Here is a 55,833-nt window from a genome sequence, read left to right on the forward strand (position 1 = left end):
GGTTACGACACTGATGGCCGGACCGATATCGGCTGGTGGGACACGCTGCGCCTGCGCCTGCGCATGAAGCAGCTTCAGCTTTCGCGCCTGCATGACCAGATCGAACCCGTTACATCCTGCGCCAATGACCTGCAGCAGCGCGTGCGCACGGCACTCGACGCCGTTGCCGACCAGATCGCCGCCTGCCCCACCGATGCGGATCCAGAAGCCGTATCGCGCTTTGCCGATGTGCTGATCAACCGCAGCGCGGAAGCGCTGACCAGCAGCAACGACCTGAGCGCCGCCTTTGGTGAAGCCATCGACGCCGCAACACCTGAAGACAAGATGACCCTTGCCGTCGCGCGCGCGGGCTTCATGGCGCATGGGCTGGCCGCAGCGCACACCCATACCCGCCTGAACGCGACACAACTGCACAATATCGCCCGCCAGCGGCTGAACATTACCGACAACCCCGATATTCCCGCCCAGCGGCGCGCCCTGATCAGCCGCATGAACGAAGCGCTGGATGGCGTCACCCCCATCGAGATCGATTTCGGCTCCCTGCTCATGGAACAGGCCAGCGCCGGGCGGCTCATGATGACGGTGCGCCAGATCCTGCGCCATATCGACCGTACCAGCCCCATCCGTTTCCTGATCGCCGAAACCGAAACCGGCTACACGCTTCTGACCGCGCTGTGGCTTGCCCGCCTGTATGGCGTGGACGACATGATCGAGATTTCGCCCCTGTTTGAAACGCAGGAGGCATTGGAAAATGGCGAACAGATCATTGAGGAAGCCCTGCGCTCCCCCCACTGGCGCGCCTACCTGCACCGCACGCGCAAGCTCAGCCTTCAGTTCGGCTTTTCCGATTCGGGGCGTTATGTCGGCCAGCTCGCGGCCACATATCTGATCGAACGGCTGCGCATCAAGGTGTGCGACCTGCTGCGCAAATGGGATCTCGCCTTTGTAGAGGTGATCCTGTTCGACACGCATGGCGAAAGCATCGGTCGCGGCGCGCATCCCTACCGGCTGGCGGATCGTTTCGACTATCTTTCCCCGCCGCACGCCCGCGCCCGCTATATCCGCGCAGGCATCCAGATGCGCGAGGAAACAGCCTTTCAGGGGGGTGACGGCTACCTGCTGTTCGGCACGCAGGCGCTTGCGGATGCGACGGTCAGCATCATTGCCGAACACGCCTTTGCCACCACGTCGCTCGACCGCGACCCGGTTTATGACGAACCTGACTTCTCGGCCGATTTCTTCTCCACCATCGCCAATGGCATGACCGCACTGGTGGAAGACCCCGGCTATGCCGCGCTGCTGGGGGCGTTCGGGCCATCGCTGATCGACAAGACCGGTTCGCGTCCTTCCGCGCGGCAGAGCGATGCCGCCTCCACCATCACCCGCATCAAGCATCCCAGCCAGTTGCGGGCCATCCCCAATAACGCCATCCTGCAACAGCTTGCGTGGTGCGCGAACACGCTGCAGGGGCTGGGTACGGCGGCGGCCCGTCATCCTGAAACATTTGAAAAATACCTGGCCGAAAGCCCGCGCTTCCGCCGCGCCATGGATTTTGCCGCCCATGCGCTGGCCCATTCCGACCATGGCGTGCTGCGCGGTGTCATCCGCCTGCTGGACCCCGATCTGTGGCTGGAACGCGCCACCGCGCAGAAAGACCCGGCACGTCAGGAATCATGCCTGTCGCTTATGCACGGTCTGGAAAACCTTGATTTCTGGGCCAGCACACAGGCCATGTTCCGCCGCATCCAGTCCGACCATCTGGCGCTGCGCCGTGCATGGCCCGAAGCACCGCGCATGCAGCCCGATGAACTGCTGCTGCATGCCATCCGTATCGCCATCATCGAACAGATCTGGCTGCTTTCAACACGGATACCCTATTTCTCGCCCCGGCATGCCTTTACCCGTGATGTGCTGACCATGAAGGTACTTTGCCTTGAAGTGCCGAACGTGCTGACCGAACTGGAACAGATATTCCCCTACCGGTCCGATGGCAGTTTTGACCTCGATTTCCACGAACCGCACGGCCCCCGGCAGGAAGGTACCTATAGTCGTGAATACACCGAGGTTTTTGAACCCATGCAGCGACTGTTCCAGATGACACGGGAAATCAGCGCCGGCGTCATGCACCATGTCGGCGCCTTTGGCTGAGGACCGCGTCGCGTCACGCAACGGGTGGCGGATCAGTGAACCGCCGCCCCCTTATGGCGTGGCGCTGCCGCAATCAGCCACCATAAGGCGGGTTGTCGCGCATAATCCCGGCCCGATGACGGGAAATGGCACCAATAGCTGGCTGGTGGATCATGACGCAGGCTGCGCGATCATCGATCCCGGCAGCAATGCCCCCGCCCATCTGGATGCTCTGGTCAGGGCTGCAGGCGACCGCCGCGTAACCCACATTATCCTGACCCACACCCATCACGACCACCTTGATGGCGCCCGCCCGCTAGGCGCGCGGCTGGGCGTGCCCGTATGTGGTTTTCATCTGAGCGCCGAACCGGAATTCACACCCGACATCGGCCTGCATGATGGCGACCGGATCGCCGGCCTGCGCGTGCTGCACACACCGGGGCACGCCACCGACCATATCTGTCTGGAAACGGCGGACGGGATCATCTTCACCGGCGATCACGTCATGGGGTGGTCCACCACCATGGTGCCCCCCGCCCCCTATGGCTCGGTCCGGCAGTTTCTGGACAGCATGGACTATCTGCTGCGGCGCGAGAGCCACCTGCTTCTGCCTGCCCATGGCCCTGCCATACCGCATGTAAAAACATGCATTGAAGGGCTGGTTGCCCACAGGACCGCGCGCGAGGAAAGCATTCTGGCCCTTCTGCCGGACAGTCCGCGCACACTCGATGAGATCGTGGACAGCATGTACCATAACCTGCGGCCCGGCCTGCGCCGTGCGGCCCGGCTTAACCTGCATGCCCATCTGGAAAAGCTACTGGAAGACGGGAAGATCACATTACTGGAAAACCAGTGGGCTAGAATTACACCCCGATCAGAATGAGTCCGCCGTCAGGGGACGTTCCAGAAATTCTTTAATGACAGGATGCCATACCCGTCATCCCTGCCATCCGGTGGTAGGATGATGCAGGTACAAAGCTTCACAGAGAAAAGACCTACTTTCCGAGCGTGCCAGCGGCAGTGACGGGCCAATACATCAAGTATCGTTGATGCGTATTCATCCAGCACCCGCTGCCTGATGGCACAAAAAAAACCGGCCCCCTTTCGGGAGCCGGTTTCCATTTGATGCTTCCTTTCGGAAAGATCAGGCGGACTGCGCCATGATCTCTTCCGCAACGTTGCGGGGCACCGGATCGTAGTGGTGGAACTGCATCGTGAAGGATGCACGGCCCTTGGTCATCGAACGCAGGTGCGAGATGTAGCCGAACATTTCCTTCAGCGGCACCGCTGCACGGACCATGACGGTCGAACCGGCAGTTTCCTGGCTCTGGATCATGCCACGGCGGCGGTTGAGGTCACCCACCACGTCACCAACGTGATCGTTCGGGGTGGTCACTTCCACGTCCATGATCGGCTCGAGAATGACCGGACCGGCCTTCTTCATGCCTTCACGGAAGCAGGCCTTCGCCGCGATTTCGAACGCCAGCGCCGAGGAGTCGACATCATGGTACTTGCCGTCCAGCAGCGTGAACTTGAAGTCCACGGTGGGGAAGCCAGCCAGCACGCCGGTCGTAGCCTGCGCCTGAATACCCTTGTCCACGGCCGGGATGTATTCCTTCGGGACGGTGCCGCCGACGACCTTGTTCTCGAAGGAGATGCCTTCGTTACGCTCGACCGGCGCGAACTCGATCTTCACTTCAGCGAACTGGCCCGAACCACCCGACTGCTTCTTGTGGGTGTAGGTCTCGACATGCGTCTGCGTGATCGTTTCACGATACGCAACCTGCGGCGCGCCGATGTTCGCATCCACGCCATATTCACGACGCAGACGGTCGATGATGATGTCGAGGTGCAGTTCACCCATGCCCGACAGGATGGTCTGGCCGGTTTCCTGATCGGTCTTCAGACGCAGGGAGGGGTCTTCACCCGACAGCTTCTGCAGCGCCAGCGTCATCTTCTCGACGCCGTCCTTCGTCTTCGGCTCGACCGAGATGTCGATGACGGGGATCGGGAAGGTCATGCGTTCCAGAACCACCGGATCGGCGGGATCGGCCAGCGTGTCACCTGTCTGGCTGTCCTTCAGGCCGACGAATGCCGCGATGTCACCAGCATGGACTTCGGACAGTTCCTCGCGCTTGTCGGCGTGCATCTGATAGATGCGGCCGATACGCTCCTTGTGGCCCTTGGTCGTGTTCAGCACGGTGTCACCGGTCTTCAGCACGCCACGGTAGACGCGCACGAAGGTCAGCGTGCCATACTTGTCGTTGATGATCTTGAAGGCCAGGCCAGCGAACTTGCCGTTCGGATCGACCGGGATGATCGGCAGCTTGTTCTCATCCACTTCCTCGTCTTCCGGCGGGGCGATGCGGATGCCTTCCACGTCGTTCGGCGCGGGCAGGAAGTCGATCACGGCGTCGAGCAGCGGCTGGACACCCTTGTTCTTGAACGCCGTGCCACACAGGACGGGGCGGAAGTCACCGGCAATGGTGCCCTTCTTGATGCAGCGCTTCAGCGTCGCAACGTCCACATCACCCTTGTCGAAGTATTCTTCCATCGCCGCATCATCAACCGACAGGGCGGTGTCGAGCAGGTTCTGGCGGGCTTCGGCGGCCTTTTCCTTCAGATCGGCGGGAATTTCCTCGTAATGGAACTTCGCACCCAGCTCACCGCCTTCCCAGACGATGGCGCGCATTTCGATCAGGTCCACCACGCCAACGAAGTTTTCTTCGGCGCCGATGGGGAGCTGCAGCGGAATCGCGATGATGTCCAGCTTCTCCTTCAGCGTGTCGAACGCGTTGTAGAAGTTGGCGCCGGTGCGATCCAGCTTGTTGATGAAGATGATGCGGGGCACGTTGTAACGGTCAGCCAGACGCCAGTTGGTCTCGGACTGCGGCTGCACACCGGCCACGCCTTCAATGATGAAGATCGCGCCATCGAGCACGCGCAGCGAGCGGTTGACTTCGATGTTGAAGTCAATGTGGCCCGGGGTGTCGATGATGTTGATGCGGCGGCCTTCCCACTCACACGTCACGGCGGCGGAGGTGATGGTGATGCCGCGCTCACGCTCCTGCGCCATGTAATCGGTGGTGGTGTTGCCTTCATGCACTTCACCGATCTTATGCGATACGCCGGTGTAGTACAGGATGCGCTCGGTCGTGGTGGTCTTGCCGGCATCGATGTGCGCGGTAATACCGATATTGCGAATCAGGGAAAGGTCGGACTGGGCGGACACGGGATTACCTCCACAAGACAACACGGGCGCGAACGGGAATTGTCCCTTTCGCGCCTGCCGGAACCGTTAGCTGCTTCCGCCCCCAGTCTTTTTCAACCTGGACGATGCAGACCGGCACAGCGGAACAATGCGCCAGACTTTAGTCAGGCTTACAGGGCACCGGGCCACCTGCCGCCCCAGTGGGGTGCGGCATGGCGGCCTGCAGTGCTTCAGGCCACAGCGGCCTTCTTTTCCTGAACGCGCAGGATGCGGCGCTTCACCGTCAGGGCTTCCGGCGGCAGCTTGCGGTTCGGGGTGGACAGCAGGAACGCGTCCAGACCGCCATTGTGCTCGACCGTGCGGATGCCGTTCGTGGTCATGCGCAGGGGAACCGCCGTGCCCAGGATATCGGACAGCAGCGAGGTTTCCTGCAGGTTGGGCAGGAAGCGGCGGCGGGACTTGTTGTTGGCGTGGCTGACGTTGTTTCCGGTCAGCACACCCTTGCCTGTGATCTGGCAGCGGCGAGACATTTTTTCATCCTCGGATATAACTTGGGCCGAGGCATAAATGCCCGGCAAGGATCATCTTGATTAGGCGCGGCTTATCGCCAAACCGTCGCCAACAGTCAAGGTGCATAAGCATGATTCGGCATTTTTTGTCCCGGAAAGGGGGCGGGACGATCCGTTTCACCCCTTTCCGGGCCGATCCGTCAGCCCGCCTTGCGGTCGTGATCGGGGTGCAGTTCGCCCGCCTGCACGCTGTGCAGCGCGTTTTCCAGCATGGCCTGCATCGTCTCGCGCCCCATGGTGCGCGACAGCAGGCCAAGCGAGCCGCCCAGCAGCGCGGAGGCGATGGCGACCGGCGGCAGGTTCTCGCCCAGCATGTATTCGATGGCCTTGTCCACCACCGCGCCGCAATGGCTCAGTTCGGGGGGGATGGCGTCCCCTTCGGGGGGCTGGTTGTTCGTGTCCGTCATGTCGCGGCTCCTTCTAGCGTTCGGTCTGATATGGACTGCCTTGCCGCGCCTGACCAGTACGGGACCGGCATGGGTGCGGTAACAAGCACGCGGGAACGGCTCATGGCTCGGCAGCATCCTCTTCCGCCTGTGCGGCCCACATCTGGGCATACTGGCCACCGTGTTCAAGCAGCGCACGATGCGTGCCGCGCTCCAGTATCCGCCCCTGCCCCATCACGAGGATTTCATCAACATCGATGATCGTGGACAGCCGGTGGGCAATGATGATGGTGGTCCGGTTGGCCGCCACCGTGTGCAGGGCGGTCTGGATTTCCTGTTCCGTGCGGGTGTCCAGCGCGCTTGTGGCCTCGTCCAGCAGCAGCACACGGGGATTTTTCAGGATGGTGCGCGCGATCGCCACACGCTGCTTCTCCCCACCCGACAGTTTCAGCCCGCGCTCACCCACGCGGGTGGCGTAGCCTTCGGGCAGCGTGACGATGAAATCATGGATACAGGCCAGCTTCGCCGCCTGTTCGATTTCCGCCTGCGTGGCGCCCAGCCGGCCATAGGCGATGTTGTAGCCGATGGTGTCGTTGAACAGGACGGTATCCTGCGGCACCACGCCCACGGCACCGCGCAGGGCCGCCTGGCTGCACTGGCGTATGTCATGCCCGTCAATCAGGATGCGGCCTGCCGTCACGTCATAAAACCGGAACAGCAGGCGACTTATGGTGGATTTGCCAGCCCCCGTGGGACCGACAATGGCGACACGGTGCCCCGCTGGCACATGAAAGCTTACGCCACGCAGGATCTCGCGGTCCGGGTGGTAACTGAAATGCACGTCCTCGAAACGGATATCGGCGGCGGGAGCCTCGTCCAGTCTGGCAGGCAGGGAGATGGCCCCTTCGGAATCGGTAATGTCCGCCTGCTCATCCATCAGGGCGAACATATGTTCCAGATCGACCAGCGAATTGCGTAGCGAGGAATAGACGCTGCCCAGAAAGTTCAGCGGCAGGTAAAGCTGCGTGAGGTAGGTATTGACCAGCACGAAGCGCCCCACCGTCATACGTCCGGTTTCCACATCATGTCCGGCCATGAGCATGACGGTAATCAGGGCGATGGCGATGATCGCGGCCTGACCGAAATTCAGCCCATTGAGTGAAATCTGGGTCCGGACGGCCGCGCGTTCGTAACGGCGCTGGGCGTCCTCATACCGTTTGCGTTCGTGCTCCTCGTTACCGAAATACTTTACCGTCTCGTAGTTCAGCAGGCTGTCCAGCGCCTTCCAGCCTGCTTCGCTGTTGATGGCGTTCATCCGGCGGCGCAGCCCGATCCGCCATGATGTGAACTGGATGGTAAACACCACATACGCCGCCACCGCCGCCAGCATCACAACAGCATACCGCCAGTCGAACAGCCGCCAGATCACGACGATGACCATGAGCGCCTCGATCATGGTGGGCACCACGTTGAACACGCCCACGCGCAGCACCGTCTCGATCGCTTCCGTTCCCCGCGCGATCGCCTGCGTGACACCGCCCGACTGGCGATTGAGATGAAACCGCAGCGAGAGCTGGTGCATGTGGGTAAAGCTGCGCATGGCCGCGATCCGGCTGATCCGGTAGCGCAGCGGGGCGAACAGGGCATCACGCAACTCACCCAGCGCCGCCGCTGCCATGCGCAGAAGCCCGTATCCGACAATCAGCACAAGCGGCATCATCGCCGCCTTCCCCACTACGGGCTGGAGCGCATCGATCACGCGGCTGTAGGCGTAGGGCACGCCGATCGTCGCGATCTTGGCCAGCACGAGCAGGACGCAGACGCACACCACCCGCAGGCGCGTGCGCGGATCGTTTCGGGGCCAGAGATAGGGGAACAGGCCGCGCAGGGTCGCGGCGGCGGAACGCTCCGGCGTGTTGGGCCGGGTCATGTCGGTAGCAGCCATATGCACGGCATGGGGCATGTGCCCGGCATTTTGCAACCCATATTCCCTGCACCCATAAGTACGGGGGCAGGATTGTCAGCCTACCGGGCAGCCGGTATGCCAGCCATGGCCCAGAGGACAGGGATGGATCATGTCACGCAGCCTTGATGGTTTTTTTCGTCATATCGCCGCCTGCAACACGGCGGTCCTGCCCGGTGGACGGCTGGAATTCCGCCTTGGCGACACGCCTGCGGGATGGGTCAGTCCCACCCTGCTGCCCGCGCTGCTGCGCCATGGCATGACCGCTGCGGGCGATACCGTCACGCTGGATGATCCCTCCCGCCTGGAACAGGTGGGCGAGGCCATGGCGCGTGAAGGGGTCTATCGCTCCCATCACGAACTGTTCGATGTCTGGACCGATATGGCCCGGCCACCCGTGGCGCGTATCGATCGTGGGGCGCTGCCGCTGTTCGGCCTTATGGCTGCGGGCGTGCACCTTAATGGTGTCGTTCGCCTTGCGGATGGACTGCACCTATGGATCGCGCGACGCTCGATGACCAAGCGGCTTGATCCGGGCAAGCTCGATCATCTGGTGGCAGGCGGCATTCCGGCGGGACATACGGTATGGCAGGCACTGATTAAGGAAGCGGCGGAGGAAGCCAGCCTGCCAGAGGAACTGGTAAGCCGCGCCCGCCCCACAACCGAAATACGCTACGCACTGGACAGACCCGAAGGGTTGCGCCGCGATGTGCTGCACTGTTTCGAGCTGGAACTGCCCCCTGATTTCGTACCCACCCCCGCGGATGGGGAGGTGGAGGAATTCCGCCTGATCCCGATACAGGAAGCCTTCATGCTGGTGCGCGATACCGATGCGTTCAAGTTCAATGTCAACCTTGTGCTGATCGATCTGTTCCTGCGCACGGGCATGATTGACGCCACCAGTCCGGAAGGCCAGCGCCTGCGCCGTGGCCTGACAGGCTGGTCCACGCCGGAACTGGCCTGATTTTCTGGCCACACACGCAGCCCGCTCCAACCTGGCCCAATCGCGGAAGGACCATGCGATGACCATCCCCCCGACACCCCGCAAGATACCCCGCACCATCACGCAGCTTGGCCGCACCCGGCAGGATGAATATGCGTGGATGAAGGATGACAACTGGCAGAACGTCCTGCGCGATCCCACCCTGCTGCGGGCGGATATTGCTGAACACCTGCATGCGGAAAATGCCTATACGGATTCCATCCTGTCGGGCACGCAGGCGTTGCAGGCGCAGCTTGTGGAAGAAATGAAGGGCCGCATCCAGCAGGATGATACCTATCCCGCCATGCCGCATGGCCCGTTTTTCTACCAGACCGCCTATGCGGCCGGTGCGCAGTATCCGGTCTATAAACGCCATCCCGCAGCCCAGCCGCAGGCGGAACAGGTTCTGCTGGATGTCAACGCGGCGGCGCAGGGGCATGAATATTATGCCATCGCCACCGCCGGTCACAGCCCGGACCACGCCCTGTTCGCCCATGCGGAAGATACGCAGGGGTCCGAAATCTACCGCATCCGCATCCGCCGCATCGGGGAGGAGGCCGAAACCCTGCCCCCGGTGGAAAACTGTAGCGGCGCATTCGTCTTTTCACCCGACAGCCAGTTCATATTCTGGGTATGGCGTGATGAACATGGCCGCCCTGCCCGCGTCTACCGCCGCAGGATCGGCACACAGGAAGACACCCTTGTTTACGAGGAAGCCGATCCCGGCTTTTTCGTCGGCGTCGACGCCACGCGCAGCGGCGGGTGGATCATCATTTCCAGCGGCAATCACGACACGTCCGAATCCTGGCTGGTGCCGGGGCATGACCCGCTTGCTTCCCCCATCTGCGCAGCCCCGCGCCAGACCGGGCTGATGTACAGCCTGTACCATCAGGGTGAGCGGTTCATCATCCTGACCAATGCCGATGCCGCGTATGATTTCAAGCTCATGACCACACCGGATACGGCACCCGGTCGCGATAACTGGCGTAACCTGATCGACCATGAACCGGGTCGCTACATTACGGATTGCATGGTGTGGTCGGGACATATTGCATGGCGGGAACGCCGCGATGCCAATACGCGTATCGTAACCCGCGACCTGCATGGCGCCACCTGCGCGCTGGAACCCGATGAGGCCGCCTACGACCTGACCTTCGCAGGGGGCTACGAATACGACACCACCGAACTGCGCTACGTCTACCAGTCCCCAACCACGCCACGCGCATGGCATGCACGCGACATGGTTACGGGCAATGACCGGCTGCTCAAGCAGCAGGCCGTGCCTTCGGGTCATGACCCCGCGCAATACCGCTGCTGGCGCCTGATGGCGACCGCCCCGGATGGTGAGCAGGTGCCCGTTACCGTGCTGGGACGACATGATACGCCCATTGATGGATCGGCCCCGCTTCTCCTGTATGGCTACGGCGCTTACGGGCATGCCATCGACCCGGTCTTTTCCACCCGCGTCCTCAGTCTGGTTGACCGGGGATGGTTCTATGCCATCGCCCATATCCGCGGCGGATCGGAAAAGGGATGGAACTGGTTCCTTGGTGGCCGTGGCCGCAACAAACCCAATACGTTCAGCGATTTCATCGCCTGTGCGCTCTCCCTGATCGACGCGGGTTTCGGCAGGGCGGGCCGTATCGTGGCGGATGGACGTTCGGCGGGCGGCATGGTGATGGGCGCGATCGCCAACATGCGTCCCGACCTGTTTGCCGGGATCGTGGCTGTCGTGCCGTTTGTGGACGAACTGAACACCATGTCCGATGCCTCCCTGCCGCTGACACCGCCGGAATGGCCCGAATGGGGCAATCCGCTGGAGGACGCGCAGGCCTATGACCTGATCGCCAGCTATGCGGCCTATGAACAGGTCGCCCCTCGTGCCTACCCTGCCATACTGGCGATGGGTGGGCTGACCGATCCGCGCGTGACCTACTGGGAACCGGCAAAATGGGTGGCGCGCCTGCGCGACCATAACCGTTCGGACCGCCCTGTCATGTTGCGCACGAACATGGAAGCCGGGCATCGTGGCGCGACAGGACGTTTCGATTCCCTTAAGGAAGCGGCCCTGATTCATGCTTTTTCCCTATGGGCCGTTGAAACGGCCGCCCCGACATAGGATTAATGCCTTCGCGGGTCTGTTCCCGTTCCACCCCGCGCCCGTACAGGCCCCGGCCAGCTTTCCAGAGGAATGACCATGACGGATCCCCACAACGCGGATCAGGATCGTCTCAAGCCCCCCGTGGGGGACAACAGGACCGATCCCGCATCCACGATGCGCATCTTCCGTTCATTCCATGAAACCCAGCGCACCCAACGGATCGCGCGGGCCATACTGGCGCTGTTTTTTGTCCTGCTGGCGCTGTACACGGTGCGGGGCTTCCTGCCATCGCTGATCTGGGGCTGCATCTTCGCCATCGCTTCATGGCCGCTTTACGCCCGCGCGCGACGGCGGTGGCCATCACGCGCCCATCAGATCATGCTGCCGATCGTGTTCACGCTGGTCATCGCGCTGATCTTCATCGGCCCACTGGCCCTGTTCGCGCTTGAGGCCGGACGGGAAGCGGAAGGGGTGTTCAGGCTGCTTAATGACGCGCGCCGTTCCGGCGTTCCCGCGCCACAATGGCTTGCCCACCTGCCCTATGGACGGCAGGCCGTGGAAGCATGGTGGAATGACCACCTGAAGGAGCCTGCCGATGTTTCGGTCCTGCTTGGCTCGCTCAATATCGGGCATGGCGTCAAGATGACACAGCAGGTCGGATCGCAGGTGCTTCATCGGGTGCTGCTGTTCGCCTTCGCCATCCTGACCCTGTTTTTCCTGCTCAAGGATGGCGATTCCGTCATCCGTCAGTCGCTTAATGTCTCCCGCCGCGCCTTTGGCAAACGGGGGGAACGGATCGCGCTGCAGATCATCGCCTCCGTCCACGGTTCGGTATCGGGGCTGGTTCTGGTGGGAATCGGTGAAGGGATGCTGATGGGGCTGGCCTACCTGGTTGCCGGTGCGCCCCATCCCTTCCTGTTCGGGGTCGTGACCGCCGTGGCCGCCATGGTACCTTTCTGCGCCATCATCGCCATCGGTGCGGTTGCCCTTCTGCTGCTTATCAATACCGGCGCGATGCTGCCCGCCGTGGCGATCGTGCTGTTTGGTATTGCCGTGATCTTTCTGGCCGACCATCTGGTCCGTCCCGCCCTGATCGGCGGGTCCACGCAGCTTCCCTTCCTCTGGGTGCTGACCGGCATTCTGGGCGGCGCGGAAAGCTGGAGCATTCTGGGGCTGTTCGTCGGGCCTGCCATCATGGCCGTGCTGCACATGCTGTGGCTGAACTGGAGCCGTGCCCGCGAATAGGCGGCAGGGAGCATTTCAGGCACAAAAAAAGCATCCTTTTTCAAGGATGCTTCGGTAAGCTTTCGCTTGGAATCTTTATCGCAGACAGGGATATCGGGCAGGCGGGATTCGAACCCACGACCCCCAGTCCCCCAGACTGATGCGCTACCAGGCTGCGCTACTGCCCGCCTGTCTGCGATGGGCAGGGTGTAGCAGTCCATCGGGGGGACCGCAAGGCATGTTCTGCCCCAAAACTGAAAAAACCTGATTAAATCAGGCTGGCACCATCGCGCGCAGGGCCTGCAGTTCCACCAGCACGCCACGCAGGCTTTCACGCAGCATGGTATTTTCCGCCTGCATGCGCTCAAGCTCGATCATGACGATCTGTTCCAGCGGGATTTCGGCCTCGGCAGCTTCCTCCTCCTGCGCCGCCGGTGCAGCGTCCTTTCCCGCGGCTACAGTATGGTCGGCTACATCGGCGTCCGGCTGCGCGGATACATACGCAACCGTTTCCTCGACGACCACTTCCTCGACGACTGTTTCCTGATCGGCCACGACCACGGATTCGATATATGCCGGTTCCACAGATGGTGCAGGCCTATCGACGTTTTCCGGGGCAGGCGATACCGCCTGTTCAGAGAAACCTTCATCCGATGCGGCAGCAGCCTGCGGCGCGTCCAGTGCGGCTTCTTCAACGCCCGGCGCGGCACCTGCCAGCACGTCCTGCGCCTCGGCAATCGACAGCTTGCGGACGTACAGCAGATCGGCAATTTCGCGCAGCACCGCAATATCCTGCGGGCGATAATACCGCCGACCGCCCTGACCACGCAGTGGGTTGAGCTGCGGAAACCGGGATTCCCACATGCGCATGACATGCTGGGCGAGCCCGAGTTCCCGGGCGACATCATAGATCGGCAGTCCGTCCATGATACCGGCTACGTCCTGATGTGCCGCGTCCGGCACCTGCGGGTCGTCATCCGCATTCATGCCTCGTCTCCTTCTGCTTCACCCGCTTCAGCGGCCTGCCCGTTAACATGGGCACGAAGTAGCTGGCTGGGGCGAAAGACAAGAACGGAGCGGGGGAGAATCGGCACCTCCACGCCCGTTTTCGGATTACGACCCGTACGCTGTCCCTTCTGCCGGACAGAGAACGTGCCAAATCCGCTTATTTTCAAGCTGTCGCCGGCTTCAAGTGTCCGTGCCATCCGCTCCAGAATATCTTCCAGAATATCGGCGGATTCATGGCGGGACAGGCCGACCTGATCATATATCTGTTCTGCCAGAGTGGCGCGCGTCACGGTGCTCATACGCAAACGTTATGCATGCGCGCCACTATCGTCAATTGAATGTCGTGGGGGGATAGAGGCTTTTATCGACTATTCGTTGCAATTTTGCATCGAAATGACATTATAGCCGCGCCAGCGCCGAACCCCATGTCAGACCACCGCCCAGCGCTTCCATCAGCACAAGGTCGCCTTTCTGGATACGCCCGTCCCGCACGGCCTCGTTCAGGGCAAGCGGGATGGACGCAGCGGAGGTGTTCGCATGCCGGTCCACCGTAACCACCACCCGTTCCGCGGGCAGGGCCAGCTTGCGGGCCACGCCATCGATAATGCGCAGGTTGGCCTGATGCGGCACCAGCCATTTGACATCCGCATGGGTCAGATTGTTGGCGGCCAGCGCCTCATCAACCGAAGCGGACAGCTTGCCCACGGCATGCCGGAACACCTCGCGCCCCTGCATGCGCAGGTGGGCGGGCATGTCGTGCCTGCCGGTCGCTCCGTCTACATACAGCAGATCACCATACTGCCCATCGGAATGCAGATGTGTGGACAGGATGCCCGTGCCCTCATCTGCGTCTTGCGTCGCGGTCAGGAACACCGCACCGGCCCCGTCACCGAACAGCACGCAGGTGCCCCGGTCGGACCAGTCAAGAATACGTGAATAAACTTCGCTACCGATCACCAGCGCGGAACGGGCCTGTCCACTGCGGATCAGCGAATCGGCCATCGACAGCGCGTAGATGAAACCCGAGCACGCGGCGGCCAGATCGAATCCGAAGCCGGAGGTAGCACCCAGTTCCGCCTGCACACGTACCGCAGTGGAGGGAAAAGCCTGATCCGGCGTGCTGGTGGCGACGATTATGGCGTCAACATCGTCCGGCGTGGCGCCCGCGTAATCCAGCGCCTGCCGTGCGGCCTGCACCGCCATGGACACCGCCGTGTCCCCTTCGCCTGCAACATGACGCTGACCGATACCGGTGCGACCGCGAATCCAGTCATCGGATGTATCGAGCCGGGAGGCCAGTTCATCGTTGGTAACGATCCGCTCAGGCAGATAACCGCCGAACCCGGACAGAAGCGAGCGTTTCGCCGTCATGCCTGTTTTTCCACCAATATCAACTCACATGCACAGGTGGGAACAGACATTGCGACCTGCCCGCCACACCGGATGCTACAGCGTCAGGATGCAGGAACCGCCTGCGGCTGATCGGGACTGGCCTTTACCGTGGTCAGGCTTCCCATACGGGCCAGCCGGTCACGGATGCCATCGTTAAAGCGGTGTGTGACCATGTCGATCGCCACGTCAACGGCTGCGGCGAAACCTTCCGCATCCGTGCCGCCATGCGACTTGACCACGACCCCGTTCAGACCCACGAAAACCGCGCCATTATAGCGCCGCGGATCAAGCCATTCCTTCATGCGTTCCAGACCGGGACGCACCAGAAGATAACCGATCCGGCCAAGGAGGCTGGACGTAAAGACCTGCCGCAAAAGGGTAAACGCCATTTTCAGCGCCCCTTCCCCGGTTTTCAGGGCCACATTGCCGGTAAAGCCGTCCGTCACCACCACATCGGTCGTGCCTGCGGTAATGTCGTGCCCTTCCACAAAACCGTGGAACTGTTTGGCCAGCGAACTGCCACGCAGCACTTCAGCGGCCTGACGCAGCCGTTCGTCGCCCTTCAGCTCCTCCGAGCCGACATTGAGCAGGCCGATCGTAGGGGCAGGAAGGCCAAGCACGGCCTTGGCGAAGGCTTCACCCATCACGGCGAATTCGACAAGGTTGCGCCAGTCGCAGGCGACATTGGCCCCGAGATCGAGCATCACCACATCGCCGCGCGTGGTGGGGCTTATGGCCGCCATCGCAGGGCGGGTGATACCGGGAAGGGTTTTGACCACGATCTTGGCCAGCGCCAGCATCGCCCCGCTATTGCCAGCGGATACGACACCCTGCGCCTCGCCCTGGGCTACGGCGTCCATGGCAAGCCGCATGGACGAATCGCGCACGCGCAATGCCGCCGTGGGTTTCATGTCCATGGAAATGGCCGAACCGGCCGGACGGATTGTACAGATGGCGGCCGCACGTGGGTAGCGGCTCAGAAGGCCGGTCAACTTTGCCTCATCCCCGACCAGAAGGATTCTGGCTGAAGGATGTCGGTCTGCCGCAATCGCCAGTCCGGCCACTACAACTTCCGATCCGCCATCCCCGCCCATACCGTCCACGGCAAGGGTGTAGGACCCAGTCTCGGAAAAGGAGGAACCTGTCTCGCTCATGCTCGTCTTGTGCCGGGTAAGAAAGAAACGCGCAAGATACGGGACAGACACATTGGAATGACCGTAACCCGCGCGCAACCCGGATGGGCGGCATCATGACCGCCCGCCGGCGTGATCCGCATGGATCGCGCCGTTACCGGGTAATGACGCCAGTGGCGCGTTCGTATCAGGCGCGGACCGCCGTCTTCAGCGCCTTGCCTGCGGACGCGACTTCGCGGCCGTCATAATGTCCGCAGTGGCTGCAGACGTGGTGCGGACGCTTCAGTTCGCCGCAGTTCGAGCATTCCGCGTGCGCCGGAACAGTCAGCGCAGCATGGCTGCGACGCATGCCACGACGGGACGGCGAGGTTTTTCTCTTGGGTACAGCCATGGGCCCGGGCCCCTCCGATCTGGATCACAACCGGCAGGCACACCCTCGTGGCGTTACACCGGTCAGTTATCAATAATTGAGGGGGGCGCTCTAGCAGACCCTTAAGCCTTACGCAAGACATGATGCGCAGACAGTCTGCCGGGCGCCCCCCGCTTCTGCCCCTTCCTTTGCGTCAGTTCTGCTTTTTTTTCAACTCGGCCAGAGCCGAAAAAGGCTGCCTGCGCACGGTTTCTTCCGGCTCGCCTTCTTCAACGGCCATAAATTCCTCCGGAATCGCACTCCCCGGCTTGTGGGGATAGGGATCAAGGGCGAGAGAAAGTTCTTCCGTCGCCAGTTCACCCAGATCGATGCTGTCGCGCTCATAAGGGACTTCATCGACGGAAAAGGGGTCGATCTCGTCATCCTCACGGAAGCGTTCCGACGGAATGCAGCGCACGGTGAACGATTCCGCCAGCACATCCTCGAACGGTTCCAGGCTTACGACGCATTCCTGGGTCACATGCGCGGTCAGCCAGCCTTCGGCCAGTACCTCCCCATCGCGCCCCGGCGCCAGCCGGTAGCGGCACGACAGGTTGCGCAGGGCCGGAATTCCCAGCCGTTTCGCCAGCCTGCGGCATTCATCATCCGAAGCCTCGATCACGGTTTCCATGCCGCGGACGGGGATGCGCCCCACGGCAACCGGGCGGGAAAATTCAGCATCCATGTGTCTTGCTCCTGCGCGTGTGTTCACGGGCCATGCCCGCATGCGGTGTGGGGGAAATATTGTCCTGCATCCGTGTTTTTCCACCGGCAGGGCGATCTGCGATTGACTTCATTTTCCCAATCGGGCACCGGAAGACGAACCGCATCATGCGCCATGCCCTTATTGCAGGATATTTTCCCGACCATGAGGTCACCCAAGGACAACCAGCCCCGCTCCCGTTCATTACGCCTGTTTTCATGCGCTGTCATCGGGGCTGGGATCGGACTGTCGGGCTGTGCGCTCTTCAAGCCGGGGGTCGTGCAGCGTGGTTCGCTGGTTGAAGCGGATGACTACAACAAGCTCAAGACCGGCGTCACCACGCGATCGGACGTGATGGATGCCCTTGGCTCCCCCACCGCCCATGCCACGTTTGATGACAATACCTGGGTCTATGCGTCCATGACGCAGGTGCTGGCCCCCATCAGCTTTCCGCGCGTGCGCAGGCAGGACGCGGTGGTCCTGACCTTCGATCAGGACGGCATCCTGCGTAACCTGCGCGTGCTGCACAAAAATGACGCCCGTTACGTCAGCATGGCATCGGGGCGCACGCCAACGCCGGGCACCAAAATCAATATCATGCAGCAGATCCTGGGCAACGTGGGCCGCTACAACCCGCTAAGCCAGATGAGCAGCACCTATGGCGGCAGCACAGGCCCGATGAACAGCATGAATGGCGGTCCGGGCCATGGTGGTGCGGGCAACAGCCTGCCCTGACGTAGCGACGCGCTGGCGGCCTATTCCGGCAGCACGATCCTGACCCGCGCCCCGCCCAACGGGCCTGCTTCCAGCCCGATATGCCCACCATGGGCGTGAATGATGTCACGCGCGATGGCAAGACCGAGGCCCGTTCCGCCCTCCTCCCCGCTTTCAAAGGGACGGAATACGCTTTCGCGCCGGGATTCCTCCACCCCGCAGCCATCATCATCGACATACAGGACAACCTGCCTGCGCCCGCGTTCGGCCGACAGTTCGATGCGGTCTGCGTGCCTGCGCGCGTTTTCGATCACATTGCTCAATACACGCCGCAGAGCGTTACTGCGCCCCGTGATGGTCAGTTCCGATGGCCTGACCGCGCGGATGGCGACATGCGCGCCCACACGGCGCATGGCGGTCACGATCTCCTCGAACATGTCCTCAACACGGATGACGGTGGGGATTTCCGCCCCCTCCCCCCGCGCGAAGGACAGGTAGCCTTCGATCATGTGTTCCATTTCCACGATATCGCCAATCATGTCGGCAATATCGGGCTGAAGGCTCTCCGCCCGGACCATGCCCGTACGTGGGAACATGGCCAGTGAGAGTCGCAGGCGTGTAAGCGGCGTGCGCAGGTCATGCGACACGCCCGCCAGAACGGTCGTGCGCTGTTCCACAAAGCGGTTGATCCGGTCACGCATACGATTGAAGGAAATGGCGGCCTTGCGGATTTCCTGCGCGCCATCGGGCACGATGGGCACCGTATCCCGCCCCAGCCCGAACAGTTCAGCCGCCCGGGCCAGCCGCCTTATGGCGCGGACCTGATTACGCATGAATACCGCCGCGATCAGGAACAGCAGCAGCGCACTGCCTGATGCCCACGCCACGAACAGCCATACCGGCGCCACGTCCAGCCTTTTACGCGGAGCCACGACCTGCAGCACGCCTTCGGGCAGTTGCACAAGAATTACCAGACGCCGATGGGGCTGCTTCCAGTCCACAAAAGTCGGCCAGCGCACTGTGCCGCGCAGGTCACGCACCAGATCGTCGTCAATCGGCCCCAGGACGTGGTTGGTGCCGCTTCGTTGCAGGCTTTCGCCTTCACGCAACGTCATGATCAGGCCCGCGCGCCTGCCCACGTCATCAAGAATCCACCGCCGGTCGGCAGGCGACGGATAGCGTTCGAGCATGTCCAGTGTCAGTGAAATGGTGGTCGCCATGTCCCCTGACAGGCGGCGCGAGACGATCTGCAGATAATTGCCGTAAAACAGTTCCAGCGAGATACCCTGCGTCACCAGCAGCGGGATGAAGCCGATCAGCAGCATGCGCCCCAGCAGGGAACGCGGCAGAATACGCCGGACCAGACGTTCATGCAGCCTGCGCCACCGGCCGGGCGGGGGCGTATTCTCGGTGCTGTGGGGGAACTCCATGCCCATGGCTGTACTCTCCGGACACAAAAAAACCGGCTCCTTTGCGGAAGCCGGCTTTTTGGCGGGTCAGACCCGAATCCCGATAACGGTCAGGCTTAGAAGCCTTCACGCTCCAGACGCTTGCGCTCCATCTTGCGGGCGCGACGCACGGCTTCAGCAGCCTCACGCGCCTTGCGCTCGGATGGCTTTTCGTAATGACGGCGCAGCTTCATTTCGCGGAAGATGCCTTCACGCTGCATTTTTTTCTTGAGGGCCTTGAGGGCCTGATCAACATTGTTGTCACGAACGAGAACCTGCACTGGGTCATCAACTCCTGATCGGCCATCCGGTATGGGCGGCGCATGAAACTGAAACTTGGGGAACATCCGCCCGAGGCTATTCCCTTCGTGCGATTCCCAAACGGGCCGCACCTATATCACACTCACTTCCCGCAACACAAATCATTCCCGCACGCGACGGCAATGAATTTCACGCTCCGTTTTGGGCGGGAAGGCTGTCATACACATCCGGTCATAAACATCAAAGGCGTTACCCCGTCATGACGCTGCTCAAGATCGCCCGTATGGGCCATCCCGTTCTGCTCCAGCACGCACAGCCCGTGCCTGTCCCGTCCTCCCCCGCCATCCGCACGCTGGTGGCGGACATGATCGACACCATGCTGGATGCGGGCGGCGTGGGACTGGCCGCCCCGCAGGTCCATCACAGCCTGCGCCTGTTCGTGTATCACCTGCCCGCCAGCCGCGCGACCGGGCCGGATGAAACGCCGCTGCCGCCTTCCGCCCTGATCAATCCGGTGCTGGAGCCGGTGGACGATGAAATGGTGGACCGGATGGAGGGCTGCCTGTCCATTCCGGGCCTGCGGGGGTGGGTGCCGCGCTACCAGCGCATCGCCTATCGCGGGCTGGATGCGGACGGGCAGGAAATTCATGGCATTGCATCGGGCTTTTTGGCCAATGTATTCCAGCATGAATATGATCATCTGAATGGTATCCTGTACCCCATGCGCATGACCGACCTGGGCCGGATGGGATTCGATACGGAAATGACGCGTTACGGAGAACCCGCATGAATTTTTCAGTCCTGCTCGCCGCCGCAACGTCGTCGCTGGTGCCGCCCGACCTCCCCCACTCACCGCAAAGTGATGCGCTGCTGCGCCGGTTTCTGGCGGACCCGCGCGCGGGCAGCCAGCCATGGACCATCACCCTGCTGAAACAGTGCGTGGATGAAAACGCGGATATCCTTTTCCCCGATGGCATGGCGCAGGTGGCCGAAGCCTGTTTCGACATGATGGACCGGGAAATGCTGGCGGCCACCAACAGCTTCCGCAGCCGCAAGATCAGCCGGCGGGTGCGTGCGGCCATCATGTTCCGGCTGGAACACGCAGCCCCGCACCGCGCCGCCATACGGCAGGCTCTGGCCACACTGCTGGTCCCCACGCATGGCCGTATCCTTGCGCGGACACTGGGGCGAAGCGTGAACGCGATATGGCAGGCAGCGGGCGATACATCCACCGGCTTCACATATGTGACCAAACGCATCACGCTCAGCGGTGTCTATATCTCCACGCTCCTGTTCTGGCTTACGCGCGGAGGCAATCCGGCTTCGGTTGAGGCATTCCTCGACCGTCGCCTGGCCGAGGTCGGACGTATCACACGCCTGCGCAACCGCCTGACCGGTCGCATCGCCTGAACCGGTTCCTGACGTGACGGCGCCTTCCCGCCCGCCATCCCCTACCCGTCCCACGCAGGCGGGTGCGGGGGTGGAACTCCTGTTCCTGCGTGATGAGGACATGCGGCAGGCACAGGACCTGCTGATGGTGGCCTGCCGCGCCTTTACAGGGGTGATCGATTCGGCCCTGCAGGAATACGGGCTGGGACATGCGCATCACCGCATCATGCAGGCCGTGGCGCTCCAACCGGGCATAGCCGTGGGCGCGTTGCTGGACGTTCTGGGCATTACCAAACAGAGCATGAGTCGCGCGCTGGGCGAACTTCTGGCCATGGGCGCGCTGCGGCAGGAAACCGCGCCGGAGGACAGGCGCAAACGCAGGCTTTACCTCAGCCCGCATGGGGCGGAGATTGAAAGCCACCTGTTTTCCCTGCAGCGTGAAGTGCTGTTACGCGTATACCGCAAGGCGGGTGGCAAGGCGGTTGATGGCTTTCGCCGTGTCATGCGTGGCCTGATAGACGAATCGGATATGCCCGGCGTATCCACCGATTCCTTTTCTTCTCCCGACCGGAGTTCCCGATGATCCAGACAGCGTGCGACACATCCCTGCCCCATGACAGCATGATCGTGGATGCGCACGTGGTGGTGGTTGATGATGATCCACGTCTGCGTCGCCTGCTGCAACGGTATCTGAGCGAACAGGGGTTTCGTGTCAGCGCCGCCTCCTCCGCGCAGGAAGCGCGGCAGGTTCTGGGCTTCATGCAGCCTGACGCGCTTGTACTCGACATCACCATGCCGGGGGAAAACGGGCTGGAACTGACGCGCGAACTGCGGCGCGAGAATCTGGATTTCCCCATCCTGCTGCTGACCGCGCGTGGTGAACCGGAAGACAGGATCATCGGGCTGGAAGCAGGCGCTGATGATTATCTGGCCAAACCGTTCGAGCCGCGTGAACTGCTGCTGCGGCTGAAGGCGCATCTGCGCCGTTTCGTGCCGCCCGCACCCAGCAGCAACCTGCGTATCGTGCGGCTGGGGGATCTGGAATTCGATCCGGTGCGTGGCCTATTATCCAGTGCGGGCAATGTCGTCCATCTGACGGGCGGCGAATCGGCATTACTGTCCGTTCTGGCGCGGCACCCGAACGAGATCCTGTCCCGCACGGACATCGCCACAACGCTGGACATGGAAGAAATTGGCGAACGCGCCGTGGACGTGCAGGTGACGCGGCTGCGTCGCCGGATCGAACCCGACCCGCGCGAACCCCGCTTCCTGCAGACAGTCCGGGGCAAGGGCTACGTCCTGAAGCCCGGCCTGTAAAAACACAACGGGCTGGCACGGTATTCCGTGCCAGCCCGTTTCATTTCCACCTTGTGGCAGGAAGCTGTGTCAGGCTGCGTTCAGGCGTTCAAGTTCCGCGACTACCGCCGTGCCCATGCCTGCCGTATTCACTTCCGTCCGACCGGCACTCATGATGTCGGGCGTGCGCAGCCCCTTGTCCAGCACGCTGGAGACGGCCGTCTCGATCATGGCCGCATCTTCCTGCATGTCGAAGGAATAACGCAGCAGCATCGCAAACGACAGGATCTGCGCCAGCGGGTTGGCCTTGCCCTGCCCCGCAATATCCGGCGCGCTGCCGTGGATCGGTTCATACAGCGCGGGCATGCGCCCGTCTTCGCCCCGCGCGCCCAGCGTTGCCGACGGCAGCATGCCAAGGCTGCCCGTCAGCATGGACGCAAGGTCGGACAGCAGATCGCCAAACAGGTTGCCCGTCACGATCACGTCGAACTGGCGCGGGTTACGCACCATCTGCATGGCGCAGTTATCGGCCAGCATATGGGTCAGTTCCACATCCGCGTATTCACGGGCATGCAGGTCGGTCACGACTTCCTTCCACAGCAGGCCGCTTTCCATCACGTTGCACTTCTCGACCGAACACACGCGGTTGTCGCGCTTGCGGGCCAGATCGAAGGCGACGCGGGCCACACGCTCGATTTCTGCCGTGGTGTAGACTTCGGTGTTGATCCCGCGACGCGAACCATCCGGCAGGGTCTCGATCCCGCGCGGCGTGCCGAAATAGATGCCGCCCACCGTTTCGCGCACGATCATGATGTCCAGTCCACGCACGACATCGGGCTTGAGCGTGCTGGCATCAACCAGCGAATCGAACACCTTGGCGGGGCGCAGGTTGGCGAACAGGCCCAGTTCCTGCCGCAGCTTGAGAATCGCGATCTCCGGCCTCCGGTCAAACCCGGCGGATGCCCATTTCGGGTCCCCCACCGAACCGAACAGCACCGCATCCGCCGCACGCGCCGCGTCGATGACTTCCTGCGTGATGGGCTGGCCATGCACCGCAAGCGACGCGCCGCCCACGACATCCTCACTCACATCGAAACGGATGCCACGCGCCTGCGCCATCCAGTCCATGATGCGCCGGACTTCGTGCATGATTTCAGGACCGATGCCATCTCCGGGCAGGATCAGGAGCTTCTTGGGTGCGGACATGACGTTTCCCATCCGAATAATCTGTCTGTTAATTGATCAGTCCCGTATACGGGCGGCCACGGCCACCCGGTCCCTTAATCAAGGACGATACCGGGAATCCATGGCTGTGCCTGCGCACGGCGTTTTTCAAAGGTCTCGATAGACTGTTCATGCTGCAGGGTCTGGCCGATATCATCCAGCCCTTCCAGCAGCAGGTGCTTGCGCAGCGGATCAACATCAAACGGCACTTCGCTGCCATCAGGACGGACAACCACCTGACGCGGCAGGTCAATCGTGATCCGGGCATTGCCGCCCATGCGGGCGTCTTCCATCAGTTCCTCGCACACCGTGCGCGGCAGCACGATGGGAAGGATGCCGTTCTTGAAACAGTTGTTATGGAAAATATCGGCAAAGGACGGCGCGATCACGCAGCGGATGCCAAAATCCAGCAACGCCCATGGCGCGTGTTCACGCGACGAACCACAGCCCAGGTTATCAAGGGTAATCAGGATTTCCGACTTGCGATACGGCTCCTGATTCAGCACGAAATCCGGGTTTTCCGATCCATCGGGCAGATAGCGCATGCTGTCGAACGCATGCTCGCCCAGTCCCGAACGCCTGGTCGTCTTGAGAAAGCGCGCCGGAATGATCTTGTCGGTATCGATATTCTCTTCGGGCAGAGGCGCCGCGATACCGGTCAGAACCGTGAATTTATCCATGTCAGATCAGCTCCCGCACATCGGTCAGGCACCCGGTCACGGCTGCCGCCGCGGCCATGGCGGGCGAGAGCAGATGCGTCCGTCCACCGGGGCCCTGCCTGCCCTCAAAATTACGATTGGATGTGGCCGCGCAACGCTGCCCCGGCGTCAGCCGGTCGGGGTTCATGCCAAGGCACATCGAACATCCCGCCTCACGCCATTCAAATCCGGCATCGAGGAAGATCTTATCCAGCCCTTCTTCTTCCGCCTGCGCCTTCACGATGCCCGAACCGGGTACGATCATCGCACGCACGCCATCAGCCACCTTGCGACCCGACGCGATTACCGCTGCGGCACGCAGGTCCTCGATCCGGCTGTTGGTGCATGACCCGATGAACACGACATCGACGGGCGTACCCGCGATCTTCTGGCCGGCCTCAAGCCCCATATAGTCCAGCATGCGCTGCATCTGCGCGCGACGTGACGGATCGGCTTCCGCCGCCGGGTCGGGCACGTTGCCGGTGACTGAAATGACCGTTTCAGGGCTGGTGCCCCAGGTCAGGACCGGCGTGATGTCCTCGGCCCGCAGTTCGACCACGCGGTCGTAATGCGCGCCTTCGTCGGCGGCCAGTGTCTTCCAGTAGGCGACCGCCTCATCAAACGCTTCACCCTTCGGCGCGAAGGGACGGCCACGCACATATTCAAACGTGGTTTCGTCGGGCGCCACCAGACCCGCGCGCGCACCGGCCTCGATGGACATGTTGCACACCGTCATGCGGCCCGCCATGTCGAGATCGCGGATGGCGGAACCCGCGAATTCGATCACATGCCCCGTACCGCCCGCAGTGCCGATATGCCCGATGATGGCAAGCATGATGTCCTTGGCGGTCACGCCCGGGCCAACCTGCCCCTCGACCACCACCTTCATGTTCTTCGCAGGCTTCTGCAGGATGGTCTGGGTCGCCATCACATGTTCGACTTCGGACGTGCCGATACCGAATGCCAGCGCCCCCAGCGCGCCATGGGTGGATGTATGGCTGTCACCGCACACGATGGTCATGCCCGGCAGGGAAATGCCCTGCTCCGGTCCGACCACATGCACGATCCCCTGCCGCGCGGACAGCAGCGGGAAATACGGTACGCCGAATTCCTTTACGTTGCGCTCCAGCGTTTCGATCTGGTTGCGGCTGTCGGCTTCGGCAATCGGCAGGGTCCGGTCAGATGTGGGAACATTATGATCCACAACCGCAATCGTCGCCTCGGGGTGACGCAGCCTGCGGCCGCTCAGGCGCAATCCCTCGAATGCCTGCGGACTTGTGACCTCGTGCAGGAGATGACGGTCGATATAAAGAATGGCCGTCCTGTCCGGGAGCGTTTCGACCACATGGCTGTCCCATATCTTGTCGAACAATGTACGCGGGGCCATTCTATTTTCCTCTCCCGGACGGAAACAGGCCGCCATCACGCACGCGATACGCACGCAACAGGCAGCCGCAAATTCTCAGGCAAAAAGCTTCGCCCGCTTCCGCCATAAGGCATGAAACGGGCGAAGGGTCGGCATATTACTCGGCAGCGGCGGTCGCGGCGGGTGCTGCAACCTCACGCTTGCGCTCGGCAATACGGGCGGACTTGCCGCGACGGCCGCGCAGGTAATACAGCTTCGCGCGACGGACAACGCCACGACGCACGACGTGGATTTCCGCGATGGTGGGGGAATACAGCGGGAACACACGCTCCACGCCTTCACCGTTGGAAATCTTGCGCACGGTGAAGTTGCTGTTCAGGCCCTTGTTGGAGCGTGCGATCACAACGCCCTCATAGGCCTGAACGCGCTTGCGGGTGCCTTCGACAACCTCGACGCCAACGCGCACGGTGTCACCCGGCGCGAATTCCGGCACCGCGCGGATAGCTGTCAGGCGGGCGATCTCTTCCGCCTCATACTTCTGGATAATGTTCATGATCCGGTCCTCGTTCGATAGGATTTCATGTTCAGTTCAGCCGGTCCGCATCGGCACGGATGCCTGCGACCCGGGGAATGTCTTGACCTGCGCCCGCCTGATAGGCGGCCCACAGATCCGGCCGACGCGCCTGCGTCACCGTCTCGGATGCCGCGCGGCGCCACCGGGCGATCGCGGCATGATGACCGGACAGCAGGACCTCGGGCACGTCGCGCCCGTCCCATTGTGCCGGCTTGGTATAAAGCGGATATTCAAGCAGACCGTCGGCAAAGCTTTCCTCGACCGCACTTTCGCCCGATCCCATCACGCCCGGCAGCAGCCGCACGCAGGCATCCAGCAGCACCGTCGCCGCCACTTCCCCGCCCGACAGGATATAATCCCCGATCGAGACCTGTTCCGCGCCCGAGGCTTCGAGCACGCGCTCATCCACCCCTTCATAGCGACCGCACAGCACCACAACACCCGGACCCGCCGCATAACGACGGATATCCACCTGTTTCAGCGGTTGTCCGCGTGGCGTGGGATACACCAGCGGTCGCCCGGCCAGATCGATACCGGCAATGGCCGCCGCCACGACATCGGGGCGCATGACCATGCCAGCCCCGCCGCCGAATGGCGTATCGTCCACTACCCGATGCCGTCCCAGCCCGTATTCACGCATGTCGCGCGCATCCAGCGACCAGATGCCACGTTCCAGCGCCCGCCCGGCCAGCGACTGCCCCAGCGTACCGGGAAACATGTCGGGAAACAGCGTCAGCGCCGTCGCCTGCCACGTCATGTCGCGTCTCCGTGCGTATCGGTGCCCGGAAAACATTCGACCGGAACCTCGATCTCATCAGGCAGGCAGACGACGATATATCCCGCCCGCACATTCACCACCGGCACGCAGGCCCGGGTGAACGGCAGCAGGAGATTACCCCCCGCCCCATCGATTTCGAGACTGGTGCCCGCACCATAATCATGCACGGCGGCCACGCGACCGATCACCCGCTCCGTTCCCTGCTCGCGCACGTCCAGCCCGACCAGATCGGCGAAATAGAATTCGTCCTCATCGGGTTCGGGCAGGCTGGTGCGCGGCACGTACAGCTTGCGGTTGACCATCTGCTGCGCGGCTTCGCGGCTATCAATGGCGTTGCCTGCCGCGTCATGCAGCCGGGCGATGCCGTTGCCATGCCACGATAGCCGCCACGGGCGACCCAGATCATCAACCAGCCCGTCATAGCCTGACAGGTCTTCCGCCACGGCGGTATAGCTGTGCACGTGCACAAGCCCCCGCACGCCATGCGGACGACCCACCACACCCATCAGGACATGATCGCGGTTCATGGGATGACTGCCCTGCCTTTCCTGCCTGTCTACCGTTACCGCGACTTAGGCTGCCGCAGCGGCAGCAGCGGCGGCACGTTCCTGCGCCCGCTTCTTGGGCGCGGACTTCTTGGGCTGCTCGTTCCAGGTCGGCTTCGGCGCCAGACCGGCATTGCCCAGGAAGCGGGCGACACGGTCGGTCGGCTGCGCGCCGTTGGACAGCCAGTGGGTGATGCGCTCGGCAACCAGACGCACGCGCTCGGCATGGTCGGACGGCAGCATCGGGTTGTAGGAACCAACGCGCTCGATGAAGCGGCCATCACGCGGGGAACGGCTGTCAGCCACGACGATGTGGTAGTACGGACGCTTCTTCGCACCGGCGCGGGCGAGACGGATCTTGAGGCTCATTAAGACTTCTCCAGACAGTAAAAAGACAAAAGAAAAACGGGAACGACGTTCAGGGTCAGCCGAAAGGCGGACGCCCGCCGCCGCCGGGGGGACGCCCCCCCTTTGGCATGAGTGCGGACAGACCCTGACGCATCAGTCCCTTCACTCCCAACTTGCTGAACCGCTTCATCATGGAGGCCATCGCGTCATACTGCTTGAGCAGACGGTTGATCTCCTGCACGGTCGTGCCGGACCCGGCGGCGATGCGCTTCTTGCGCGACGCCTTGATGATGGAGGGCTGACGCCGCTCCGCCCGGGTCATGGATGAAATGATGGCCTGATGACGGGTCAGGACGGAGGTATCAAGCTCCTTGTCCCCCAGCGCGTCCTTCAGCTTGCCCATGCCCGGCAGCATGCCGAGGATACCGGAAATGGACCCCATCTTGTTGATCTGGCGGATCTGGGCCGCGTAATCGTCCAGATCGAACTTGCCCTGCATCATCTTGAGGGCGAGCTTTTCGCTCTCCTCATGATCCAGGGTATCGGCAGCTTTTTCCACCAGCCCGGCGATATCGCCCAGACCAAGGATACGGCCTGCAACACGCTCGGGGTGGAATTCCTCCAGCGCGTCAAGCTTTTCGCCCGAACCGGTCAGCTTGATCGGTGCGCCGGTAATCGCACGCATGGACAGGGCCGCGCCACCACGGGCATCGCCATCCATACGGGTCATGACGACACCGGTAACGCCAACGGCCTCGTTAAACGCCTTGGCGGTATTGACCGCGTCCTGCCCGGTCATCGCATCGACCACCAGCAGCGTTTCCGCCGGGCTGGTTTCGGCGCGGATGGCGCGGACCTCGTCCATCAGGGCTTCGTCGATGGACAGACGACCGGCGGTATCGAGGATGACGATGTCATACCCCTCGCGCCGTCCGACTTCCATCGCGCGCTGCGCGATCTCGACCGGGGTCTGGCCCGCGATGATGGGCAGCGAGGCGACACCCGCGCGCTCGGCAAGCTGGGCGAGCTGCAACTGGGCGGCGGGGCGCTGCGTGTCAAGGCTGGCCAGCAGGACCTTCTTGCGCTCACGCTGCGCCAGACGGCGGGCGATCTTGCCCGATGTGGTGGTCTTGCCCGATCCCTGCAGGCCGACCATCAGGATCGGCACGGGCGGGACGGCGTTCAGGTTGAGCGGAACCGCGCCCGCGCCACCCAGCGCGTCGATCAGCGCGTCATTAACGATCTTGGCGACAGCCTGACCGGGAGAGATGCTGTCCAGCACCTCGTGCCCTACGGCGCGTTCACGGACCTTGTTGACGAAATCCTTGACGACAGGCAGCGCCACGTCGGCGTCCAGCATGGCCAGACGCACTTCGCGCATGGCTTCCGTAACATCCGCTTCCGACAGGGCCCCGCGCTTGGCGAGACCATCGAACACACCGGAAAGCTTGCCTGAGAGCGTCTCGAACAACGTTTTTCCCCAAAAGAGGACGCGCCACTGCGCGAACCCTCGCGAAGTGACGTGCCTGATTGTCGGGCGGATTTATCCCGCGCACCCTGCCCTGTCAAGCATTGTGCGCTTTTCCCATGAAAAACGGCTGCCCGGACGTACCGGACAGCCGTATCGACCCTGACCGCGCGGGGCGGCGGAAGGGTGGTTACTTACTTCTTGTCATCTTCCGGCGGCGGCGGCGCGGTCAGGGCGCGCAGCTGCTCGTGCAGGCTGTCAACCTTCTCCTCGGTCTCACGGATCTGGTTAAGCTGGTCCGCCGTCAGGATATCGTGGATACGGATCGCGGTCTGCAGATGTGCGGCTTCATGCTGCTGGTGCAGGGTCGCGATCTGCTGCTGCAGGCTTTCGATACGGGCCTGATCGACCTTGCCCGGCGTCGCCAGCAGTTCCTGGATCTGCTTATGGAGCTGGTGTTCCTGTTCCATGTCCGCATGGAAGTCAGGATGCTCGTCCTTCAGGATCGCCTGAAGCTTCTTATGCTGCGCGGAAGTCAGCTGCACATTTGCAAGGAACGGCATGCCCATGCCGCCAAACCCACCCGGACCACCGGGCATGCAGCCCCCGTGCGGGGGTGCGTGGTGTGCGGCAAGAGCCTGCCCGGACAGGCCCGCCAGACCACCGATCAGGGTGGCGGTCAGAATCATTTTCTTCATCATGGGAACCAAGTCTACTCCTGTTATAACTTGTTCTCTACCCTGCCTGCCACGGAGTGGCCATGCAAGGTCTACAATCACAACGCTACAACAGCCAATGCGTTCAATGTGGGCAAACTTGCTACAAAATGTAAGGAGCAGCCATGCCCGCCCGTTATCCGAATCGCCCGGTAATATAGTCCTGCGTCCGCTTTTCGCGCGGCGCGGTGAACATGCGGTCGGCACCATCCACTTCCACCACTTCGCCCATATAGAAAAAGGCCACCTGATCGGCACAGCGCGCGGCCTGCTGCAAATTGTGGGTGACGATGGCGATGGTGAAATCGGCCTTCAGTTCATCGAGCAGTTCCTCGATCCGCGCGGTCGAGACCGGATCAAGCGCACTGGTGGGTTCATCCAGCAGCACCACTTCGGGTCGGGTAGCGATGGTGCGCGCGATACACAGGCGCTGCTGCTGGCCACCGGACAGCGCGGCAGCCGAATCATGCAGCCTGTCGCGCACTTCCGGCCACAGGGCGACACGGCGCAGCACGTCTTCCACCCGGCCATCCATGGCCGCGCGGTCAAGGCGTTCATGCAGCCGGACGCCAAAGGCGATGTTGTCGTAAATCGACATGGGAAACGGCGTGGGCTTCTGGAACACCATGCCAACGCGTGAACGCAGCACGTTCAGGTTTACCCTGGGGCCAAGGATGTTGCAGCCATCGAAAATGACTTCCCCCGTCGCCCGCTGGCCGGGGTAGAGATCGTACATCCGGTTCAGCACGCGCAGCAGGGTGGACTTGCCACATCCCGAAGGCCCGATCATGCCCGTCACCTGCCCCTGCGGGAAATCGATGGAAATATTCTTCAGCGCATGATTCGCGCCGTAATAGAAATCCAGATTGCGCACGGAAATCGCTGCTGGCGCCGGGTTCTTTTCCACGACTGTCATATTCACTTCCTGTTACGTCCCAGCCCCAGCCGCACGGTTATGTTGATCATGAGAATACCCGCCGTGATCAGCAGCGCACCCGTCCATGCAAGGGCGGTCCAGTCTGCATAGGCCGCGCCGGCATACTGGTAAATGGTCACGGGCAGGCTGGCCATGGGGGCTGCGGGTGATACCGACCAGTTCATGTTCCCCAGCGAGGTGAACAGAAGCGGCGCCGTCTCACCCGATACACGGGCCAGCGCAAGCAGGATGCCGGTGGCCACGCCGTCGCGCGCGGCGCGCAGGCATACGAAAAGGATGACCCGCCAGCGGGGCGCGCCCAGTGCGATCGCAGCCTCCCGCATCGAAAGGGGCACAAGGCGCAGCATGTCCTCGGTCGTGCGCACCACGACCGGCACCACCAGAATGGACAGGGCCAGCGCCCCGGCCAGACCCGAGAAGTGGCCAGTCGGCACCACCACGACCATGTAAATGAACAGTCCCACCAGAATGGACGGGGCGGAAAGCAGCAGGTCGGATACGAAACGGACAAGATTGATCAGCCGCCCATCCGTGGATGTGAACTCGGCAAGGTATATCCCGACCAGCAGCCCCACCGGGGCACCGATCAGCACCGCAAGTCCCGTCTGGATCAGGCTGCCGACGATGGCGTTGGCAAGACCACCCGCCTGCCCCGGCGGCAGGGTCACATGCACGAAAGTCACCCAGCGCAGGCCACCGATCCCGTTGCGTATCAGCACGAACAGGATGGAAAACAGCATGAGCAGCACCAGCGCGGTCGCCGCCCAGCACAGGCCCGTCGCAATCCGGTCCACCATGCGCCTGCGCATGTCCGACAGGGTATTGCCCTGCCAGCGCCCCGATGAACAGCAATCCGTATCCATAAGCACGGTGGTCGCCGCCACGCTCTCCTGACCCGCCATGGTTCAGCCTGCCGCCCGCGTGCGCAGCAGCAGCCGCGAACAGACCAGCGTCGCAAGGGAAATCAGCATGAGAAGGAAGCCCACAGCCATCAGGGATGAAAATTTAAGACTGCCCACCGCGCTTTCGGGAAATTCAAGCGCGATCAGGGATGCGATCGTATTGCCGGGGGAAAACAGCGACCAGCCGATATGATTGGCGTTGCCGATGACGAAGGTGATGGCCATCGTCTCCCCCAGCGCACGCCCCAGACCCAGCATGATGCCCCCCACCACGGATGTGCGCGACCACGGCAGGATGATGCGCCGCACGACTTCCCATCGGGTCATGCCCAGCCCGTATGCGCTTTCCTTCAGCACGGCGGGCATGGACAGGAAGACATCCCGCATCACGGCGGAAATGAACGGGGTAATCATGACCGCAAGGATCATGCCGCCGGTAAGAAAACCGGTCCCGTAAGGCGCACCATGGAAAAGCTGACCAATTCCCGGCACATGCCCCAGCGTATGATTGGCAAACGGTTCGACATAATGGGCCATGAACGGCACCAGCACCGCGAAGCCCCACATGCCGAAAATAATGGATGGCACCGCCGCCAGAAGCTGGATCAGCGTACCGATCACCCCGGAAATGCGCGGAGAGGCAATTTCCGTCAGCCATACCGCAATGCCAAAAGCCAGCGGCACGGCCAGTGCTATGGCCAGCAGCGATGTCACCAGCGTTCCGAACATCGGGGCGGCCGCGCCGAAATGCTGGGTTACGGGATTCCATGCCTTGTCCAGCACGAAACCCAGGCCAAACCGGGCAAACGCGGCCCGCGCGCCCCACGCCATGACCGCCACCATACCACCCAGACCCAGCAGGATCAGGACCGCGGCGCAACGGACAATGGTGGCGAATACGGCATCCCCATTACCCTTGACCGCCCCCGTCAGGGCTGAAGGGGACGTTGCAGACCGATCCATACAGAAGACCTCCGTGGCGCACACGCATCACAGTTCACAACATTCGCGCCCGCAGGCACACCGGAATGCCCGGACCAATACTGGACCGCATGCCGGTTCTGCAACCGTCATGAGCACCTGTTGGCCAAGTTTGCATCAGATCGTTGTATTTTTACGCAAACCTGCCGCCATCACATCCGATCATTTCCGCGCGGCGAGCAGCAGGTCGCGCAGCAGACCACGCCCGGCATCAATGGACATGCGCTCAAGGACAAGGGCGTTGGGCTGCACGCCCGGCGGCCCGATACGGCGCGCCACCGTCATGCCGCGCGTGAACGTGCCCCGACATTCCACATCCACATGCGCCAGATGGCCGCCAAACAGGCCCGGCGCCAGCAGCGCAAGCAGGGGTGCGGCCGCACGTAGTGAAATATCGACCCCGTTGCCGCCGCCACGGCCCATGCGGGCGGCGGCCAGCAGCGCATGCACATGACCCGCGACCGAAGCGGGCGCGGCCCCCATCGGGGCAAGCTGTTCCATCCATACCGCATCCGCGTTCAGTCGGCTGGTGCAGTCCAGCGGGATCAGGGTCAGGGGCACACCTGCCGCCATGACGGTGGCCGCTGCTTCCGGATCGGCGGCGATGTTGCGTTCGGCAACTGGTGTCGCATCCCCTGGCGAATACAAGGCCCCGCCGCTTGCGATCACCCCATGCAGATGCGCGCCGATATCAGGTGCCTGCACCATCGCCAGCGCCAGCGTGGTCAACGGGCCGGTGCAGCATACCGTCACGCCATCTGGCGGACAGGCACGGATGGCCTGCACCAGATACTGCGCGGCCAGACCCGGCTCGCCCTGCGGCACCGACTTTACCGCCCCGCCCGCATGCACCAGCGGTCCCGGACAGCCAGCATGAACACCCACATCCGCAAGACCGTGCCGGTCCAGCAGGTCGCGTGCCTGCGTCATCGCGGCTTCCACTCCTGCGGCTTCCCCGCTGAACAGCACCTGCACCACCCGCACATGATCGGGAACCTGCACGGCAGCCAGCAGGGCCGCCATAGCCTGCGCGCCGGGTGTCAGATCAAGAATGATGGGGCGGGTCATGGGCATCCTGTCCTGCATGGGTTGCACGGTTCGTTGGTGGTGACGTGTTACAACATTTCAGTCAACATCGACATGCGGGCGCTGCCAGTACAGCGCACGGGCCAGCACCCTGTCCACCAGCCACCACAGCAGCACCGTCATGACCGCCAGCACGCCAAGGGCCGCGAACATGAGGTCTGTCTGGAAACGGGTATTGGCCGTCTGCATGAGGAACCCCAGCCCGGAGGACGCCCCCACCCATTCCCCCACAACCGCCCCGATCGGCGCGATGGCCGTCGCCATGCGCACACCGGATGCAAAGGACGGCAGGGCCGCAGGCAGGCGTATATGCAGCAGCACCCGCAGGCGCGTGGCCCCCATGGTGCGCGCAAGGTCCATCCACCCCGGTTCGGTCTGGCGCAGGCCATCACCCAGTGTGGAGGTTACGGGAAAGAAGATGACCAGAACCGCCATCACCACTTTCGACGCCATGCCGAATCCGAACCACAGCACCAGCAGCGGTGCGAGCGCAAAAACAGGCACCGCCTGACTGAGCAGCACCATCGGCATGACCCATCGCCGCAGCGGCGCCCACAGCGCCATGCCGATCGCCAGTGCGCTGCCTGCCCCTATCCCCAGCAGCAGACCCAGCAGGGTTTCTTCCAGCGTGGTCAGTGCGGCGGGGCCAAGCTGCCCGCGCTGGGTCCACAGCGCATGGACCACCGCATCGGGGCCGGGCAGCATATAGGGCGGTATATGCCCCCAGCGCGCCAGTCCCCACCACACGGCGACAAGCCCCGCCAGCGTAACAAGCGGACGGATGACCCGCCCGGCATGCGACAGCATGGTGGCCGTCATTGCAGCATCCGCCGCAACAGCCGCGACTGCGCGGACAGAACGGCGGGATCGTCCACGGCGCGTGGCACCGTCCCGGCGGGCACTGTCATTTCTTCTATCGTGGCGGGATAACCGCTCATCAGCAGCATGGTATCGGCAAGCCTGCATGCTTCCAGCGGATCGTGGGTAATCAGCACGACCGTGCGCCGGGCCAGCATATGGGCGGCCAGATCCTGCATCCGCGCCCGCGTGATGCTGTCGAGTGCTGAAAACGGCTCATCCATCAGCACCACGGGACGATCTTCATATAGGACACGCGCCAGCGCAGCACGTTGCCGCATGCCACCGGACAGGGTGGCAGGCAGTGCGCCCGCATGTGCCGAAAGCCCCACGCTTTCGAGCAGATGGGCCATACGGGCGCGATCAGGCGCATCCCCGCGCAGTCGTGCGCCGAGCATGACATTATCGGCAATACTGGCCCATGGCAGCAGCAGGTCCTGCTGGCCCATCCATGCAACGCGGCCCGCCAGCGGCAGGCCATCATCAGCCACGACGTGGCCATAACCCGGCTTTTCCAGACCGCCCAGCATGCGCAGCAGCGAAGTTTTGCCTACCCCGCTGGCCCCGAGCAGCACGGTAATGCCACCCGCACCGATACGCAGGTCCAGATTGCGGAAAAGGGGCGCGCTGCCAAAATCCAGCCCCACGCCTTCAAGGCGGATGGCGGGCGGCGCAGACATCACTTCCCGCGTTTGGGATAGGGAATGCCCAGCGCGTCACGCGCAGCGGTGGCCAGACGGTCCACACGCTCGTTATTTTCATCGCCGGAATGGCCGCGCACCCATTTCCATTCGACCTGATGCTTCGCGCTGATATCGAGCAGCCTACGCCACAGATCCATGTTGGCCACCGGATCGCCCGAAGCATTGCGCCAGTTGCGGCGGACCCAGCCCGTGCTCCAGCGCATGATGCCGTTGCGGACATATTCACTGTCGGTATGCAGCACGACGCGGCAGGGACGCCTGAGTGCTTCCAGCGCTTCAGCCGCGGCGGTCAGTTCCATGCGGTTATTGGTGGTTTCCGCCTCACCGCCAGAAAGCTCGCGCTCCTGCCCGCGAAAACACAGCAGCGCGCCCCAGCCGCCGGGGCCGGGATTGGGCTTGCAGCCGCCATCGGTCCATATCTCGACCAGGTCGGTCCCGGTAGACGGATTTTCCACCTCAACCGCGCCCCCGGTTACGATGTCATCACTCATGGCAGGAACCTTTCACCCATGCGGGCGGCACAGAATTCCATGCGCACCAGATAATCCAGCGGGTCCTTGCGCGTAACCAGCGCATCGGACGGCGTGTTGATCCAGTCATACAGCCGCGTCAGGGTGAAGCGGATGGCAGCCCCCGTGGCCAGCGTACTCAATGCGGCCTCCTCCGCTGCTTCCAGCGGGCGGACATGGCGGTAGCCTTCCACCATTGCTTTCGCATGGTCCGTCATGAACCGCCGGTCTGCATCGAAACACCACGCATTGATGGCAATGGCCAGATCGTAAGCATACCAGTCGGTGCAGGCGAAATAGAAATCGATCAGGCCCGACAGCTTTCCGTCACGAAAAAAGACGTTATCGGGAAACAGGTCGGCATGGATCTGTCCACGCGGCAGGCTGGGGTTATTCCCCACGCCCGGCCACGCGGGCAGCACACGCGCCAGCACCGTTTCGATTTCCGCCACCAGTCCGGGGCGCACTTCATCGCCCCGCGCCCGGCACGCTTCCAGCAGGCCAGGCCATGACTGCGGCCCCATGGAATTGGGGCGTTCGGCCACGAACCCCTCCCCCAGCAGGTGCAGCCGCGCCATGGCGCCCCCTACCTGGGCGCACATGTCCGTATCGACCTGCCGCGACCACCCACCGGGCAGGAAGGTGGTAATGGCGGCGGGCTTGCCCGACAGGGTGCGCAGGGTCCGGCCCTGCCGGTCCGCCACGGGAAGCGGGCACGACAGGCCATGCTGGGCCAGATACTGCATAAGCCCCAGAAACCAAGGCAGTTCATCAGGGTTCACCCGACGCTCGTACAGCGTCAGGATAAAGGTCGCCTGTGTGGTCTTCAGCAGGAAATTGCTGTTTTCCACCCCTTCGGCAATGCCGTGGCAGGAAACGGGCCTGCCGATGTCATAGCCCTCCAGAAACGCGGCAAGCGCTTCTTCGGGCACTTCGGTATAGACAGCCATGCGGTGATACGGATCAGCCCAGCGGCGCCGGCAGGCGGAAGGCCACGTTTTCTTCCTTCACGGTGATTTCCTCGATCTCAAGCGTGAAACGCTTGGCAAGGGCCGCGACCATTTCCTGCACCAGCGATTCCGGCGCGGAGGCACCGGCCGTAATCCCCAGCGTGCCGACACCATCCAGCGCCGACCAGTCCAGCGCATTCAGGCGCGGCACCAGCAGGGCACGCGGCGCACCGCTGCGTTCGGCCACTTCACGCAGGCGCTGCGAATTGGACGAGTTGGGCGAGCCGATCACGATCACCAGATCACAGCCCGGCGCGATCGCCTTGACGGCTTCCTGCCGGTTGGTCGTGGCGTAGCAGATGTCCTCGCGCCGCGGGCCTTCGATCAGGGGGAAGCGGTCGCGCAGGATGTCAACGATTTCCGCCGTGTCATCGACCGACAGCGTGGTCTGGGTAATGAAAGCCAGCCGCGAGGGATCGGCGGGCTGGACCGTGCGCGCTTCTTCCGCATCATTGATCAGCGTGACGGCACCCGCGGGAAGCTGGCCCATCGTACCGACGACCTCCGGATGGCCGGCATGGCCGATCATCAGGATATGGCGGCTTTCGGGACCACCATCGGCGAAGTGGCGTTCGGCCTCCCGGTGGACCTTGGATACCAGCGGGCAGGTTGCATCCAGATACAGCAGGTTGCGGCGTTCGGCCTCGGCGGGCACGGTCTTGGGCACGCCATGGGCGGAAAAGACGACCTGACCATCGGCGGGCACTTCATCGAGTTCCTCGACGAAGATCGCGCCCTGCGCCTCAAGCGCCTCGACCACGGTGCGGTTATGCACGATCTCATGGCGGACATAAACGGGCGCGCCATAGCGGCGGATCGCCTCTTCCACCACGCGGATGGCGCGATCGACACCCGCACAGAAGCCGCGCGGGCCTGCGAGCAGTACTTTCAGGACACGGGGCAGTGTCTCGGCGGGGGCTGTTGTATCGGGTGTATGAATCATCTGGTCGGGCATGGTGTTCCCCAAACGTCCGGCGAGCGGTATAGGATACGGACCGCGATCTGCTAGAGTTCCGGCGCCGGTATCCCGTGCGATGGTCCGGCCCTACGCAAACCGTGGCAATGACGCAAGCCATTTTCCCGTTGACCCTAACGTATTCTGCCGTGTCTGTCCTCCCCCCCCGTTACCCTGTCGCGTGCATGTCGTGCCTGTATCACACCCGACGGGGCGGGATTCTGTTCACACCTGACCAACCCGGAATAGCCGCATGATTCCTGCCCATCCGCTATCACGCCTGCGCCGCATGGCCCTGACATTCTGTACGGTGCCCATGCTTGCGCTGGTTGGCGCGTGCTCGAACGCCAGCGATTCGATTGATTTCGCGCCGGCCTGCCCCGTTGTGGAAGTCCCCAGCGAGGCCGCCGACTATTATCAGTATGCGGGCAACGACCATGACGTGACGCACCTTGTGGCGCGGGCCAGCCTGACGCGCGTGGTGGGATCGTGCGAGGCAGGCGCCCAGCGCAGCGTGATGACGAACATGAAGATCGGCCTGCATGTGGAACGCGGCCCGGCATCGAAGGCGGAATTCGTCAACATCCCGTATTTCGTCGCGGTCGTGTTCAATGGGGAGATCAAGAGCAAGAAGGAATTCGTGGCCTACGTCTCCTTTGAGGACGGGCGCATGCAGGACCTGACCCATACCCGGAACATTCCCATCACCCTGCCCGTATCGCGGCATATCCACAGCGACCAGTATCATATCGAGATCGGCTTCCAGTTGACCAAGGCGCAGCTTGACTTCAACCGCGCCCATCTGGTCATGCCCACCTTCCGCAAGATGTAAGGCTGCCCCTTGGCCGATTACCCATCACCCGTGCGGGAACTGACATGGCGCGGCATCGTGATCGGTGCGCTCATTACGGTCGTTTTCACCGCATCGAACATCTATCTTGGCCTGCGCATCGGCCTGACGGTCGCCACGTCCATCCCCGCCGCCGTCATTTCCATGGCGGTGCTGCGGATACTGGGCGGCGGCACGATCCTTGAAAACAATCTGGTCCAGACACAGGCCTCCGCCGCGGGTACGCTGGCATGCGTGTTCGCAAGTCTGCCCGCGCTGGTCATGGCGGGCGTATGGCAGCATTTTCCCTTCATCCAGACGGCGGTACTGACGGCAGCGGGGGGTATGACCGGCGTGCTGTTCACCATACCGCTGCGCCGGGTCATGCTGGACGATCCGGCCCTGCCCTTCCCTGAAGGCGTTGCTGCAGCCGAAATCCTGCGTGCGGGCGCCAGCCATGAAAACCGTGGCAGCGTACGTGCCCTGGTACAGGGTGGGATTCTGGCGACGGTGCTGACGTTCACATCCACCGGCCTGCGCCTGCTGGGCGACGGGATCACGGCTACGGCCACATTGGGGATGACCGCATTCCGGCTGTCGGTCGGGTTTTCGCCCGCCCTGCTGGGGGCGGGCTATCTGGTCGGGCTGGAAGGCGGGATGGCGATGCTGCTGGGCGCATTGCTGACGTGGGAAGTATCCATTCCGGTCATGTCCCATCTCCTGCCCCATCCCGCCGGGATGGATGCGGGCAGTTTCGCTGCCCAGATATGGAAGGACAAGGCCCGCTTCATCGGGGCGGGGCTGATCGGCGTTGCAGCCATATGGACCGTGCTGCGCATGGGCCGCCCGCTTATGCTGAGCGCACGCGCCCTGCTGGTGCGTCGTGCCACAGGTACCCACGTGCCGCGCACCGAAACCGACCTGTCCCCACGTGCCATACGTGCCGTGGCCGGGATCGTGCTGGTCCTGATCGGCAGCATGTTCCTCGCCTTCTCCACCGGGCGTGTCGGCCCGCTGCCCGCACTGGCCGCCACGGTGGCGGGTGTTGCATGGTGCGCCGGGCTGGGGCTGTTCGTGGCGGCCGCCTGTGGATACATGGCCGGGCTGGTGGGGTCATCCTCCTCCCCCATTTCCGGGGTGGTCATTCTGGCTGCGATCGGAATGTCCAGCCTGTTCGTGCTGCTGCGCGCCACGGGACTGTTCGCCGGGGTGGACGGGCAGCATTTCGCCATCGCCTTCTGCCTTTATGCCCTGACTGCCGTTACCGCATCCGCCGCCATCGCCAATGACAACCTTCAGGATCTCAAGACCGGAAGGCTGGTCGGCGCGACGCCATGGAAGCAGGAAGCCGCCCTGCTGATCGGCTGCATAAGCGGGGCCATTGTCATTCCGCCCGTGCTGAATGTGCTGTACCAGACATACGGTTTCGTTGGCGCGATGCCACATGCGGGGATGGACGCGTCACAGGCGCTGGCCGCCCCGCAACCCGCACTGATCCTGATGATTACATCCGGCATTTTCCTTCATCAGCTTGACTGGACCATGCTGCTGATCGGGGCGGGAGCCGGTGGCGTGCTGATCGGCATTGACGCAGCCCTGCGCCGCGCGGGCCGTGGTGCGCTGCCGCCGCTGGCGGTGGGCATCGGCATTTATCTGCCCATGAACATTTCCATGACGCTGGCCGTCGGGGCGATTCTGGGACACATCGTTACACGCCTGAACGCGGGCGCATCCAGCCACCGGGGCACCATGATCGCATCGGGGCTGATCGTGGGGGAAAGCCTGATGGGAGTGGCGCTGGCGTGCCTTTCTGCGCTGAGCGGGCGGGACAGTCCGCTGTCGCTACTGCCGCCGGGCACATCCGCGCTGCTGGTCAACCTTGCCGGTCTGGCTGCATTCGGCGCGCTGTGCGTATGGTTCTGCGCGACACAGCTCCGGTCTTCCCACAGATAACAGATAGCGGACAGGGGCATGGACGAGCAGCCGCCTTCCATGGCACCCTGCCCGCATGCTCCGCCATTTTGACAGTCTGGATTTCCCCCGTCCCACGCGCGACGCCCTTGCCCTGCGGTTTGGTCAGGTCTCCACCCTGCTGGATCAGGGGGCGGTAGCGGATGCGGCGCATCTGTTCGATACGATCCGCCGCGATTACGAAAGCTGGTCAGCACTTGTGGATCTACGCTTCGCGCAGGATACGACCAGCCCGACGGCCAAAGCCGAACGTGACCATGCCGATGCCCTGACACCCTACGTAACGGCGCATGAGGTGGCACTCAAACGCAGGCTGCTGGAATATCCCGATCCCGTTGCGGTAGCGCAGGAGATTACGCCGCACACGCTGGAACTGTGGCGCACGGACATCACCACCTTCGATCCCCGCATTACCGGCGCATTAGAAGAAGAAGCCCGCCTGAGCGGCACCTATACCGCGCTGCTGGCGGGTGCGAAGCTGGAGATTGGCGGCGAACAGGTCAACCTGTCCGGCCTTGCCCCCTATGCCGAAAGCACCGACCGGGCCGTCCGGCGCGAAGCGGAGCAGGTACGCTGGACATTCTTTGAACGCAACGCCCCGCAACTGGACGACCTGTTCGACCAAATGGTCCGGCTGCGCCATGGCATGGCCGAAACGCTGGGCTATGATTCCTATATCCCACTGGCCTACCGCCGCATGCGCCGGGTGGATTACGGCCCGGCGGATGTCGCGCGTTTTCGCAATGATGTGCTGACCCATGTGGTGCCGCTGGTGCATGACATCCTGCGCGGGCGGTGCGAGACGATGGGGTGGGAAGTCCTGTATTCATGGGATGAGCCCCTGATCGACCCGCACGGCAATCCGCGCCCGGCGGGTGGGCATGACCTGCTGCTGAACCGTGCCCAGACCCTGTTCGAGTGCATGGATGGCGATCTTGGTCCTTTTTTCCGGCAGATGCGCGAGGGCGGCTATCTTGATCTGGTCAACCGGCCGGGCAAGGCGGGCGGCGGGTTCTGCACATCCTTCCCCACCGTGGGGATGCCGTTCATCTTCGCCAACTTCAACGGCACGCAGCACGACATAAACGTGTTCACCCACGAAATGGGGCATGCCTACCAGAACTGGAAAAGTCGCAGCCTGCCCGCCGTTGACCTGCTGTGGCCGACCATGGACGCCGCCGAGATCAATTCCATGGCGCTGGAATTCCTGACATGGCCGCATATCGACCTGATGGTGGAACCGGGTCAGGGCGAGCGTTACAGGCAGATGCACCTGATCTCCTCGCTGTCATTCCTGCCTTATGGTGTCTGTGTCGATCACTTCCAGCATGAGGTCTACGCCCGCCCCACCATGACCCCGGCCGAGCGGCATGAAGTCTGGCGCACACTGGAACGGCGCTACCTGCCATGGCGCAATTATGGCGGCCTGCCCCACCCCACAGCGGGTGGCCGGTGGCAGGCGCAGGGCCATATCTACCGCTCACCCTTCTATTATATCGACTACGCTCTGGCGCTGTGCTGCGCGATGCAGTTCTGGATACGCAGCCGCACCGACCCACAGGGCGCGATGGCGGCCTATGTCGACCTGTGCGCGCAGGGTGGCGCGCAACCTTTTACCCGGCTGGTGCGTTCTGCCGGGCTTCAGTCGCCGTTCCAGCCGGGCACGCTGGCCGATGTGGTCCGTACCGCGCGCGGCATCCTGAACACCTGACATTCCGCCCTGTCCATTACTGCAAGGGGAGACCATGTCCACACACGCAGGTCCCACGCCCTCCGTCGCCCGCACGCTATACAAGACACTGGCCGTTCTTGCGCTGACCGCCCTGTTCCTGCTCAGCCTGCGGTTCAGCGCAACCGTGGCGGGCCTGGTCGACCACATCGCCGGGACGGGCATGTGGCTGGCCGTCTACCGGCTGGCGGGCGCCAATGACGCCACCACACAGGAACAGATGATCGTGATGGCGGCGGCGCTGGTCTGCTGCCTGCTGGCCATTGCGGTGGTGGAGGTGGCCGACCGGCTGTTCAGCCGCCTGCGCCCGCAATCATGATGGGTCGCGCTGCCAGAAAAAGGTCAGCTCATGTTTGTTGTGCCACAGATGCAGCACATGACCACCCGGAATGGCGGCGAAGGCTTCCGCCGTTTCATGATCGGTCTCGCCCTGAAATTTGATGGTCATGACAATCCGGCTGGCGCGTCCCGATGCGATCCACCGCCGCGCCAGCGCCAGCAGCCGCGCGGGATAGGCAATGATATCCGAAAACAGCCAGTCCACCGGCGCGCAGCTTTCCGGGTCAAGGCCGAACGCACTTTCATACCGGCAGGTTACATTGGGCAGGCTGGCGACATTATCCGCCAGCGGTGAGCGGTCGATGGCCGTAACCTGCGCCCCGGAACCTGCGGCAACCCATGTCCATCCGCCCGGACAGGCCCCGAGATCAAGACAGGTCTCCCCCGCCACCGGCCAGCGACCAAGCCGCAGCAGGGCTTCCCATAGCTTGAGATAGGCCCGCGACGGCGGATCGGTGCGGTTTTCAACGAACGGAACCTCACCATTCACGAAAGGCGAGGTTTTTGTTCGCGACAGCAGCAGCCGATCAGCGCAAAGCAGCGTCCATGCCCCCAGATGGGCTGTCGGCGCGGCAGCGGGAAACGTAAAGGGTTTGGGGCGTAGCGGCGGCAGGGCATCCGTTATCAGGGCGCTGCGACGATGCAGCATGGGCACGTATCCCGCCCAGTTGCGCTGGATCGCCCGCATGATGCGCGCCGCCCCCTTGATGGAGGGGACATCATGCATTTCCGGCTCACGCCACGTCTCCAGCGCCCACAGGCTGTTCACCGGCGGCGCGGCGGACAGCGCCAGACGCCCATGCCAGCACAGATCGCCAGCCCCCTTGCGCTGGAGTTCCTGCTCCAGCACGGGTTCAAAATCCGGCGGCGCCAGATAGGCGCTGCGAACCGGCCATGGCGGCAATGTCGCTTCCACCTGCATCACGACCGCAGCACTCCCACAGCCAGCAGCAGCCACGCCAGCATCAGCATTGTCCCACCTGTAGGCGCGATCGGACCGGGATGGATGCCCCAGAAAGCCGTAAGCGACACCCCCACACTGAACAGCAGCGTACCCGCCGCCATAAGACTGCCCGATAGCGAAATCAGCACCCGGCAGCCCTGCTGGATCATGAGAACGGAAATACCGATAATGGCAAGGGCATGCCACATCTGCATCTGGATTGCCTGACGCGCCATGTCACGTCCGCCCTCGGCAAAGAAATGATCGGGCAGATGAGTGGTCAGCGCGCCCCCCATAACACCAGAAAATGCAGCCAGCGCCGCAAAACACAAAAGAAACCGGACAACAGTAGGCATTCGGGGCATCCGCAAAACATGATGACAAGCCGCACGGAACGCGGGCGGCCACACACTAGCCCCAGCACCGCCCCATCGTATAGGTCAGCCAGACGGAACCCGCCCATGCATGCGCGCGCATGACGTTTCATCCCTACGACAGGCATGACCGGGTCCGGTCAGGTTCCGATACAACTACAGAATTAAACAATAATTACAAAATTATGAATAATATGTATAATTTTATGTTTATTATTAATTATACACACGAAAAATAAAAACAATAAATATAAATAAACACGCAAAACCATTGAGGTGTAATATTTTTACTTTATATGGAGAATTTTAATCCATAATTATTGCAATCCCTGCACTTATCTTAAAATCATGAGCGTTTCCAACGCCCGCACGCCCTTCATTCAAGATCGGGATCGCCTTTGTAAGGCTTCAGGAAACTGATAAACTGCCGATGCGATCAGTAAAACAGACTGAATGTTACACGTCAGGAAGCCGACAATATGAAAAAATCCGCCGTATGGTTCCTCTGTGCGTCTGTTACCCTTCTTCCCGCTACCGGCATGGCTGCCCCCGCGCCGGAACCGGCAGCCACGCCTGAACCCCTGACTGAATCCGATACTACCTTTTCCGAGAATGTTTCCGCACTGAACGGTTTTGAAATCACCATTTCAAAGCTGGGCGCAAAGCAGGCCAAACGGCGCAAAATTCAGGAAATGGCTGAAGATGCCCTGAAAATGCATACAGCCAACCAGAAAGCCCTCCTCGCCCTGACCCGCAAGCACGGGCTTACGCTGCATGAGGAAATGAGTCCGGACGAGCAGCAGATTGCTGATACCCTCAAAACCGAAAGCGGCGCCAAATTCGAACGGGACTTCCTGGATATCGAGGCACAGGCCACAAGCGACGCACTGGCCATGTTCCAGAACGAGGCGGAATCCGCTTCCGACCCTGACCTGAAAGCTTATGCATCCAGCACGGCGGACACCCTCCAGACCCATCTGGCCGATACCATGAAACTGGGCGCCAGCAAGCCGAGCCGCTGAGCATCCTCCAGCCTCACTCCCGACTTCATACAGGCAAAGACATGAGCATCCGCATTGACCAGATCGTGACGCGCGGCGGCGATACGGGCCAGACCTCGCTAGGCAATGGGGAGCGGGTTGCAAAGGACTCGATCCGGATCGAAGCCCTTGGCGCACTTGATGAAGCCAATGCCGTAATCGGTCTGCTGCGCGCCACCTTGCCCGCGGGACGCAATGCGCGGTTCATCGCCTGGGTGCAGGGACTGCTGTTTGATGTGGGCGGCGCGATATGCATTCCCGCCAACCCGCCACGCGCCCTGCCCCACGCTGCCGCAGCCCTGCAGGCGATGGAAGACGAAGTCGCAGTCCTGCGCGCGCAGGTGCCTCCCTTACGCAGTTTCATCCTGCCCGGTGGCACCACGGCGGCGGCCCATGCCCATCTTGCACGTACGGTCGTCCGCCGTGCGGAACGGCGGCTGACCACCCTTGCGCGACAGGAAGATATCGGGACGGATATTCCAGCATGCATGAACAGGCTCTCGGACTACCTGTTCGTGCTGGGCCGTCACCTGAACAATAACGGGATGGATGACCTGACATGGGCGCCCGCCTCCCCGCCACCCGGAACGGACTGACGGGCTACATCCGTTTTACGCAGGCAGTTGGGCCAGATGGGCGCAGGCCTGTTCAGCCAGATGTTCCTGCGGGGCGGTAACGTCGAGCGCCATCACCACTTCCTCATGCATGTCCGGCTCTTCCAGCGTCTCGAACTGGCTGTCGAGCATGGTTGCGGGCATGAAGTGGCCGGTGCGCTGCTGCAGGCGCGGCGCGATGTCTTCCTTGCTACCCTTGAGGTAGACAAAACACACATCCTGACTGCCATTTGCGATACGCTCACGGTATTCCCGCTTCAGGGATGAACACGTCACGATGCCGCACTGCCGCTGGGCGCCCCATGCCTTGACCTGATCCGCGATCCGGTCAAGCCAGGGCGCGCGGTCCGCATCCGTCAACGGAATGCCACGGCTCATGAGATCTATGTTGTTTTCCGTGTGCAGGTCGTCGCCTTCGATGACCGGCCAGCCCAGACGCTCGGCAATAAGGTGGGCGACCGTGCTCTTGCCACAGCCGGACACCCCCATGACGATCAGTACACAGGGACGCCCTGCCTGCCTGAGCCTGCGTGAGAGGGAAACCGTATCCATATTCTGACTAACGTCACACATTCCGTATCTGCCGGATATTATCGGGGAAAATCATCGGCCCTTATCTGGACCACGGGACAGGTCTAATGCAAGTGCCGGTCATGACCATGCCTGCCAATACAGAGCGTGCCACTTCCGTCATTACAAAGGGAGTGAAAATATTTTCAACCACAACGGGCAAATCTATTTATCGTTCCCGGATGCGACAGGATACGCACAGATAGTTTATTTAAAAAAATATTATGTAACAACAACTGGAGCATCCGATTATTGTAATCTTATTTATACCCTTGCGTTCCCTTATGAAAATGAATTATACAAACAGAATTACCAAAAAACGGGCACCATTGGAATATCGGCATTAGGAATAGTTTCCTAAAATGCGATTTCAGTCACATTCTTCATGGTGCATTGAGTTATCGAGAGTTCCGCTGTGTCATCTTATAACGATTTTCTTTCCTTCCCGAAGGAAGAAGACCAGAATTCCCACCGAGAAGAAGTAAACGAATCTGCATTCCGGCAGGCGCTTGAGCGACTGGGCAAAGGCAAGCCCGCGCCCCGCAATGCGGGCGGCGGCAACAAACCCGCCCAGGCCAAGCAGCGTCCCCCGCGCCAGGCCGACCCCACGCAGCGCCGCCGCAAGTTCGTGCAGGATGGCGAAGTCCGGGTCGAACACCAGTCGCTGGTAACGGGCCGCGCCACGCCGCGTGTCATGCACGCCCAGCAGGAAGACCGGAGCGAAACCGACCATCTGCGCCACAAGGTCCAGTTTGAGCTTAAGCTGCGCGAACAGGCGGAACTGCGCCTGTCGGAAGCGCAGGCCCAGATCCGTTCCCTGACCACCCGCATCGGCCATGCCGATGTCATCGCCGCCGAACACAAGGAAAAGCTGGCGACCCGTGATGCGGAAATGCTGGCCCTGCGCGCCGAACTGTACACGGCACGCGAAGAAATCGCCCAGTTGCGTGAAGAACTGAGCCGCCAGAAAAGCCGGCAGCGCACCGCAGAGGCACGCCCGGCACCCACCCCGGCTCCGGCCCCCGCCATGACGCAAGAAACCGAACAGGACGAGCCGGAACCCGTCAAATGGTGGCTGCGCTAACACCCTGCCTTTCGACACAGCCGGTACCCAGCGCATATGGACAGTAATCAACCGCGACAGAACGCGGCGGCACGCCAGCGGCAGGTCGGCCTCGTCATTGTCGCGGCCTGCACCAGCGCCAGTCTGGCAATAGAAATACTGCTACCGCTGGTCAGCGGGCTGGTAAACCTGCTGCGTGACATACTGGGCGTACTGATCCTGCCCTTTTCCTTCATGTTCGGACTGGGCAACCCGGTGGGACAGTCCCCCGCATTGCTGCGCCTGCTGTCCGACATGGGCATGCAGACACAGATGCATCCATGGCGGCTGGTCGCGGCGGCCGTGCTGGAACTGGTGGCAGTTTTCCTGTTTGTCATTGCTGAACGGCTGGGTGGCCGCACCGGCTACATGGGGGCCTGCCTTGCCTCTGTCGGGGCCATCATCCTGTCCGGCCTGCCGCTGGGCACACCGCTCCTGCCCGCCATCGTGACGGAGGGGGTCTTCCTGCTCTGCCCCCCCACGCCCGACCCGGACTAGGCTTGCCCGGTTATCCGGTCAGTCCGTCAACCAGCCGCGCAATCCGTGCGCAGGCTTCCCTGAGGATATCATCACTGGTGGCATAGGACAGGCGCAGATAAGGCCCCTGCCCGAAGGCGCTGCCATGCACCAGAGCCACATGCTGCTCGTTCAGCAGGGCGATGGCAAAATCCTCATCCGTTTTCAGCAACTGCCCCCCAGCAGTCGTGCGCCCCATGCAGGCCGCAATACCCGGATAGGCATAAAACGCCCCGTGCGGCATGGCACAGGTCAGCCCCGGTATGTTCCGCAGGGTGGACACAACCAGCTTGCGCCGACGGTCATATACCGCGCACATCTGCGCGATAATATCCGGCGGCCCGTCAAGGGCGGCGGCGGCGGCGGCCTGACTTATGGAACAGATCCCTGATGTCGCACTGCCCTGAATGGCCGTCATGGCGCGGATAAGGGGTACGGGACCGCCCACGTAACCCACGCGCCAGCCTGTCATGGCATAGGCTTTCGACACGCCGTTAAGTGTCAGGATACGGCCCTTCAGGTCGGGGGCAACGGCGGCAAGCGAGACGTGGCGCTGACCGTCATAGATCAGGTGTTCATATATTTCGTCCGACAGCACATGGACATGCGGATGCCGCCGCAGCACCTCGGCTATGGCTTCAAGATCCGCCCGCCCCATCGTGCCACCGGTTGGATTGTTGGGGAAGTTGAGGACAAGCCATTTTGTGCGCGGAGTGATCGCGGCCTCAAGGGCCGCCGCCGTCAGCCGGAAACCATCGGCTTCGTGGCAGTCGGCATAGACCGGCGTGCCCCCGAATATCTGCACGATCAGCGGATAGCTGACCCAGTACGGCCGGGGAATGACCACTTCGTCCCCCGGCTGCACGGTCGCCATGAAGGCATTGAAAATGACCTGCTTGCCGCCATTGGACACCATAATTTCGGCAGGCGCGTATTCCAGCGCGTTTTCGCGCGCGAATTTGCGGGCAATTGCTGCCTTGAGCGCGGGCGTGCCATCCACGGGCGGATATTTTGTCTGTCCGTCGAGCGCCGCACGGTGGGCAGCCTCGATCACGGCGGCAGGGGTCGCGAAATCCGGCTCCCCCAAGGCGAGGGAGAGCACTTTCTCCCCCTGTGCGCGCAGGGTACGCGCGCGCTGCGCCATGGCGATGGTTGCCGGCACGCCCAGACGGTCCATACGCTGCGCGAACAGCGGATGGGCGGTGTCCCCGCCCTTGTCCATCACGCCCATTCTAGCGCAGCGCCGCGCAGAAGCGCTGGATACGCAGGCAGGCTTCCTTCAGGCTTTCGGTATCGGTGGCGTATGAAATACGGAAATGCCCCGCGAACATGAACGCGCTGCCATGCACGGCGGCCACGCCTTCCTCATCCAGAAGGGCAGTCACGAAGGCCTCGTCCGTATCGATCAGCGTGCCGCCAGCACTGGTCTTGCCCATACAGCCAACCATTGAGGGGAATACATAAAACGCCCCTTCCGGCACGGCACAGTGCAGGCCCTTCGCCCCGTTCAGCATGCCGACGACAAGATCCCGCCGCGCCTGATAGGTCGCAACCATGGTGGCGATGAAGTCCTGCGGCCCCGTCAGCGCCTCGACAGCGGCAGCCTGGCTGATGGAACCGGGACCGGATGTGGACTGGCTCTGCAATTTGTTCATTGCACGGGTCAGTTGCACCGGGGCCGCGGAATAGCCGATACGCCAGCCCGTCATGGCATAGGCCTTCGACACGCCGTTCATGGTCACGGTCCGGTCGCGCAGCCGCGGTTCGACCTCCACCACCGTGGGGGCGCGGAAGCCGTCATAAACCAGCTTGTTGTAGATATCGTCCGTCAGGATCCACACCTGCGGATGGCGCAGCAGCACATCGCACAGGCCGCGCATTTCCTCGGCGGAATAGGCGGCGCCTGTCGGGTTGTTGGGGGAGTTGAGCAGGAGCCATTTCGTGCGCGGCGTGATGGCGGCCTCCAGTTCGGCAGGCTGGAGCTTGAAGCCGTTTTCCGCGCTGCACGGCACGATGACCGGCGTGCCTTCGGCCAGCGATACGATATCGGGATACGATACCCAGCATGGTGCCGGGATGATGGCTTCATCACCCGGATTGATGGTCGCCACCATGGCGTTATAGATGATCTGCTTGCCGCCGTTGGAAACGATCACCTCGTCCCATGTGTAATCCAGCCCGCTATCGGCACGGAAACGTTCGGCAATGGCCCGGCGCAGCGCGGGTGTCCCGGCCACATCGGTATATTTGGTCTCACCCGCTGCAATGGCGCGTATGGCCGCCTGCTTGATCGTATCCGGCGTGTCGAAATCCGGCTCACCGGCGGAAAGGCTGATAATATCCTTCCCTGCCGCCTTGAGCGCACGCGCCTTGGTTGAAATGGCGATCGTCTGGCTGGGGCTGATCCGGTCCAGCCGGGCGGCGGTGAGATCCATGATATCGAGATCCATAAACAGTGAAAGACATCCGGCACGATGCCGGGCAACGGTCGCGTAGCCTAGTGCGAACCCGGTGCGGAGGAAACAGCAGATATGTGATCCGGCGTCCCGGCTGCGGCGCATACCTGCGCCGGTGTCCAGCCCGCCGCGCGCATGGCGCGGACGGATACCGCCCCGTCACGCTTGGCCAGCCGCCTGCCACTGGCATCGCACAACAGCGGGTGATGGCGGTAACGCGGCGCGGGCCACCCCATGATGTGCTGCAGCAGGCGGTGCAGCGCCGTGGCCGCCATCAGGTCCGCCCCGCGCGTGACAAGTGTTATCCCCTGCAGCGCATCGTCATGGGTGACACACAGATGATAGGAAGCAGGCACGTCCTTGCGCGCCAGCACCACGTCCCCAAAGTGCTGCGGCTGGCAGGGCTGTGGGCCACGGCCCATTTCATGCCATGTCAGGGCGGTCGCACCGGGCCATTGCAGTGCGCGCGTCATATCCAGCCGCAGGGCATAAGGCATTCCTGCCGCTAGCAGTTCGGCACGGCGGCCCGGGTCCATGTGGCGGCAGGTGCCGGGATAGACCATGGTGCCATCGGGCGCACGGTGCGGTGCGCTGGCGGCTTCCGCAATATCGCGCCGCGTACAGAAACAGGGATAAAGCAGCCCGTTCGCGTCCAGCGCATCCAGCACGCGGCGATAGTCATCCATATGCAGGGACTGACGCCGCACGGGCTGCGGCCATGACAGGCCAAGCCAGTCCAGATCCGCATACAGGTCCGCAATGAACTCGGGCCGACACCGTACCGTGTCGATATCTTCCACCCGCAGCACGAAGCGACCACCCGACTCCGTAGCCGCACGCCAGCCCGCCAGGGCGGATGCGACATGGCCAAGGTGCAGATGGCCCGTGGGACTGGGGGCAAAACGGGTAATTTCTGTCATTATTCAATCAATAACAGGCGTGTAGGGAAAAATTGTTCCTGTTGCGCGTTCCAGAAGCACGATGACGGGAACCATACGGCTGTTCCGCCATGTCTTGCCACACCATGCAGGGTCTGCAATAGATTCAACAGTTACCTGACGACGACGCACATCACAGGCGTTCGCTTCGGAACATAGCAGAGTACGCCTGCGTATCGTGCGGCGGCATTCGGAAAGGAATGCGTCCGTGCCCTGTGACAGTCAATACTTGCCTGCCCTGGTCCTGAATGCCGATTTCAGGCCACTGTCCTATTTCCCGCTTTCCCTGTGGTCATGGCAGGATGCCATCCGCGCCGTCTGGCTGGACCGCGTATCGGTACTGAGTGAATACGACACCGTCGTCCGCTCCCCTACCCGGAGTCTGCGCCTGCCCAGCGTGATTGCGCTGAAGGACTATATTCCCGCCGCACGCAAGCCTGCCTTCACCCGCTTCAATGTCTTCCTGCGCGACAACTTTTCCTGCCAGTACTGCAATACCCGCTTCCCCACACAGGAACTGACATTCGACCACGTCATTCCACGCAGCAAGGGCGGGCGCACAAGCTGGGAAAACGTCGTGACCGCATGCAGCCCGTGCAACCTGATCAAGGGATCGTACATGCCACACCAGATCCGCATGTATCCCAGCCGCACCCCTGCACGCCCTTCCAGCCGCAGATTGCAGGAAAACGGACGGGCTTTCCCGCCGAACTATCTGCATGAAAGCTGGCGCGACTATCTTTACTGGGATACCGAACTGGAAAACTGACGCCGCCCGTTCGCGGCGCACACGCTATTTTGTGTAGCTGTAATCGTATTCATCCGCCAGCTTCTGAAGGTCCGGCGCGCCGCGCAGGTTAAGCGGCAGCGGGTGGGCCGGGTGCTTCTTCGACCCGAAGATGAAGTTGTGGTCGCTCATACGCTGGCAGGTATTGGCGGCGATGGGAAAACTCAGTTGCACGGCGGAACCCATCTGCTGGCGCAGGCACTTTACATCGCTGTCATAAGGCATACGCCCGATTTCGGCGGTGCATCCGCCCAGCACAACCAGACCGCATGCCATCAGCCCGAGCCGAGCGGACAGTTTTTCCACAATGTTCAGCTTCATTTCGACCCCGTCGCTTAAGCGGTGCCGACACTGCCACGAAAGTGCGGTCCGCGATAGGGGACAAGACGACACTGCCGTCGCTGCATCGCCCTGAATGCATAGGTGCCCTACCCTGAGTGCCGGGCATGAAAAAGAAGCATGCCAGACAGGAAATACCATGCAGGATGCATAGGTATTATCTGACTGCATAGGTGATATTACCGTGAACTGGATGACAGATGGCGGTTATATTGTCACCCTCACTCGTTATTCTGATTTTTTTTAAATCGAGTGCGATATATAAGAATTACAAATACATGCTCGCATGGCTGTAAATTTGTTCCATGATTGCGTATGCCTGTCGCCCCTGTCCCCATCGATGCCTGAGGTAAAAGAATGAGATTACTGGCCGTCCATCCAAGCTCACTCATGTACACGAAGGTCTTCCTGCGTCTTGAACCGCTGGGGCTTGAACTGGTTGCCGGTGCCGCGCGCAACAAGGGACATGAGGTAGACATCATCGACCTGCAGGTCGAAAAACATGCCGATTACTGGGAACGGATCGAAAAATTCCGCCCCCATGCCGTCTGCTTTTCCGGCAATTATCTGGCAAACGTTCCTGAAATCATCGACCTGTGCAAGGAAACACGCCGGCGCCTGCCCAACGTGCTGCTGTTCCTTGGCGGTCACTCCATCTCGTTCATCGCGCGCGACGTGCTGGCGCTGTCGGATGGCGCGGTCAACTGCGTCCTCAAGGGCGAAGGGGATGCGACGGTCGGCCTGCTGCTCGAGGCATGGGAACAGGGCAAGGACCTGACAACGGTGCCCGGCGTGGTGACGATGGACGGCGAAGGCCCGCCACCGATCTTTGTCGAATCCCTTGATGAGGTCCGTCCCGCACGTGACCTGCTGCGTCACCGCCGCAAGTACTTCATCGGCACGCTCGATCCCGCCGCTTCCATCGAATTCGCCCGCGGCTGCCCGTGGGACTGCACGTTCTGTAGTGCATGGACCTTCTACGGCCGCTCCTACCGCACCGCGAGCGCCAAGGTGATCGGGGAGGAACTGCAGGAAATCAAGGAACCCGGCATCTTCATCGTGGATGACGTGGCCTTCGTGCATGCCGAACACGGCCTTGCCATCGCCGAAGAGGTGAAGCGCCGCAACATCAAGAAGGAATATTACCTTGAAACCCGCGCGGACGTTCTGCTGCGCAACAAGGAAGTGTTCGCGGTCTGGAAAGAAATCGGTCTGAGCTACATCTTCATCGGGCTGGAAGCGGTGGATGCCGAAGGGCTGAAGCGTTTCCGCAAGCGCGTGTCGATGGACCGCAATTTCGAGGCGCTGGACTACGCCCGGTCACTGGACCTGATCGTTGCGATCAACCTGATTGCCGATCCGTCGTGGGACCGCGAACGCTTCGAGGTCATTCGCCAGTGGTGCCTGGAAATTCCCGATATCGTGAATATTTCCGTCACGACTCCCTACCCCGGCACCGAAATCTGGGAAAGCGAGTCCCGCAAGCTGACGACACGCGACTACCGCCTGTTCGACATCCAGCATGCCGTCATGCCCACCACCCTGCCGCTTCGTGAATTCTACGAGGAACTGGTCAAGACCCAGCAGATCCTGAACAACAAGCATCTGGGATGGAGCGCGATCAAGGATACGCTGGGTATCGCCCTGCGTCTGGCGCTGCGTGGACAGACCAACTTCCTGACCATGATCTGGAAGTTCAATTCGGTCTTCAATCCCGACCTGCAGATGGCGGACCACGCGCAGAAGCCGGAATACGAAATGCCACTCAAGCCCCAGGGCAGCGACCAGAAGATTGATCGCAAGACACTGTATGTGCATGGGCCTGCCGGTCGCAAATCGCGCAAGCTGGACGATGACACTGAAAAGTTTGTCGATGAAACCCGCATGAGCACGGTTGACTGACCGACTGCCTGCAGAACCATATTCACGACCACGAAAAGGGCCAGTGCCATACGCACTGGCCCTTTTCCTTTGCAGGAGCCACATAACGGGAATCGGCAGGACCGGGCATGTATGGCCAATACCCCGAAGAAATTGAGTATGCCGGGTTCACCGTCATTGCGGACAATACCTCAGGAGACGGTTTTTCGGAGGGAGTCGCCTACAACCGACGACGAACCTTTACCACCTTCCCCGCCCTGCCCCGCGTTATATTATGTCATAGCGCGACAGTTGCATGCGCTTCTCCCTAGACCATTATGTAGTCAGGTGGAGACATATCCTGAGTTTTTGAGGAGTGAACCCATACATTTCCATGCCGTCTCAACGGATCGCCCTGCCGCCTTGCGCAGCAGGTCTGGCGAATACCTGTTCGATCGGACTGAGGTCGAACTGTAAGGGCGGCAGAAAGATCACCCTCGCGCTGACGGTACGGGTTACCTTGCGAGCAGCATCGCCCTTGTGACTGCCGAAACTGTTTCCAGCATGACGAGACCTCCAACCCTGAGCGTTGGAAGCCGAAACTGCTCGATACGGGCCTGGAAGCAGCGCTCGTTGATTGCGACCCCCGTCGAAAACCGCAGGGTGCGGTGACCCGGCCATGACGCAGTGCTGCGAGAAAGGTTCAAGGCGTCACCCGCACGGACGCCCCATTATGTAAAATGGTTGATCGCCTCCCCCTGAAAGGAATGCAACCCGTGATTATGTTGAAACGAGCAGTCTGAAATGCCGTGGTATGATTTCGTGCCCTATGGGCAACGGAAACACTGGACTGAAGGTGTGGCAGGCTTTTTTCATCTTATATCATCCGCCATCCGCCATCCGCACTACGCCACATCCTCTTCTCCCTGCCGGGAATTACGAGAGCGCCAAAACGATTGCCGGTCTGTCGTATTCATATTCACATGCCACGAAACACTTCGATCAGGCGGGAACAGCCTATACCAACCTCGCCACGGACCTGATCTGCTGCGATTTGCAGCTTCCATCTCGCCGTCAGGACCAGACAGGACACCCATAACGAAACAGCACCATCGCAACTGTCCGTCCGCAATGCTGGTGGCAGAAAGTGGAATCAGGGCCTTCTCCTACCTAATGGGCTGTTTTTATTAACATCAGGAGCGATAATAAAATACATCCGTGAACGAGACTCTACGCACCTTCTCCTTCTTACACACGTTTTCGGCGCAGAGCAGGGAGCGGGACAGCAAGCCACTGACTGACCACCACCATATGGACGAACGGGGATACACGCCGCAGCCTCGGCCTGAGGTGTTCCCTCTGTCGGTCACGTCTACGGGGAACACAGTTACCCATCGTCCCCAGTCCCGCCATACGGGATATTTGCGGGGCTTCCTTGCGCGTAAACCGCT

Annotated in this window: 57 protein-coding genes and 1 tRNA gene (1 of these 58 cut by a window edge); 20 read left to right on the forward strand and 38 right to left on the reverse strand. The window is 62.1% G+C overall.

The genetic code is table 11. From position 1 onward, the window contains the following. Both CFR79_RS00265 and CFR79_RS00270 read left to right on the forward strand, forming a co-directional pair. Window positions 1-2,148: the 3' portion of a phosphoenolpyruvate carboxylase gene (locus tag CFR79_RS00265; RefSeq protein WP_110546372.1), read on the forward strand. It extends 657 nt beyond the left edge of the window; only the last 2,148 of its 2,805 coding nucleotides appear in the window; its start codon lies off the left edge, out of view; it ends in the stop codon at window positions 2,146-2,148. After that, window positions 2,129-3,010, forward strand: coding sequence for an MBL fold metallo-hydrolase (locus CFR79_RS00270; protein ID WP_110546374.1), 882 nt, complete (start codon window positions 2,129-2,131; stop codon window positions 3,008-3,010). Before CFR79_RS00265 ends, CFR79_RS00270 begins: the two co-directional genes overlap by 20 nt. A 261-nt stretch (window positions 3,011-3,271) precedes the next feature. Here CFR79_RS00270 and fusA read toward each other — a convergent pair whose 3' ends face one another. The 4 genes from fusA to CFR79_RS00290 form a co-directional block, all read right to left on the reverse strand. Beyond that, a complete protein-coding gene (fusA, locus tag CFR79_RS00275) occupies window positions 3,272-5,359 on the reverse strand; it encodes an elongation factor G (RefSeq protein WP_102323299.1) in 2,088 nt (695 codons plus the stop codon). 209 nt (window positions 5,360-5,568) lie between these two features. Beyond that, window positions 5,569-5,868, reverse strand: coding sequence for a 50S ribosomal protein L28 (gene rpmB, locus CFR79_RS00280; RefSeq protein WP_025812517.1), 300 nt, complete (start codon window positions 5,866-5,868; stop codon window positions 5,569-5,571). Between the two features lie 179 nt (window positions 5,869-6,047). Further along, the gene (locus CFR79_RS00285; protein WP_102323298.1) at window positions 6,048-6,314 is read right to left on the reverse strand and encodes a hypothetical protein; all 267 of its coding nucleotides are present in this window, start codon (window positions 6,312-6,314) and stop codon (window positions 6,048-6,050) included. Between the two features lie 100 nt (window positions 6,315-6,414). Further along, window positions 6,415-8,256: an ABCB family ABC transporter ATP-binding protein/permease gene (locus CFR79_RS00290; protein WP_110546377.1), complete on the reverse strand. Its 1,842-nt coding sequence runs from the start codon at window positions 8,254-8,256 to the stop codon at window positions 6,415-6,417. A 112-nt stretch (window positions 8,257-8,368) separates the two neighbouring features. Here CFR79_RS00290 and CFR79_RS00295 point away from each other — a divergent pair, with 112 nt between their 5' ends. From CFR79_RS00295 to CFR79_RS00305, 3 genes are all read left to right on the forward strand, one after another. Continuing rightward, the gene (locus tag CFR79_RS00295) at window positions 8,369-9,220 is read left to right on the forward strand and encodes an NUDIX hydrolase (protein WP_110546379.1); all 852 of its coding nucleotides are present in this window, start codon (window positions 8,369-8,371) and stop codon (window positions 9,218-9,220) included. Between the two features lie 58 nt (window positions 9,221-9,278). After that, the gene (locus tag CFR79_RS00300; protein WP_110546382.1) at window positions 9,279-11,357 is read left to right on the forward strand and encodes a S9 family peptidase; all 2,079 of its coding nucleotides are present in this window, start codon (window positions 9,279-9,281) and stop codon (window positions 11,355-11,357) included. A gap of 72 nt (window positions 11,358-11,429) precedes the next feature. Continuing rightward, window positions 11,430-12,584, forward strand: coding sequence for an AI-2E family transporter (locus CFR79_RS00305; protein WP_110546385.1), 1,155 nt, complete (start codon window positions 11,430-11,432; stop codon window positions 12,582-12,584). A gap of 93 nt (window positions 12,585-12,677) precedes the next feature. On the opposite strand, the gene CFR79_RS00310 is transcribed toward CFR79_RS00305, so the two are convergent. The 7 genes from CFR79_RS00310 to CFR79_RS00340 all read right to left on the reverse strand — a co-directional run bounded on the left by CFR79_RS00310 (window position 12,678) and on the right by CFR79_RS00340 (window position 17,190). Continuing rightward, window positions 12,678-12,751 (reverse strand) — tRNA-Pro (locus CFR79_RS00310). Between the two features lie 85 nt (window positions 12,752-12,836). Further along, window positions 12,837-13,550 (reverse strand): MerR family transcriptional regulator, encoded by a 714-nt coding sequence (locus CFR79_RS00315; protein WP_110546387.1) that lies wholly within the window; start codon window positions 13,548-13,550, stop codon window positions 12,837-12,839. Then, a complete protein-coding gene (locus tag CFR79_RS00320) occupies window positions 13,547-13,870 on the reverse strand; it encodes an integration host factor subunit alpha (protein ID WP_102323292.1) in 324 nt (107 codons plus the stop codon). The genes CFR79_RS00315 and CFR79_RS00320 overlap by 4 nt, the downstream gene beginning before the upstream one ends. A 100-nt stretch (window positions 13,871-13,970) precedes the next feature. After that, the gene (locus CFR79_RS00325) at window positions 13,971-14,942 is read right to left on the reverse strand and encodes a beta-ketoacyl-ACP synthase III (RefSeq protein ID WP_110546390.1); all 972 of its coding nucleotides are present in this window, start codon (window positions 14,940-14,942) and stop codon (window positions 13,971-13,973) included. 83 nt (window positions 14,943-15,025) lie between these two features. After that, window positions 15,026-16,117 (reverse strand): phosphate acyltransferase PlsX, encoded by a 1,092-nt coding sequence (plsX, locus tag CFR79_RS00330; protein ID WP_102324155.1) that lies wholly within the window; start codon window positions 16,115-16,117, stop codon window positions 15,026-15,028. A gap of 166 nt (window positions 16,118-16,283) precedes the next feature. Beyond that, window positions 16,284-16,487, reverse strand: a complete 204-nt coding sequence (rpmF, locus tag CFR79_RS00335) for a 50S ribosomal protein L32 (RefSeq protein WP_102323290.1) — start codon at window positions 16,485-16,487, stop codon at window positions 16,284-16,286. Between the two features lie 172 nt (window positions 16,488-16,659). Further along, window positions 16,660-17,190, reverse strand: coding sequence for a YceD family protein (locus tag CFR79_RS00340; RefSeq protein ID WP_102323289.1), 531 nt, complete (start codon window positions 17,188-17,190; stop codon window positions 16,660-16,662). A gap of 183 nt (window positions 17,191-17,373) precedes the next feature. Here CFR79_RS00340 and CFR79_RS00345 point away from each other — a divergent pair, with 183 nt between their 5' ends. Then, window positions 17,374-17,943: an outer membrane protein assembly factor BamE gene (locus tag CFR79_RS00345; protein ID WP_102323288.1), complete on the forward strand. Its 570-nt coding sequence runs from the start codon at window positions 17,374-17,376 to the stop codon at window positions 17,941-17,943. A gap of 20 nt (window positions 17,944-17,963) precedes the next feature. Here CFR79_RS00345 and CFR79_RS00350 read toward each other — a convergent pair whose 3' ends face one another. Both CFR79_RS00350 and rpsU read right to left on the reverse strand, forming a co-directional pair. After that, a complete protein-coding gene (locus tag CFR79_RS00350) occupies window positions 17,964-19,352 on the reverse strand; it encodes a sensor histidine kinase (RefSeq protein WP_132306132.1) in 1,389 nt (462 codons plus the stop codon). Between the two features lie 95 nt (window positions 19,353-19,447). Then, the gene (gene rpsU, locus CFR79_RS00355) at window positions 19,448-19,651 is read right to left on the reverse strand and encodes a 30S ribosomal protein S21 (protein ID WP_010506446.1); all 204 of its coding nucleotides are present in this window, start codon (window positions 19,649-19,651) and stop codon (window positions 19,448-19,450) included. 239 nt (window positions 19,652-19,890) lie between these two features. On the opposite strand from rpsU, the gene def reads away from it, so the two are divergent. From def to CFR79_RS00375, 4 genes are read left to right on the forward strand one after another with little or no spacing between them, the layout of a single operon-like run. Continuing rightward, window positions 19,891-20,421 (forward strand): peptide deformylase, encoded by a 531-nt coding sequence (gene def / locus CFR79_RS00360; RefSeq protein WP_110546395.1) that lies wholly within the window; start codon window positions 19,891-19,893, stop codon window positions 20,419-20,421. Beyond that, a complete protein-coding gene (locus CFR79_RS00365; protein WP_110546398.1) occupies window positions 20,418-21,041 on the forward strand; it encodes a COQ9 family protein in 624 nt (207 codons plus the stop codon). The genes def and CFR79_RS00365 overlap by 4 nt, the downstream gene beginning before the upstream one ends. Window positions 21,042-21,054: 13 nt before the next feature. After that, window positions 21,055-21,603 (forward strand): MarR family winged helix-turn-helix transcriptional regulator, encoded by a 549-nt coding sequence (locus CFR79_RS00370; protein ID WP_243705321.1) that lies wholly within the window; start codon window positions 21,055-21,057, stop codon window positions 21,601-21,603. Then, entirely contained in the window at window positions 21,600-22,337 is a 738-nt protein-coding gene (locus tag CFR79_RS00375) for a response regulator (RefSeq protein WP_102323283.1), read from the forward strand. The genes CFR79_RS00370 and CFR79_RS00375 overlap by 4 nt, the downstream gene beginning before the upstream one ends. Before the next feature lie 69 nt (window positions 22,338-22,406). Here CFR79_RS00375 and leuB read toward each other — a convergent pair whose 3' ends face one another. From leuB to ispH, 18 genes are all read right to left on the reverse strand, one after another. Continuing rightward, the gene (leuB, locus tag CFR79_RS00380) at window positions 22,407-23,522 is read right to left on the reverse strand and encodes a 3-isopropylmalate dehydrogenase (protein ID WP_110546736.1); all 1,116 of its coding nucleotides are present in this window, start codon (window positions 23,520-23,522) and stop codon (window positions 22,407-22,409) included. 74 nt (window positions 23,523-23,596) lie between these two features. Continuing rightward, window positions 23,597-24,220 carry a 3-isopropylmalate dehydratase small subunit gene (leuD, locus tag CFR79_RS00385; RefSeq protein ID WP_110546400.1) on the reverse strand — a complete coding sequence of 208 codons (624 nt, stop codon included), beginning with the start codon at window positions 24,218-24,220 and terminating at the stop codon, window positions 23,597-23,599. Between the two features lies 1 nt (window position 24,221). Beyond that, window positions 24,222-25,625 (reverse strand): 3-isopropylmalate dehydratase large subunit, encoded by a 1,404-nt coding sequence (gene leuC / locus CFR79_RS00390; protein WP_102323281.1) that lies wholly within the window; start codon window positions 25,623-25,625, stop codon window positions 24,222-24,224. A 136-nt stretch (window positions 25,626-25,761) separates the two neighbouring features. Further along, a complete protein-coding gene (gene rplS / locus CFR79_RS00395) occupies window positions 25,762-26,157 on the reverse strand; it encodes a 50S ribosomal protein L19 (RefSeq protein ID WP_102323280.1) in 396 nt (131 codons plus the stop codon). 31 nt (window positions 26,158-26,188) lie between these two features. Further along, complete coding sequence (gene trmD, locus CFR79_RS00400) at window positions 26,189-26,935, reverse strand: tRNA (guanosine(37)-N1)-methyltransferase TrmD (protein ID WP_110546404.1); 747 nt, start codon at window positions 26,933-26,935, stop codon at window positions 26,189-26,191. Further along, window positions 26,932-27,483: a ribosome maturation factor RimM gene (rimM, locus tag CFR79_RS00405; RefSeq protein ID WP_110546407.1), complete on the reverse strand. Its 552-nt coding sequence runs from the start codon at window positions 27,481-27,483 to the stop codon at window positions 26,932-26,934. Before rimM ends, trmD begins: the two co-directional genes overlap by 4 nt. Window positions 27,484-27,528: 45 nt before the next feature. Beyond that, on the reverse strand, window positions 27,529-27,870 hold the full coding sequence (rpsP, locus tag CFR79_RS00410; RefSeq protein ID WP_102323277.1) for a 30S ribosomal protein S16: 342 nt from the start codon (window positions 27,868-27,870) through the stop codon (window positions 27,529-27,531). 55 nt (window positions 27,871-27,925) lie between these two features. Then, window positions 27,926-29,320 carry a signal recognition particle protein gene (gene ffh, locus CFR79_RS00415; RefSeq protein ID WP_102324153.1) on the reverse strand — a complete coding sequence of 465 codons (1,395 nt, stop codon included), beginning with the start codon at window positions 29,318-29,320 and terminating at the stop codon, window positions 27,926-27,928. A 191-nt stretch (window positions 29,321-29,511) separates the two neighbouring features. Next, window positions 29,512-30,018 (reverse strand): Spy/CpxP family protein refolding chaperone, encoded by a 507-nt coding sequence (locus CFR79_RS00420; RefSeq protein ID WP_110546409.1) that lies wholly within the window; start codon window positions 30,016-30,018, stop codon window positions 29,512-29,514. A 151-nt stretch (window positions 30,019-30,169) separates the two neighbouring features. Then, window positions 30,170-30,949: a phosphate ABC transporter ATP-binding protein PstB gene (pstB, locus tag CFR79_RS00425; protein ID WP_102323275.1), complete on the reverse strand. Its 780-nt coding sequence runs from the start codon at window positions 30,947-30,949 to the stop codon at window positions 30,170-30,172. A gap of 2 nt (window positions 30,950-30,951) precedes the next feature. Then, the gene (pstA, locus tag CFR79_RS00430) at window positions 30,952-31,833 is read right to left on the reverse strand and encodes a phosphate ABC transporter permease PstA (protein ID WP_371207317.1); all 882 of its coding nucleotides are present in this window, start codon (window positions 31,831-31,833) and stop codon (window positions 30,952-30,954) included. A 42-nt stretch (window positions 31,834-31,875) separates the two neighbouring features. Then, window positions 31,876-32,835, reverse strand: coding sequence for a phosphate ABC transporter permease subunit PstC (gene pstC / locus CFR79_RS00435; RefSeq protein WP_102323273.1), 960 nt, complete (start codon window positions 32,833-32,835; stop codon window positions 31,876-31,878). Between the two features lie 180 nt (window positions 32,836-33,015). Beyond that, the gene (locus tag CFR79_RS00440) at window positions 33,016-33,921 is read right to left on the reverse strand and encodes a nucleoside hydrolase (RefSeq protein WP_110546738.1); all 906 of its coding nucleotides are present in this window, start codon (window positions 33,919-33,921) and stop codon (window positions 33,016-33,018) included. A 57-nt stretch (window positions 33,922-33,978) separates the two neighbouring features. Further along, on the reverse strand, window positions 33,979-34,758 hold the full coding sequence (locus CFR79_RS00445; protein ID WP_102323271.1) for an ABC transporter permease: 780 nt from the start codon (window positions 34,756-34,758) through the stop codon (window positions 33,979-33,981). Beyond that, complete coding sequence (locus CFR79_RS00450) at window positions 34,755-35,480, reverse strand: ABC transporter ATP-binding protein (protein WP_110546412.1); 726 nt, start codon at window positions 35,478-35,480, stop codon at window positions 34,755-34,757. Before CFR79_RS00450 ends, CFR79_RS00445 begins: the two co-directional genes overlap by 4 nt. Further along, entirely contained in the window at window positions 35,477-35,992 is a 516-nt protein-coding gene (rnhA, locus tag CFR79_RS00455; RefSeq protein ID WP_174234106.1) for a ribonuclease HI, read from the reverse strand. Before rnhA ends, CFR79_RS00450 begins: the two co-directional genes overlap by 4 nt. Then, window positions 35,989-36,960, reverse strand: a complete 972-nt coding sequence (locus CFR79_RS00460; protein ID WP_110546415.1) for a homoserine kinase — start codon at window positions 36,958-36,960, stop codon at window positions 35,989-35,991. The genes rnhA and CFR79_RS00460 overlap by 4 nt, the downstream gene beginning before the upstream one ends. Window positions 36,961-36,973: 13 nt before the next feature. Next, on the reverse strand, window positions 36,974-37,963 hold the full coding sequence (gene ispH / locus CFR79_RS00465; protein ID WP_243705354.1) for a 4-hydroxy-3-methylbut-2-enyl diphosphate reductase: 990 nt from the start codon (window positions 37,961-37,963) through the stop codon (window positions 36,974-36,976). Window positions 37,964-38,228: 265 nt separating this feature from the next. Here ispH and CFR79_RS00470 point away from each other — a divergent pair, with 265 nt between their 5' ends. Genes CFR79_RS00470 through CFR79_RS00485 form a run of 4 tightly spaced genes read left to right on the forward strand, consistent with a single transcriptional unit; the run spans window position 38,229 to window position 42,823 of the window. After that, window positions 38,229-38,807, forward strand: a complete 579-nt coding sequence (locus CFR79_RS00470) for a hypothetical protein (RefSeq protein WP_102323267.1) — start codon at window positions 38,229-38,231, stop codon at window positions 38,805-38,807. A gap of 9 nt (window positions 38,808-38,816) precedes the next feature. Continuing rightward, window positions 38,817-40,757 (forward strand): OPT family oligopeptide transporter, encoded by a 1,941-nt coding sequence (locus CFR79_RS00475; protein ID WP_110546417.1) that lies wholly within the window; start codon window positions 38,817-38,819, stop codon window positions 40,755-40,757. 55 nt (window positions 40,758-40,812) lie between these two features. Continuing rightward, window positions 40,813-42,486 carry a M3 family oligoendopeptidase gene (locus CFR79_RS00480; RefSeq protein ID WP_110546420.1) on the forward strand — a complete coding sequence of 558 codons (1,674 nt, stop codon included), beginning with the start codon at window positions 40,813-40,815 and terminating at the stop codon, window positions 42,484-42,486. A gap of 34 nt (window positions 42,487-42,520) precedes the next feature. Further along, window positions 42,521-42,823, forward strand: coding sequence for a hypothetical protein (locus tag CFR79_RS00485; RefSeq protein ID WP_110546422.1), 303 nt, complete (start codon window positions 42,521-42,523; stop codon window positions 42,821-42,823). Here CFR79_RS00485 and CFR79_RS00490 read toward each other — a convergent pair. Beyond that, complete coding sequence (locus CFR79_RS00490; RefSeq protein ID WP_181417330.1) at window positions 42,818-43,765, reverse strand: SAM-dependent methyltransferase; 948 nt, start codon at window positions 43,763-43,765, stop codon at window positions 42,818-42,820. The genes CFR79_RS00485 and CFR79_RS00490 overlap by 6 nt on opposite strands. Further along, entirely contained in the window at window positions 43,765-44,142 is a 378-nt protein-coding gene (locus CFR79_RS00495; RefSeq protein ID WP_102323262.1) for a DUF423 domain-containing protein, read from the reverse strand. The genes CFR79_RS00490 and CFR79_RS00495 overlap by 1 nt, the downstream gene beginning before the upstream one ends. Window positions 44,143-44,639: 497 nt before the next feature. On the opposite strand from CFR79_RS00495, the gene CFR79_RS00500 reads away from it, so the two are divergent. Together CFR79_RS00500 and CFR79_RS00505 are read left to right on the forward strand one after the other, a co-directional pair. Continuing rightward, a complete protein-coding gene (locus CFR79_RS00500) occupies window positions 44,640-45,182 on the forward strand; it encodes a DUF4142 domain-containing protein (protein WP_102323261.1) in 543 nt (180 codons plus the stop codon). Between the two features lie 41 nt (window positions 45,183-45,223). Beyond that, on the forward strand, window positions 45,224-45,796 hold the full coding sequence (locus tag CFR79_RS00505) for a cob(I)yrinic acid a,c-diamide adenosyltransferase (RefSeq protein ID WP_110546427.1): 573 nt from the start codon (window positions 45,224-45,226) through the stop codon (window positions 45,794-45,796). A gap of 15 nt (window positions 45,797-45,811) precedes the next feature. On the opposite strand, the gene CFR79_RS00510 is transcribed toward CFR79_RS00505, so the two are convergent. Further along, window positions 45,812-46,387, reverse strand: a complete 576-nt coding sequence (locus CFR79_RS00510) for a gluconokinase (RefSeq protein WP_102323259.1) — start codon at window positions 46,385-46,387, stop codon at window positions 45,812-45,814. A gap of 412 nt (window positions 46,388-46,799) precedes the next feature. On the opposite strand from CFR79_RS00510, the gene CFR79_RS00515 reads away from it, so the two are divergent. Both CFR79_RS00515 and CFR79_RS00520 read left to right on the forward strand, forming a co-directional pair. Then, on the forward strand, window positions 46,800-47,468 hold the full coding sequence (locus CFR79_RS00515) for a hypothetical protein (RefSeq protein WP_110546430.1): 669 nt from the start codon (window positions 46,800-46,802) through the stop codon (window positions 47,466-47,468). 36 nt (window positions 47,469-47,504) lie between these two features. Then, window positions 47,505-47,984 carry a hypothetical protein gene (locus CFR79_RS00520; protein ID WP_110546432.1) on the forward strand — a complete coding sequence of 160 codons (480 nt, stop codon included), beginning with the start codon at window positions 47,505-47,507 and terminating at the stop codon, window positions 47,982-47,984. A gap of 10 nt (window positions 47,985-47,994) precedes the next feature. Here CFR79_RS00520 and CFR79_RS00525 read toward each other — a convergent pair whose 3' ends face one another. The 3 genes from CFR79_RS00525 to gluQRS form a co-directional block, all read right to left on the reverse strand. Beyond that, on the reverse strand, window positions 47,995-49,224 hold the full coding sequence (locus tag CFR79_RS00525; RefSeq protein WP_102324151.1) for a pyridoxal phosphate-dependent aminotransferase: 1,230 nt from the start codon (window positions 49,222-49,224) through the stop codon (window positions 47,995-47,997). A gap of 10 nt (window positions 49,225-49,234) precedes the next feature. Next, complete coding sequence (locus CFR79_RS00530; RefSeq protein WP_165927289.1) at window positions 49,235-50,437, reverse strand: pyridoxal phosphate-dependent aminotransferase; 1,203 nt, start codon at window positions 50,435-50,437, stop codon at window positions 49,235-49,237. A gap of 62 nt (window positions 50,438-50,499) precedes the next feature. Further along, window positions 50,500-51,378 carry a tRNA glutamyl-Q(34) synthetase GluQRS gene (gene gluQRS / locus CFR79_RS00535; protein ID WP_102323256.1) on the reverse strand — a complete coding sequence of 293 codons (879 nt, stop codon included), beginning with the start codon at window positions 51,376-51,378 and terminating at the stop codon, window positions 50,500-50,502. 226 nt (window positions 51,379-51,604) lie between these two features. On the opposite strand from gluQRS, the gene CFR79_RS00540 reads away from it, so the two are divergent. After that, window positions 51,605-52,165: an HNH endonuclease gene (locus CFR79_RS00540; protein WP_110546438.1), complete on the forward strand. Its 561-nt coding sequence runs from the start codon at window positions 51,605-51,607 to the stop codon at window positions 52,163-52,165. Between the two features lie 24 nt (window positions 52,166-52,189). Here CFR79_RS00540 and CFR79_RS00545 read toward each other — a convergent pair whose 3' ends face one another. After that, complete coding sequence (locus CFR79_RS00545; RefSeq protein WP_102323254.1) at window positions 52,190-52,504, reverse strand: hypothetical protein; 315 nt, start codon at window positions 52,502-52,504, stop codon at window positions 52,190-52,192. Between the two features lie 375 nt (window positions 52,505-52,879). On the opposite strand from CFR79_RS00545, the gene hpnR reads away from it, so the two are divergent. Then, window positions 52,880-54,424, forward strand: coding sequence for a hopanoid C-3 methylase HpnR (gene hpnR, locus CFR79_RS00550; RefSeq protein ID WP_102323253.1), 1,545 nt, complete (start codon window positions 52,880-52,882; stop codon window positions 54,422-54,424). The last annotated feature ends 1,409 nt before the right edge of the window (window positions 54,425-55,833 follow it).

It is taken from the genome of Komagataeibacter saccharivorans (assembly GCF_003207825.1).
GTDB classification, from domain to species: domain Bacteria; phylum Pseudomonadota; class Alphaproteobacteria; order Acetobacterales; family Acetobacteraceae; genus Komagataeibacter; species Komagataeibacter saccharivorans.

What these genes read in the sequence shown, in the direction of transcription:
- CFR79_RS00270 (WP_110546374.1), top strand. Translation starts at nt 2,129, where the DNA reads ATGTCGGCGCCTTTGGCTGAGGACCGCGTCGCGTCACGCAACGGGTGG.
- rpmB (WP_025812517.1), bottom strand. Translation starts at nt 5,868, where the DNA reads ATGTCTCGCCGCTGCCAGATCACAGGCAAGGGTGTGCTGACCGGAAAC.
- CFR79_RS00285 (WP_102323298.1), bottom strand. Translation starts at nt 6,314, where the DNA reads ATGACGGACACGAACAACCAGCCCCCCGAAGGGGACGCCATCCCCCCC.
- CFR79_RS00290 (WP_110546377.1), bottom strand. Translation starts at nt 8,256, where the DNA reads ATGCCCCATGCCGTGCATATGGCTGCTACCGACATGACCCGGCCCAAC.
- CFR79_RS00295 (WP_110546379.1), top strand. Translation starts at nt 8,369, where the DNA reads ATGTCACGCAGCCTTGATGGTTTTTTTCGTCATATCGCCGCCTGCAAC.
- CFR79_RS00300 (WP_110546382.1), top strand. Translation starts at nt 9,279, where the DNA reads ATGACCATCCCCCCGACACCCCGCAAGATACCCCGCACCATCACGCAG.
- CFR79_RS00305 (WP_110546385.1), top strand. Translation starts at nt 11,430, where the DNA reads ATGACCATGACGGATCCCCACAACGCGGATCAGGATCGTCTCAAGCCC.
- CFR79_RS00315 (WP_110546387.1), bottom strand. Translation starts at nt 13,550, where the DNA reads ATGAATGCGGATGACGACCCGCAGGTGCCGGACGCGGCACATCAGGAC.
- CFR79_RS00320 (WP_102323292.1), bottom strand. Translation starts at nt 13,870, where the DNA reads ATGAGCACCGTGACGCGCGCCACTCTGGCAGAACAGATATATGATCAG.
- CFR79_RS00325 (WP_110546390.1), bottom strand. Translation starts at nt 14,942, where the DNA reads ATGACGGCGAAACGCTCGCTTCTGTCCGGGTTCGGCGGTTATCTGCCT.
- plsX (WP_102324155.1), bottom strand. Translation starts at nt 16,117, where the DNA reads ATGAGCGAGACAGGTTCCTCCTTTTCCGAGACTGGGTCCTACACCCTT.
- rpmF (WP_102323290.1), bottom strand. Translation starts at nt 16,487, where the DNA reads ATGGCTGTACCCAAGAGAAAAACCTCGCCGTCCCGTCGTGGCATGCGT.
- CFR79_RS00340 (WP_102323289.1), bottom strand. Translation starts at nt 17,190, where the DNA reads ATGGATGCTGAATTTTCCCGCCCGGTTGCCGTGGGGCGCATCCCCGTC.
- CFR79_RS00345 (WP_102323288.1), top strand. Translation starts at nt 17,374, where the DNA reads ATGAGGTCACCCAAGGACAACCAGCCCCGCTCCCGTTCATTACGCCTG.
- CFR79_RS00350 (WP_132306132.1), bottom strand. Translation starts at nt 19,352, where the DNA reads ATGGAGTTCCCCCACAGCACCGAGAATACGCCCCCGCCCGGCCGGTGG.
- def (WP_110546395.1), top strand. Translation starts at nt 19,891, where the DNA reads ATGACGCTGCTCAAGATCGCCCGTATGGGCCATCCCGTTCTGCTCCAG.
- CFR79_RS00365 (WP_110546398.1), top strand. Translation starts at nt 20,418, where the DNA reads ATGAATTTTTCAGTCCTGCTCGCCGCCGCAACGTCGTCGCTGGTGCCG.
- CFR79_RS00375 (WP_102323283.1), top strand. Translation starts at nt 21,600, where the DNA reads ATGATCCAGACAGCGTGCGACACATCCCTGCCCCATGACAGCATGATC.
- leuB (WP_110546736.1), bottom strand. Translation starts at nt 23,522, where the DNA reads ATGTCCGCACCCAAGAAGCTCCTGATCCTGCCCGGAGATGGCATCGGT.
- leuD (WP_110546400.1), bottom strand. Translation starts at nt 24,220, where the DNA reads ATGGATAAATTCACGGTTCTGACCGGTATCGCGGCGCCTCTGCCCGAA.
- leuC (WP_102323281.1), bottom strand. Translation starts at nt 25,625, where the DNA reads ATGGCCCCGCGTACATTGTTCGACAAGATATGGGACAGCCATGTGGTC.
- rplS (WP_102323280.1), bottom strand. Translation starts at nt 26,157, where the DNA reads ATGAACATTATCCAGAAGTATGAGGCGGAAGAGATCGCCCGCCTGACA.
- trmD (WP_110546404.1), bottom strand. Translation starts at nt 26,935, where the DNA reads ATGACGTGGCAGGCGACGGCGCTGACGCTGTTTCCCGACATGTTTCCC.
- rimM (WP_110546407.1), bottom strand. Translation starts at nt 27,483, where the DNA reads ATGAACCGCGATCATGTCCTGATGGGTGTGGTGGGTCGTCCGCATGGC.
- rpsP (WP_102323277.1), bottom strand. Translation starts at nt 27,870, where the DNA reads ATGAGCCTCAAGATCCGTCTCGCCCGCGCCGGTGCGAAGAAGCGTCCG.
- CFR79_RS00420 (WP_110546409.1), bottom strand. Translation starts at nt 30,018, where the DNA reads ATGATGAAGAAAATGATTCTGACCGCCACCCTGATCGGTGGTCTGGCG.
- pstB (WP_102323275.1), bottom strand. Translation starts at nt 30,949, where the DNA reads ATGACAGTCGTGGAAAAGAACCCGGCGCCAGCAGCGATTTCCGTGCGC.
- pstA (WP_371207317.1), bottom strand. Translation starts at nt 31,833, where the DNA reads ATGGATACGGATTGCTGTTCATCGGGGCGCTGGCAGGGCAATACCCTG.
- pstC (WP_102323273.1), bottom strand. Translation starts at nt 32,835, where the DNA reads ATGGATCGGTCTGCAACGTCCCCTTCAGCCCTGACGGGGGCGGTCAAG.
- CFR79_RS00440 (WP_110546738.1), bottom strand. Translation starts at nt 33,921, where the DNA reads ATGACCCGCCCCATCATTCTTGATCTGACACCCGGCGCGCAGGCTATG.
- CFR79_RS00445 (WP_102323271.1), bottom strand. Translation starts at nt 34,758, where the DNA reads ATGACGGCCACCATGCTGTCGCATGCCGGGCGGGTCATCCGTCCGCTT.
- rnhA (WP_174234106.1), bottom strand. Translation starts at nt 35,992, where the DNA reads ATGAGTGATGACATCGTAACCGGGGGCGCGGTTGAGGTGGAAAATCCG.
- CFR79_RS00460 (WP_110546415.1), bottom strand. Translation starts at nt 36,960, where the DNA reads ATGGCTGTCTATACCGAAGTGCCCGAAGAAGCGCTTGCCGCGTTTCTG.
- ispH (WP_243705354.1), bottom strand. Translation starts at nt 37,963, where the DNA reads ATGATTCATACACCCGATACAACAGCCCCCGCCGAGACACTGCCCCGT.
- CFR79_RS00470 (WP_102323267.1), top strand. Translation starts at nt 38,229, where the DNA reads ATGATTCCTGCCCATCCGCTATCACGCCTGCGCCGCATGGCCCTGACA.
- CFR79_RS00480 (WP_110546420.1), top strand. Translation starts at nt 40,813, where the DNA reads ATGCTCCGCCATTTTGACAGTCTGGATTTCCCCCGTCCCACGCGCGAC.
- CFR79_RS00485 (WP_110546422.1), top strand. Translation starts at nt 42,521, where the DNA reads ATGTCCACACACGCAGGTCCCACGCCCTCCGTCGCCCGCACGCTATAC.
- CFR79_RS00490 (WP_181417330.1), bottom strand. Translation starts at nt 43,765, where the DNA reads ATGCAGGTGGAAGCGACATTGCCGCCATGGCCGGTTCGCAGCGCCTAT.
- CFR79_RS00495 (WP_102323262.1), bottom strand. Translation starts at nt 44,142, where the DNA reads ATGCCTACTGTTGTCCGGTTTCTTTTGTGTTTTGCGGCGCTGGCTGCA.
- CFR79_RS00500 (WP_102323261.1), top strand. Translation starts at nt 44,640, where the DNA reads ATGAAAAAATCCGCCGTATGGTTCCTCTGTGCGTCTGTTACCCTTCTT.
- CFR79_RS00505 (WP_110546427.1), top strand. Translation starts at nt 45,224, where the DNA reads ATGAGCATCCGCATTGACCAGATCGTGACGCGCGGCGGCGATACGGGC.
- CFR79_RS00510 (WP_102323259.1), bottom strand. Translation starts at nt 46,387, where the DNA reads ATGTGTGACGTTAGTCAGAATATGGATACGGTTTCCCTCTCACGCAGG.
- CFR79_RS00520 (WP_110546432.1), top strand. Translation starts at nt 47,505, where the DNA reads ATGGACAGTAATCAACCGCGACAGAACGCGGCGGCACGCCAGCGGCAG.
- CFR79_RS00525 (WP_102324151.1), bottom strand. Translation starts at nt 49,224, where the DNA reads ATGGACAAGGGCGGGGACACCGCCCATCCGCTGTTCGCGCAGCGTATG.
- CFR79_RS00530 (WP_165927289.1), bottom strand. Translation starts at nt 50,437, where the DNA reads ATGGATCTCACCGCCGCCCGGCTGGACCGGATCAGCCCCAGCCAGACG.
- gluQRS (WP_102323256.1), bottom strand. Translation starts at nt 51,378, where the DNA reads ATGACAGAAATTACCCGTTTTGCCCCCAGTCCCACGGGCCATCTGCAC.
- CFR79_RS00545 (WP_102323254.1), bottom strand. Translation starts at nt 52,504, where the DNA reads ATGAAGCTGAACATTGTGGAAAAACTGTCCGCTCGGCTCGGGCTGATG.
- hpnR (WP_102323253.1), top strand. Translation starts at nt 52,880, where the DNA reads ATGAGATTACTGGCCGTCCATCCAAGCTCACTCATGTACACGAAGGTC.